Origin of the sequence: Chelativorans sp., from assembly GCF_031180965.1 — a bacterium.
In the GTDB taxonomy this organism is placed as follows: domain Bacteria; phylum Pseudomonadota; class Alphaproteobacteria; order Rhizobiales; family Rhizobiaceae; genus Chelativorans.
Genome location: NZ_JAPSLH010000015.1, coordinates 1 through 54851 on the forward strand (window position 1 = coordinate 1; position 54851 = coordinate 54851).

62 protein-coding genes and 1 other RNA gene (1 of these 63 running past the window's edge) are annotated in these 54851 nt (G+C 66.0%); 26 read left to right on the forward strand and 37 right to left on the reverse strand.

The features are described 5' to 3' along the window. Positions 1-509 precede the first annotated feature (509 nt). The 14 genes from ftsH to ruvC form a co-directional block, all read right to left on the reverse strand. Positions 510-2444 (reverse strand): ATP-dependent zinc metalloprotease FtsH, encoded by a 1935-nt coding sequence (gene ftsH / locus RIN79_RS12660; protein ID WP_309085025.1) that lies wholly within the window; start codon positions 2442-2444, stop codon positions 510-512. A gap of 110 nt (positions 2445-2554) precedes the next feature. Continuing rightward, complete coding sequence (gene tilS, locus RIN79_RS12665; protein ID WP_309085026.1) at positions 2555-3874, reverse strand: tRNA lysidine(34) synthetase TilS; 1320 nt, start codon at positions 3872-3874, stop codon at positions 2555-2557. 2 nt (positions 3875-3876) lie between these two features. After that, positions 3877-4875 (reverse strand): tol-pal system protein YbgF, encoded by a 999-nt coding sequence (gene ybgF / locus RIN79_RS12670; RefSeq protein ID WP_309085027.1) that lies wholly within the window; start codon positions 4873-4875, stop codon positions 3877-3879. A gap of 169 nt (positions 4876-5044) precedes the next feature. Continuing rightward, positions 5045-5587, reverse strand: coding sequence for a peptidoglycan-associated lipoprotein Pal (gene pal, locus RIN79_RS12675; protein WP_309085028.1), 543 nt, complete (start codon positions 5585-5587; stop codon positions 5045-5047). A gap of 146 nt (positions 5588-5733) precedes the next feature. After that, complete coding sequence (gene tolB / locus RIN79_RS12680) at positions 5734-7050, reverse strand: Tol-Pal system beta propeller repeat protein TolB (RefSeq protein ID WP_309085029.1); 1317 nt, start codon at positions 7048-7050, stop codon at positions 5734-5736. A 53-nt stretch (positions 7051-7103) separates the two neighbouring features. Continuing rightward, entirely contained in the window at positions 7104-8159 is a 1056-nt protein-coding gene (locus RIN79_RS12685; protein ID WP_309085030.1) for a hypothetical protein, read from the reverse strand. Positions 8160-8163: 4 nt separating this feature from the next. Continuing rightward, positions 8164-8613 (reverse strand): protein TolR, encoded by a 450-nt coding sequence (gene tolR, locus RIN79_RS12690; RefSeq protein ID WP_309085031.1) that lies wholly within the window; start codon positions 8611-8613, stop codon positions 8164-8166. Further along, a complete protein-coding gene (tolQ, locus tag RIN79_RS12695) occupies positions 8613-9341 on the reverse strand; it encodes a protein TolQ (protein ID WP_309085032.1) in 729 nt (242 codons plus the stop codon). Before tolQ ends, tolR begins: the two co-directional genes overlap by 1 nt. Before the next feature lie 195 nt (positions 9342-9536). Then, entirely contained in the window at positions 9537-10055 is a 519-nt protein-coding gene (ybgC, locus tag RIN79_RS12700; protein WP_309085033.1) for a tol-pal system-associated acyl-CoA thioesterase, read from the reverse strand. A gap of 28 nt (positions 10056-10083) precedes the next feature. Next, complete coding sequence (ruvB, locus tag RIN79_RS12705) at positions 10084-11124, reverse strand: Holliday junction branch migration DNA helicase RuvB (RefSeq protein WP_309085034.1); 1041 nt, start codon at positions 11122-11124, stop codon at positions 10084-10086. Next, entirely contained in the window at positions 11121-11519 is a 399-nt protein-coding gene (locus RIN79_RS12710; RefSeq protein WP_309085035.1) for a type II toxin-antitoxin system VapC family toxin, read from the reverse strand. Before RIN79_RS12710 ends, ruvB begins: the two co-directional genes overlap by 4 nt. Then, positions 11516-11812 (reverse strand): AbrB/MazE/SpoVT family DNA-binding domain-containing protein, encoded by a 297-nt coding sequence (locus RIN79_RS12715; RefSeq protein WP_309085036.1) that lies wholly within the window; start codon positions 11810-11812, stop codon positions 11516-11518. Before RIN79_RS12715 ends, RIN79_RS12710 begins: the two co-directional genes overlap by 4 nt. Before the next feature lie 66 nt (positions 11813-11878). Continuing rightward, positions 11879-12499 carry a Holliday junction branch migration protein RuvA gene (gene ruvA / locus RIN79_RS12720; RefSeq protein ID WP_309085037.1) on the reverse strand — a complete coding sequence of 207 codons (621 nt, stop codon included), beginning with the start codon at positions 12497-12499 and terminating at the stop codon, positions 11879-11881. Beyond that, the gene (gene ruvC / locus RIN79_RS12725; protein ID WP_309085038.1) at positions 12496-13011 is read right to left on the reverse strand and encodes a crossover junction endodeoxyribonuclease RuvC; all 516 of its coding nucleotides are present in this window, start codon (positions 13009-13011) and stop codon (positions 12496-12498) included. Before ruvC ends, ruvA begins: the two co-directional genes overlap by 4 nt. Positions 13012-13072: 61 nt before the next feature. On the opposite strand from ruvC, the gene RIN79_RS12730 reads away from it, so the two are divergent. After that, the gene (locus RIN79_RS12730) at positions 13073-13330 is read left to right on the forward strand and encodes a hypothetical protein (RefSeq protein WP_309085039.1); all 258 of its coding nucleotides are present in this window, start codon (positions 13073-13075) and stop codon (positions 13328-13330) included. A 2-nt stretch (positions 13331-13332) separates the two neighbouring features. On the opposite strand, the gene RIN79_RS12735 is transcribed toward RIN79_RS12730, so the two are convergent. The 3 genes from RIN79_RS12735 to RIN79_RS12745 form a co-directional block, all read right to left on the reverse strand. Further along, complete coding sequence (locus RIN79_RS12735) at positions 13333-13860, reverse strand: DUF1465 family protein (protein WP_309085040.1); 528 nt, start codon at positions 13858-13860, stop codon at positions 13333-13335. A 318-nt stretch (positions 13861-14178) separates the two neighbouring features. Beyond that, positions 14179-15822, reverse strand: a complete 1644-nt coding sequence (locus RIN79_RS12740; protein WP_309085041.1) for an acyl-CoA synthetase — start codon at positions 15820-15822, stop codon at positions 14179-14181. Positions 15823-15869: 47 nt separating this feature from the next. Further along, positions 15870-16643 carry a sulfite exporter TauE/SafE family protein gene (locus RIN79_RS12745; protein ID WP_309085042.1) on the reverse strand — a complete coding sequence of 258 codons (774 nt, stop codon included), beginning with the start codon at positions 16641-16643 and terminating at the stop codon, positions 15870-15872. Positions 16644-16869: 226 nt separating this feature from the next. Between RIN79_RS12745 and RIN79_RS12750 the strand changes: the two genes are divergently transcribed. Further along, entirely contained in the window at positions 16870-17520 is a 651-nt protein-coding gene (locus tag RIN79_RS12750) for a thiamine phosphate synthase (RefSeq protein ID WP_309085043.1), read from the forward strand. After that, positions 17517-18542, forward strand: coding sequence for a tetratricopeptide repeat protein (locus tag RIN79_RS12755; RefSeq protein ID WP_309085044.1), 1026 nt, complete (start codon positions 17517-17519; stop codon positions 18540-18542). Before RIN79_RS12750 ends, RIN79_RS12755 begins: the two co-directional genes overlap by 4 nt. 117 nt (positions 18543-18659) lie before the next feature. Here RIN79_RS12755 and RIN79_RS12760 read toward each other — a convergent pair whose 3' ends face one another. After that, positions 18660-19310 (reverse strand): glutathione S-transferase family protein, encoded by a 651-nt coding sequence (locus RIN79_RS12760; protein WP_309085045.1) that lies wholly within the window; start codon positions 19308-19310, stop codon positions 18660-18662. A gap of 206 nt (positions 19311-19516) precedes the next feature. On the opposite strand from RIN79_RS12760, the gene efp reads away from it, so the two are divergent. From efp to RIN79_RS12780, 4 genes are all read left to right on the forward strand, one after another. After that, entirely contained in the window at positions 19517-20080 is a 564-nt protein-coding gene (gene efp, locus RIN79_RS12765) for an elongation factor P (RefSeq protein ID WP_309085046.1), read from the forward strand. Between the two features lie 27 nt (positions 20081-20107). Beyond that, on the forward strand, positions 20108-20902 hold the full coding sequence (locus RIN79_RS12770) for an inositol monophosphatase family protein (protein ID WP_309085047.1): 795 nt from the start codon (positions 20108-20110) through the stop codon (positions 20900-20902). Between the two features lie 172 nt (positions 20903-21074). Beyond that, entirely contained in the window at positions 21075-22091 is a 1017-nt protein-coding gene (locus tag RIN79_RS12775) for a MotA/TolQ/ExbB proton channel family protein (protein WP_309085048.1), read from the forward strand. Then, positions 22091-23122 (forward strand): peptidoglycan -binding protein, encoded by a 1032-nt coding sequence (locus RIN79_RS12780; RefSeq protein WP_309085049.1) that lies wholly within the window; start codon positions 22091-22093, stop codon positions 23120-23122. The genes RIN79_RS12775 and RIN79_RS12780 overlap by 1 nt, the downstream gene beginning before the upstream one ends. Before the next feature lie 34 nt (positions 23123-23156). Here RIN79_RS12780 and RIN79_RS12785 read toward each other — a convergent pair whose 3' ends face one another. Then, positions 23157-24962: an ABC transporter transmembrane domain-containing protein gene (locus RIN79_RS12785; RefSeq protein ID WP_309085050.1), complete on the reverse strand. Its 1806-nt coding sequence runs from the start codon at positions 24960-24962 to the stop codon at positions 23157-23159. Between the two features lie 184 nt (positions 24963-25146). Between RIN79_RS12785 and rpmE the strand changes: the two genes are divergently transcribed. Beyond that, positions 25147-25368, forward strand: a complete 222-nt coding sequence (gene rpmE, locus RIN79_RS12790) for a 50S ribosomal protein L31 (protein WP_309085051.1) — start codon at positions 25147-25149, stop codon at positions 25366-25368. Positions 25369-25543: 175 nt separating this feature from the next. Here the strand turns inward: rpmE and RIN79_RS12795 are convergent, their stop codons facing one another. Beyond that, positions 25544-25828, reverse strand: coding sequence for a SelT/SelW/SelH family protein (locus tag RIN79_RS12795; RefSeq protein ID WP_309085052.1), 285 nt, complete (start codon positions 25826-25828; stop codon positions 25544-25546). 8 nt (positions 25829-25836) lie between these two features. Then, positions 25837-26586 (reverse strand): YebC/PmpR family DNA-binding transcriptional regulator, encoded by a 750-nt coding sequence (locus RIN79_RS12800; RefSeq protein ID WP_309085053.1) that lies wholly within the window; start codon positions 26584-26586, stop codon positions 25837-25839. Positions 26587-26767: 181 nt separating this feature from the next. Between RIN79_RS12800 and RIN79_RS12805 the strand changes: the two genes are divergently transcribed. Then, the gene (locus RIN79_RS12805; protein ID WP_309085054.1) at positions 26768-27565 is read left to right on the forward strand and encodes an MBL fold metallo-hydrolase; all 798 of its coding nucleotides are present in this window, start codon (positions 26768-26770) and stop codon (positions 27563-27565) included. 40 nt (positions 27566-27605) lie between these two features. Here the strand turns inward: RIN79_RS12805 and RIN79_RS12810 are convergent, their stop codons facing one another. After that, positions 27606-28301: a glutathione S-transferase family protein gene (locus RIN79_RS12810; RefSeq protein WP_309085126.1), complete on the reverse strand. Its 696-nt coding sequence runs from the start codon at positions 28299-28301 to the stop codon at positions 27606-27608. 168 nt (positions 28302-28469) lie between these two features. Here RIN79_RS12810 and RIN79_RS12815 point away from each other — a divergent pair, with 168 nt between their 5' ends. Then, a complete protein-coding gene (locus tag RIN79_RS12815) occupies positions 28470-28820 on the forward strand; it encodes a helix-turn-helix domain-containing protein (RefSeq protein ID WP_309085055.1) in 351 nt (116 codons plus the stop codon). A gap of 25 nt (positions 28821-28845) precedes the next feature. Here RIN79_RS12815 and RIN79_RS12820 read toward each other — a convergent pair whose 3' ends face one another. The 4 genes from RIN79_RS12820 to ssrS all read right to left on the reverse strand — a co-directional run bounded on the left by RIN79_RS12820 (position 28846) and on the right by ssrS (position 31328). Further along, on the reverse strand, positions 28846-29613 hold the full coding sequence (locus tag RIN79_RS12820) for a TerC family protein (protein WP_309085056.1): 768 nt from the start codon (positions 29611-29613) through the stop codon (positions 28846-28848). Positions 29614-29675: 62 nt separating this feature from the next. Next, positions 29676-30500, reverse strand: a complete 825-nt coding sequence (locus tag RIN79_RS12825; protein WP_309085057.1) for a TIGR00282 family metallophosphoesterase — start codon at positions 30498-30500, stop codon at positions 29676-29678. Between the two features lie 9 nt (positions 30501-30509). Next, positions 30510-31097, reverse strand: coding sequence for a 5-formyltetrahydrofolate cyclo-ligase (locus tag RIN79_RS12830; RefSeq protein ID WP_309085058.1), 588 nt, complete (start codon positions 31095-31097; stop codon positions 30510-30512). A 75-nt stretch (positions 31098-31172) separates the two neighbouring features. Further along, positions 31173-31328: non-coding RNA, 6S RNA (gene ssrS / locus RIN79_RS12835), on the reverse strand. A 159-nt stretch (positions 31329-31487) separates the two neighbouring features. Between ssrS and RIN79_RS12840 the strand changes: the two genes are divergently transcribed. Beyond that, positions 31488-31934 carry a GNAT family N-acetyltransferase gene (locus RIN79_RS12840; protein WP_309085059.1) on the forward strand — a complete coding sequence of 149 codons (447 nt, stop codon included), beginning with the start codon at positions 31488-31490 and terminating at the stop codon, positions 31932-31934. Positions 31935-31953: 19 nt separating this feature from the next. Here the strand turns inward: RIN79_RS12840 and RIN79_RS12845 are convergent, their stop codons facing one another. From RIN79_RS12845 to hemC, 6 genes are all read right to left on the reverse strand, one after another. Next, entirely contained in the window at positions 31954-32739 is a 786-nt protein-coding gene (locus tag RIN79_RS12845; protein WP_309085060.1) for a glutamine amidotransferase, read from the reverse strand. Between the two features lie 8 nt (positions 32740-32747). Beyond that, positions 32748-33221: a TerB family tellurite resistance protein gene (locus tag RIN79_RS12850; RefSeq protein ID WP_309085061.1), complete on the reverse strand. Its 474-nt coding sequence runs from the start codon at positions 33219-33221 to the stop codon at positions 32748-32750. A gap of 130 nt (positions 33222-33351) precedes the next feature. Beyond that, on the reverse strand, positions 33352-35007 hold the full coding sequence (locus RIN79_RS12855; RefSeq protein ID WP_309085062.1) for a heme biosynthesis HemY N-terminal domain-containing protein: 1656 nt from the start codon (positions 35005-35007) through the stop codon (positions 33352-33354). 11 nt (positions 35008-35018) lie between these two features. Beyond that, positions 35019-36458, reverse strand: coding sequence for a phage tail protein (locus RIN79_RS12860; protein WP_309085063.1), 1440 nt, complete (start codon positions 36456-36458; stop codon positions 35019-35021). Positions 36459-36538: 80 nt separating this feature from the next. Next, positions 36539-37258: a uroporphyrinogen-III synthase gene (locus RIN79_RS12865; RefSeq protein ID WP_309085064.1), complete on the reverse strand. Its 720-nt coding sequence runs from the start codon at positions 37256-37258 to the stop codon at positions 36539-36541. A gap of 3 nt (positions 37259-37261) precedes the next feature. Next, a complete protein-coding gene (gene hemC, locus RIN79_RS12870) occupies positions 37262-38191 on the reverse strand; it encodes a hydroxymethylbilane synthase (protein ID WP_309085065.1) in 930 nt (309 codons plus the stop codon). 71 nt (positions 38192-38262) lie between these two features. On the opposite strand from hemC, the gene tsaD reads away from it, so the two are divergent. Genes tsaD through RIN79_RS12900 form a run of 6 tightly spaced genes read left to right on the forward strand, consistent with a single transcriptional unit; the run spans position 38263 to position 42196 of the window. Continuing rightward, entirely contained in the window at positions 38263-39351 is a 1089-nt protein-coding gene (tsaD, locus tag RIN79_RS12875; protein ID WP_309085066.1) for a tRNA (adenosine(37)-N6)-threonylcarbamoyltransferase complex transferase subunit TsaD, read from the forward strand. Further along, complete coding sequence (locus RIN79_RS12880; RefSeq protein ID WP_309085067.1) at positions 39348-40337, forward strand: NAD(P)H-dependent glycerol-3-phosphate dehydrogenase; 990 nt, start codon at positions 39348-39350, stop codon at positions 40335-40337. Before tsaD ends, RIN79_RS12880 begins: the two co-directional genes overlap by 4 nt. An 18-nt stretch (positions 40338-40355) precedes the next feature. Beyond that, positions 40356-40652 (forward strand): YciI-like protein, encoded by a 297-nt coding sequence (locus tag RIN79_RS12885; protein WP_309085068.1) that lies wholly within the window; start codon positions 40356-40358, stop codon positions 40650-40652. Next, positions 40652-41077, forward strand: a complete 426-nt coding sequence (locus RIN79_RS12890) for an EVE domain-containing protein (protein ID WP_309085069.1) — start codon at positions 40652-40654, stop codon at positions 41075-41077. The genes RIN79_RS12885 and RIN79_RS12890 overlap by 1 nt, the downstream gene beginning before the upstream one ends. Beyond that, positions 41032-41733 (forward strand): methyltransferase, encoded by a 702-nt coding sequence (locus RIN79_RS12895; protein WP_309085070.1) that lies wholly within the window; start codon positions 41032-41034, stop codon positions 41731-41733. Before RIN79_RS12890 ends, RIN79_RS12895 begins: the two co-directional genes overlap by 46 nt. Positions 41734-41788: 55 nt before the next feature. After that, positions 41789-42196: a DUF1761 domain-containing protein gene (locus RIN79_RS12900; protein ID WP_309085071.1), complete on the forward strand. Its 408-nt coding sequence runs from the start codon at positions 41789-41791 to the stop codon at positions 42194-42196. Positions 42197-42247: 51 nt separating this feature from the next. Here the strand turns inward: RIN79_RS12900 and RIN79_RS12905 are convergent, their stop codons facing one another. The 5 genes from RIN79_RS12905 to RIN79_RS12925 form a co-directional block, all read right to left on the reverse strand. Then, positions 42248-42895 (reverse strand): septation protein A, encoded by a 648-nt coding sequence (locus RIN79_RS12905; protein WP_309085072.1) that lies wholly within the window; start codon positions 42893-42895, stop codon positions 42248-42250. Beyond that, positions 42896-44473 carry a signal recognition particle-docking protein FtsY gene (gene ftsY, locus RIN79_RS12910; protein WP_309085073.1) on the reverse strand — a complete coding sequence of 526 codons (1578 nt, stop codon included), beginning with the start codon at positions 44471-44473 and terminating at the stop codon, positions 42896-42898. A 14-nt stretch (positions 44474-44487) separates the two neighbouring features. Continuing rightward, a complete protein-coding gene (gene mtaB / locus RIN79_RS12915) occupies positions 44488-45768 on the reverse strand; it encodes a tRNA (N(6)-L-threonylcarbamoyladenosine(37)-C(2))-methylthiotransferase MtaB (protein WP_309085074.1) in 1281 nt (426 codons plus the stop codon). Further along, positions 45768-46649: a diaminopimelate epimerase gene (gene dapF, locus RIN79_RS12920; protein WP_309085075.1), complete on the reverse strand. Its 882-nt coding sequence runs from the start codon at positions 46647-46649 to the stop codon at positions 45768-45770. The genes mtaB and dapF overlap by 1 nt, the downstream gene beginning before the upstream one ends. 76 nt (positions 46650-46725) lie before the next feature. Further along, entirely contained in the window at positions 46726-46887 is a 162-nt protein-coding gene (locus RIN79_RS12925; protein WP_309085076.1) for a DUF1328 domain-containing protein, read from the reverse strand. A gap of 193 nt (positions 46888-47080) precedes the next feature. On the opposite strand from RIN79_RS12925, the gene RIN79_RS12930 reads away from it, so the two are divergent. From RIN79_RS12930 to RIN79_RS12970, 9 genes are all read left to right on the forward strand, one after another. Continuing rightward, on the forward strand, positions 47081-47602 hold the full coding sequence (locus tag RIN79_RS12930) for a protease inhibitor Inh/omp19 family protein (RefSeq protein WP_309085077.1): 522 nt from the start codon (positions 47081-47083) through the stop codon (positions 47600-47602). A gap of 57 nt (positions 47603-47659) precedes the next feature. Beyond that, complete coding sequence (gene zapE / locus RIN79_RS12935; RefSeq protein WP_309085078.1) at positions 47660-48844, forward strand: cell division protein ZapE; 1185 nt, start codon at positions 47660-47662, stop codon at positions 48842-48844. Positions 48845-49023: 179 nt separating this feature from the next. Continuing rightward, entirely contained in the window at positions 49024-49989 is a 966-nt protein-coding gene (gene mdh / locus RIN79_RS12940) for a malate dehydrogenase (RefSeq protein ID WP_309085079.1), read from the forward strand. 13 nt (positions 49990-50002) lie between these two features. Then, a complete protein-coding gene (gene sucC, locus RIN79_RS12945; RefSeq protein WP_309085080.1) occupies positions 50003-51196 on the forward strand; it encodes an ADP-forming succinate--CoA ligase subunit beta in 1194 nt (397 codons plus the stop codon). A gap of 60 nt (positions 51197-51256) precedes the next feature. Then, positions 51257-51553 (forward strand): hypothetical protein, encoded by a 297-nt coding sequence (locus RIN79_RS12950; protein ID WP_309085081.1) that lies wholly within the window; start codon positions 51257-51259, stop codon positions 51551-51553. After that, a complete protein-coding gene (locus RIN79_RS12955) occupies positions 51480-51902 on the forward strand; it encodes a PIN domain-containing protein (protein ID WP_309085082.1) in 423 nt (140 codons plus the stop codon). Before RIN79_RS12950 ends, RIN79_RS12955 begins: the two co-directional genes overlap by 74 nt. 5 nt (positions 51903-51907) lie before the next feature. After that, a complete protein-coding gene (locus RIN79_RS12960) occupies positions 51908-52279 on the forward strand; it encodes a cupin domain-containing protein (protein ID WP_309085083.1) in 372 nt (123 codons plus the stop codon). 8 nt (positions 52280-52287) lie between these two features. Continuing rightward, positions 52288-53196 carry a succinate--CoA ligase subunit alpha gene (gene sucD / locus RIN79_RS12965; RefSeq protein WP_309085084.1) on the forward strand — a complete coding sequence of 303 codons (909 nt, stop codon included), beginning with the start codon at positions 52288-52290 and terminating at the stop codon, positions 53194-53196. Between the two features lie 135 nt (positions 53197-53331). After that, a protein-coding gene (locus RIN79_RS12970; RefSeq protein WP_309085085.1) for a 2-oxoglutarate dehydrogenase E1 component crosses the window boundary here: on the forward strand, positions 53332-54851 show its 5' portion. Its footprint extends 1474 nt past the window's final position; only the first 1520 of its 2994 coding nucleotides appear in the window; its start codon is at positions 53332-53334; its stop codon lies off the right edge, out of view.

Consider the following 54851-nt stretch of genomic DNA (forward strand, 5'->3'; position numbering starts at 1 on the left):
CCGGCACCGCCGGCCTGTCGCGGGCCCTCATCATGCCTCCAGGTACCGATCCCTGGAGGGGGAGGTTGCCGCCGCTCTCCCGAACACCCGGTGCGCATCCGGTTCCCGCAAGAGCGATGGGAGGGATTGTAAGAGGGCTGCCGGGGGTGGGGATAAAATCTCAGGCGAAAAAATGCGGAAATCGTGCAGGAGCCTGTTTTTGCTGCAGATTAATTTTGCGCAGCCGGGCGGCGGGGCCGATTTGATCACCCTGCTCGGCGGGCGGGCGGAGGGGGGAAGGATCGTCCCTAAGGGGTCCCTTCACTTGCGACTACCTTCGGCCGGACGTTTTCCTGCCGGGGACCCCGCTGCCTCCAGCAGCTCCCCGGCATTCGAAGCCTTTCGCCGTGCCACTGGCACGACGAATTGGCTGCGCCAACCGGCTTTCTGCCCTCCGCTAGGGCTCCGGGCGTTCGAAACTCAAAAAGCCAAATCGTTGGCTTTTTGCCGGCCTTTCAGCCGGACGTTTCTCACCCCTGTGGCTGGGGTTCGAGTCCGGCGTCGGGCTCTTCGCCCTTCTTGCCTTCCTTGCGCGCGCCGGCCTTCGGCACGGCCGAGCCGCGCGAGGGAGGCGTGTCGTCGCCAAGGTCGCGGGCCGGCTTCTCGCCGCGTATCAAGGCGCGGATCTCGTCGCCAGACAAGGTCTCGTATTCCAGCAGGCCTTCGGCAACGGCGATCCACGCATTCCGCTGCTCGGTCAGGATTTCGCGAGCCTTGGTATAGGCCTCGTCGATGAGACGGCGGACTTCCTCGTCGATCTTCTGCTGGGTCTCCTGCGACATGTTCTGATGGCGCGCCACGGAATGCCCAAGGAAGACTTCTTCCTGGTTCTCGCCATAGGCGACCTGACCCAGCTTGTCGGAGAAGCCCCACTGGGTGACCATGGCGCGGGCAAGCTTCGTCGCCTGCTCGATGTCGGAAGCGGCACCGGAGGTGATGTTCTCCTTGCCGAATTTCAGCTCCTCGGCGACGCGGCCGCCCATCATGATGGCAAGCCGCGAGACCATGTATTTGTAGCTCATGGAATAGCGGTCGCCCTCGGGCAGCTGCATGACCATGCCCAGCGCGCGGCCGCGCGGGATGATGGTCGCCTTGTGCACGGGGTCCGACGAGGGCACGTTGAGCGCCACGACGGCGTGGCCCGCCTCGTGATAGGCGGTCAGCTCCTTCTCCGCCTGAGTCATGGCGGTGGAGCGGCGCTCCGCACCCATCATGACCTTGTCCTTGGCGTCCTCGAATTCCTGCATGGTGACGAGGCGCTTGTTGCGCCGCGCGGCCATCAGCGCCGCCTCGTTCACGAGATTGGCGAGGTCGGCGCCGGAGAAGCCCGGGGTGCCGCGCGCCACCACTTTCAGGTCGACATTGGGCGCCAGCGGCACGTTGCGCACATGCACCTTGAGGATCTTCTCCCGCCCGACAATGTCGGGATTGGGCACGACCACCTGACGGTCGAAACGGCCGGGGCGCAGCAGCGCCGGGTCGAGCACGTCGGGCCGGTTGGTGGCGGCGATCAAGATGATGCCTTCGTTCGCCTCGAAGCCATCCATCTCGACGAGCAGCTGGTTCAGGGTCTGCTCGCGCTCGTCATTGCCGCCGCCAAGCCCCGCGCCGCGATGACGGCCGACCGCGTCGATCTCGTCGATGAAGATGATGCAGGGCGCGTTCTTCTTGGCCTGCTCGAACATGTCGCGCACGCGGCTGGCGCCGACGCCCACGAACATTTCGACGAAGTCCGAACCGGAGATGGTGAAGAAGGGCACGTTCGCCTCGCCCGCGACGGAGCGGGCAAGCAGCGTCTTGCCGGTTCCCGGAGGGCCGACGAGCAGCACGCCGCGCGGGATCTTGCCGCCGAGGCGCTGGAATTTCTGCGGGTCGCGCAGGAACTCGACGATTTCCTCCAGGTCCTGCTTGGCCTCGTCGACGCCCGCCACGTCCTGGAATGTGACGCGGCCATGCGCCTCAGTGAGGAGCTTGGCCTTGGATTTGCCGAAGCCCATGGCGCGGCCGGAGCCGGACTGCATCTGCCGCATGAAGAAGATCCAGACCGCCAGGATCAGGATCATCGGCAGCCAGGAAATGAAATAGCCGAGAATTGAGTTGGAGCCGTCGCTCTCGGGGCGCGCATTGATGGTGACGCCGTGCTCTTCCAGCCGCTGGACCAGGCTCGGATCACCGGGGGAATAGGTCTGGAAGGGCGTCCGGTTGTCGACATAGGTGCCGGAAATCCGGTCGCCGGTGATCGTCACGCTTTCGACCCGGCCGTCGCTGAGCTCCTGAAGGAACTGCGAATAGGCGATGTCCCGCGTGGCGCCGCGCTGCTGGGGCGCCTGAAACAGGTTGAACAACGCTATGAGGAGGACCGCGATGATCGCCCACAGCGCAAAATTTCGATAATTTGGATTCATCTGAGTTCCGTAGGTACGCCGAGGCCGGCATCATCGCCGCTAACATAGGGAGCAAGCGCAGGCTTGCCAAGCAGCCCGCCCTGGGGGAAGCCTGTTTCTGCGACACATGGTTATCCCATCGCTCGTTTGTGGCCTTCCCATGGCGACGGCGGAATCTCCCGCGCGCCGAGAAGGGCGGCGACGGCGCCGGCCGGAGCAAGGTCGAAGGACGGAAGAAGCCGCGCCCACGGCCCGGGCACCGGTTCGATGGAAACCTGCGGCAGCGAAGCGGCCAGCCCGACGAGGGGGCCGCCGGCATGAAGAGCGGGCTCGGCGGCCAGGGCGGCGCGGACCAGGCCGCGCGGGGCGTCCGTCGCGGGAAGCTCCGCCGTGCGCGCGTTCTCGGCGCCGAAAGCGGCAAGGGTGCCCTCCGGCAAGCTTTCTCTGACCGCGATGCGGTAGCGGCCGTCCCACAGCGTGCCGTCCGCCGCCGGAGAGGCGGGCAGGTTGCGCCGCTCGCGGTGGAAATAGACATCGCCGCGCCGGGCCGTGACCGCCGCACCGGACAGGGTGGCGCGGAAGCCCTGCTCTCCCGCTCGGCCGAGGAGCGCGGCGGCACGGTTAAGGTCAGGCAGATGCTCGGCGCCGCCCACGACGGCAAGCAGGATGCGGAAGGCGTAAAGGCCGGCCTCGCTGCCGGCGAGCGCTTCCAGCGGCACGCGGAGGAGGCCCGGAGCTGCTCTCTCAGCCGCAGCCTCGATGAGCCCGGCGGCCTCCAGCCCGAGCCGCTCCCGCGCCTCAGCAGCCGTGCGGGCGGCGGCGAGCAGTTCCCCGATCGCCGTCTCGTCGAGCGCGGCGCGGATGCGCGCTCGCTCGAAGCGCGGGTCGTGGTTGCTCGGGTCCTCCATCCAGGAGATGCCGCGCTCCCGCAGAAAGGCGCGGAGCGTCGCGCGCCGGGTGCCGAGGAGGGGCCGCAGAAACCACACGCCGCCATCGACAAGCGTGGCGGGGGCGATGCCGGCCGCCCCCCGGCCGCCGCCGCGCGCAAGGCGCATGGCCAGCGTCTCGGCCTGGTCGTCCGCCGTGTGGCCGGTGAAGACCAGCCCGGCGCCCGCCTCCCGCGCGGCCCGCGCCAGGAGCGCAAGCCGCGCCTCGCGCGCCGCCGCGGAAAGGCCGCTCGCCGGCTTGCCGCCCTCCCAGTTGAGCACGCGGTGGGCAATGCCGTGCGCCGCCGCTAGTCGGCCGACTTCACGCGCCTCGCCGGCCGAGCCGGCACGCAGGCCATGGTCGACCGTGACCGCGAGCAGCGAGGGGCCGCTGGCGATGGTCCTCAGATGTTCGTGAAGGAGGAAGAGGAGGGCGAGCGAGTCGCCGCCGCCGGAGACCGCCGCGAGAACCGTCCTGTGGCGGGCGAAGTCAATGCCGGAAAAGAGCGCGCCAGGAGCGCGCACGCTCAGCAGCCCGCGAGCGCCTGCTCCTGCCTTATGCGCTCCTTGAGCGCTGAGGAGACGTCAGGGTAGCGATGGCCGATCTCCTGATAGGTGGCGCAGGCGACATCGCGCTGGTTCATCGCCGTGAGCGACACGCCGAGCTTCAGGAGCATCTCCGGCGCTTTCTTCGCATCGGGGAAATTGCGGTTCGCCTGGAGAAAGACCTCGGCGGCCTCGCGGTGGCGGTCCTGGCCGAGCATCGCCTCACCGAGCCAGAAATGGGCGTCGGCGGCATGTTCGCCCTCGGGGAACCTGTCGAGATACTGGCGGAAGCCCGCCTCGGCGGTGCGGTAGTCGCCGGACAGGATGAACTGATATGCGTTCTGGTAGATCTCGTTCGGATCGCCGGAGGGCGGCAGCGCCGCGACGACGGAACCGTCCGTGCCGGCAGCGGGCGTGCCCTGGAGCAGGTCGATCGGCTGGCTCGCGCCGCTCGCGACCACATTGCCGTTCTGGTCGAAGGTGATCGTGCCGAGCGCGCGCGGGGGGTCGCCCGGCGCGGGCGCGGCTCCCGCCGGCGGGACGGCGGGTTGCGCATTTGCCGCGGGCGGAACGGTGGCAACGGCGACACCCGGGAGGGGATCGGCGACCGCCGGGGCCGCCTGCTGTTGGCCGGGGGCGGGCGGCGCCAGCCGCTCGCTGCGCTGCTGCGGGGTCGTGCTGCCGCCGGCGGTGCCGCCTTCGAGCTCCTGGAAGCGGAACTCGGTATCCTCCTGCATGCGGCGAAGCTGATCCTGCATCTGCAGGATCTGGAAATTGAGCTCCTCGACGGTGCCCTTGAGACTGCGCACCTCTTCCTCCAGCGCCATCACGCGGGGATCGGTCACCTGGGCGGGGATGAGCTCGGCGCCCGGTTGCGCCGGCGGTGCACCGGGCAACTGGAAGGCGGCGGCAGGTCCGGCCGTCGTCAGGGCAAGGACGGCCAGCGCGGCAAGACCGCTTACAAAGATTCGGGACAGCATTCTATCTCGCTCTCGACAAGGAAAGGATCGGGCGGGAGGCCCCCACCCGCCGTTACCTTTACCAAGCGCCGAGACTTCGGCCAAATTTTGATTTGGGCGATAGCAGAGGCGAACAGGGGCCCGAAGGGGATGCTTCCCCTATTCGCACCTCTTCGCTCTTTGCCGCCGCTCAGCTGCCGGCGCCGCTCAGCACCGTCACGGCGCGGCGGTTCTGCGACCAGCAGGAGATGTCGTCGCATACGGCGACGGGGCGCTCCTTGCCATAGGATATGGTGCGGATGCGGGAAGCATTGACACCCTGGGAGGCCAGGAAATCGCGCGCGGCGGCGGCGCGGCGGGCGCCGAGCGCCAGGTTGTATTCGCGTGTGCCGCGTTCGTCGGCATGGCCCTCGATGGTGATGGAATAGGACGGATACTGATTGAGCCATTGCGCCTGGCGCGCCAGCGTCGCCTGGGCATCGGCGCGGATGACGGAGGAATCCGTGTCGAAGAAGATGCGGTCGCCGATGGCCACCGTGAATTCCTGGCGCGAGCCCGGCGCCCCGGCCGCGCCGCCCAGACCGCCGGCGCCGCCCACGCCCGCCCCCGCGCCGAGGCCGAGGTCGGCGGCTGAATTGGGGACCTGCTGTTTCGAGCGGCACCCGGCCACGGCCAGGGCGGCAACCAGTGCGATGGCGACGGGATTTCTCGTCAGGGCTGCAATGCGGCGCATGCCGTCACTCCTTGGCATTCGAAGGTTTTTCTTCAGCGAGCAGTAACCATGCGACGGTTAATCTTCCGTTTCCGTCTGGCGCCCGGTCCGGGAATTGCTGCGATTCGGACGGTAGCGGAAATTGCGGCTGAAAGCGGGCCGCCGCCTTATTTCAGAAGCGGCGACCAGGCAGGATCCGAGGCGAAATTGGGCGTCGGTATCTGCTGCTCGTTGCGGCCGGTCAGATCGATCGAATAGAGCTTCGGCCCGGCGGAGCCCGCCTCCTGGCGGAAGAACATGATCACGCGGCCATTGGGCGACCAGGTCGGGCCTTCCTGCAGGAAACCGCTCGACAGGATGCGCTCGCCCGAGCCGTCGGTGCGCATGACGCCGATCTGGAACTCGTTGCCGCTCTGCTTGGTAAAGGCGATGAGGTCGCCGCGCGGCGACCAGACGGGGGTGGAATAGGTGCCGTCGCCGAAGGAGATGCGGCGCGGATTGGACCCGTCGGCGCCCATCGCATAGATCTGCGCGCGCCCGCCGCGGTCGGAGGTGAAGACGACCTGGCTGCCGTCCGGCGAATAGGAGGGCGAGGTGTCGATGGCGTTGGTGTCGGTCAGCCGCTGCGTGGTGCGCGTCCGCAGATCCATGGCGAAGATGTTGGAATTTCCGTCCTCGCGCAGAAGGCTCATGATGATCTTGTCGCCGGTCGGGTTGAAGCGCGGCGCGAAGGTCATGCCGGGGAAGTTGCCAACCAGCTCGCGCTGCCCGGTCTCGATCTGCAGGAGATAGACCTGCGGCTGGCCGCTCTCGTAGGACATATAGGTGATTTCCTGGCGCTCGGGCGAGAAGCGGGGCGTGAGCACGATGGCGCGCCCGTCGGTCAGGTATTTCGGATTGGCGCCGTCCTGGTCCATGAGGGCGAGCCGCTTCACGCGGTTGTCGCGCGGGCCGGACTCATCCACATAGACGATGCGGCTGTCGAAATAGCCCTTCTCGCCGGTGAACTGCTCATAGATCCGGTCGGCGATGATATGGGCGATGCGACGCCAGTTCCTCTCCTCGGCGAAGAACTGCTCGCCGACGAGCTGTGTGCCGGCATAGGTGTCCCAGAGGCGGAATTCGGTCTTGAGGCGGCCGCCGGGTTCCTGCGTCACACGGCCCGTCACGATCGCCTGGGCGTTGATGACCTTCCAGTCCTCGAACCGCGGCGCGGCATCGGGATTGGAGATCTTCTCGATGAAGGCCGCCTGGTCGATGGGCGCGAACAGGCCGGAACGCCGCAGGTCGGCGGCGATGACGGAGGAGATCTGCGCGCCGTGGGCGCCGCCGGACAAAAAGTCGGTGATGGCGATCGGCACCGGCTCGACGACGCCGCGGTTGACGTCGATCTCCACCAGCGCGCGTGCCGGCGCCAGGGTCAGCGCGACCAGCCCCACGGCGAGGCTCGCAATGGCCAAGGTCGCTCGGAGGAAGTTCTGCATCAGCTCATGCCTCTTGATGTTCCTTCGTGTTCGATGACCCGCCTCCAGGCGGGTCAGAACATCTCGGTTGGATCGAAATTGACGACGACCTCGTCCCAGCCGCCGCTGTATTTTTCCGCCGGCAGATTGTAGGGGGCGCATTGCAGGACGGCGCGGCGGGCGGATTCGGCCGCAGCACGCGCCACGCTCGAGCCGCCGGCCTGGATGATCTCCGGCCGTCCTTCGACGGCGCCGCTCGGATCGAGGCGGAACTTGACCGACACTTTCAGGTTGTCGGCGTCGAGCGCGCCGGCCGGCACGTTCCAGCAGCGCTCGATCTGCGCCCTCAGCGCATCCATCTCGCTCTGCGTCAGTTTCTGCCCGCCGGTGGTCTCCCTGGCGCCCAGCGCCGCCTCCTGGGTCGAACGCTGCGCGCCGCCGCCGGAAGCTTTCTCCTTGTTGAGAAGGGCAGCCACCTGGTCGAGCAGTTCCTCGTCCTTCTTCTCGCTCCTGGCTTGCTGCTGCGCCGCCGGCTTGTCGGCCTCCTTGCGCTCGGGCGCCTTGGCGATCTGCGGCTTGGGCGGCTGCGGGCGAGCCTGCGGCACGGGCGCGGTAGTCGGCAGCTTCACGCTTTCCGCTTCCGCATTCTCGGCCACCATCGGCTCGGGCGCGGGATCCGGCTTTGCTTCCTGGCGCGGCTGCGGTTCGGGCTCGCGCTCGGCGGCGGGCACAGGAACATCCTGCGCCTCGGCCTCCAGCGTCTCCTTGACCGGATCTTCGGCGGGCTTGGGCTGCGGCTTCGGCGCGGGCGGCGGCTCGGAAGCCTGTTCGACGGGCTTCGGCTTTGCTTCGGGGGTGGGCGGCGGCTTCAGGTCAGTATCCGCCTCGCCCACCTTCTGCGCGTTCTCGACCGGGTCCGGCCGGCGGGTCGGCTTGGGCGCCGGCTTCGGAGCGGGCGGCGCTTCCTTTTCGCCCTGCTGGACCTGCGAGATGTCACCCACCGGGATGATGTCCACCGGCAGCGCCTCGACATCCGCCACTTCGAAGGCGCTCGGCGCAGAGAGCGAGAAAAGCCCAAAGCCGAGGAGCACCACGTGCAAGGTGACCGATGTGGCGAGACCGGTCTTCATGGCATCAGCCGTCCTGTTCCTGCAGGGTCACTAGGCCGAGATTGCGGAAGCCGGCGGCCGAGATGCGCGCCATCACGCGCATGACCGTACCGTAATCAGCCGCGCGATCGCCGCGCACATAGATGCGCTCCTCATAGCCCGCCTGGGCAATGGCCTGCAGCTTGGGCACGACTTCCTCGAGCGGAACCTCCGTCTCCTGAAGGTAGATCTGGCCCTCGCTGTTGACCGATACCGTGATCGGCTGCGTCTCCGAGTTCAGCGCCCTTGCCTGCGTCTCCGGCAGATCGATGGGCACGCCGACGGTGAGCAGCGGCGCCGCGACCATGAAGATGATCAGCAGAACGAGCATCACGTCCACGAAAGGCGTGACATTGATTTCCGACATCAGGGCATGGCGCCGTCCGCGCCGCCGCCCGTTTCCGCCATTCCTCGGGGAGGCCACGGACATGCCCATCAGGCATACTCCTCGACGCGTGCCTTGGGAGCGACCTTCTCGTCGATCTGGCGCGACAGGATGGCGGAGAACTCGTCGGCAAAACCTTCCATGCGGGCGGCAAGCTTGCCGGCATCCGAGGACAGCTTGTTATAGGCAATGACGGCGGGAATGGCGGCCAGGAGGCCCATGGCGGTGGCGAGCAGGGCCTCGGCGATGCCGGGGGCCACCACTGCCAGATTGGTGGATTTCGAGCCGGCGATCGCCTGGAAGGAGGTCATGATGCCGACAACCGTGCCGAAAAGGCCGATAAAGGGAGCCGAAGAGCCGATGGAGGCGAGGAAGCCGAGCTTGCCTTCAAGCCGCTCCATTTCCCGGGCGAGGGCGAGGTCCATGGCCTTGTCGATGCGCGTCTGCAGCCCGAGCGGAGAGCGCGCGCCCTTCTCGAAGCTCTTCTTCCACTCGCGCATGGCCGCCACGAAGATGGCTCCCATGCCGGTTGTCTTGCGCTCCGAGAGCGAGCGGTAGAGCTCTTCCAGCGATTGGCCGGACCAGAACACCTGCTCGAAGCGGTTGAAGGCCATGCGCATGCGCGCATAGGCCAAAAGCTTGTCCACGATGATCGCCCAGGTCCAGATCGAGGCGCCGAGGAGCCCAAGCATGACCAGCTTGACGACCCATCCGGCTTGCCAGAACAACGCCCAGATGGAGAGATCTCCACCCGGCGCGGCGAGCTCTACAGTTTCCATGCCTTACAGTCCTCGTAAATCCGGGCGGCATTCATGCCGCTCCGTCCCCGTGCAGCGCCTTGCCTCACCCAACGAAGCCGCGGCGCCCCCCGAAATGCTTCAGCCGCGCCTTCTTCCGGTAAATTTTGGTCAAAGGAAGGCGCTAAAGCTCCGGGAAGGCCCTCCGAGATATGGCGGAGTATGGTTAACGCCGTATTACGACGGACCAGTATTTGCGGAGGAGACTTCGCCCGACGTGCTCCCGGCTTGTTCCGGCCGCCTCAGGAAGACCGGGATCCACTCCTTCGGGAAGCGACGCGGCCTTCCGGATGCGCCGATAATGGCGGCCTCGACGCGCGCCGCGACCAGGATGTCCGCGCCGCGCAGGAGCCGCTGCCGCATGAAGATGCGCGCGCCGGAGATATCCTCGACTTCCGTCTCGACGGTGATGATGTCGTCGATGCGGGCAGGCTTGCGGAAGTCGATCTCCATGCGGCGGACGACCCAGGAGATGCGCTCGCCATGCCTTCCTTCGGCCAGCTCGGTGTGATGCACGCCGGATAGGCGCAGGAAGTCCGAACGCCCGCGCTCGAGGAACTCCAGATAGCGCGCGTGATATACGACGCCGGTGAAATCCGTATCGGCGAAATAGACGCGCGCCATCAGCCGGTGGCCGGCGTCGGTGAGCTCGCCGCTGATGCCGGCGGCCAGCGGATCGGTGACGGCGTCAGCCATGCTTCATTGCCGTTGAGACCACCTGCGCTTATTCCTCCTCCTGGAAAAGGCTGATCTGCGCCTGAGAGAGCTCCTTCGGCGGGTTGAGACCGAGATGCTTCCACGCCTTGGCGGCAAGCACCCGGCCGCGCGGCGTGCGCTGGATGAAGCCCTGCTGGATAAGATAGGGCTCGATGATGTCCTCGATGGCGTCGCGCGGCTCGGAAAGGGCCGCGGCGATGGTCTCGATTCCGACAGGCCCGCCGCCGAAATTTTCCACGATCATGCTGAGGTAGCGCCGGTCGAGCTGGTCGAGGCCGAGCGCATCCACTTCCAGTCGCAGGAGCGCGGCATCAGCGATTTCGCGTGTCACCTTCTCGGCGCCGGCCACCGACGCAAAATCGCGCACGCGGCGCAAGAGACGGCCGGCGATGCGCGGCGTCCCGCGCGCTCTCCGCGCGATCTCTTCCGCCCCGTCCTCGGTCAGCGGCAGGCCGAGAATGCGCGCGCCGCGCGTGACGATCGCCTTCAGCTCCTCGACCGTATAGAACTCGAGCCGGATCGGGATTCCGAAGCGGTCGCGCAGCGGCGTGGTCAAGAGCCCAAGGCGGGTGGTAGCGGCGACCAGCGTGAATTTAGCGAGATCGATCTTCACCGAGCGGGCCGCCGGCCCCTCGCCGATGATGAGATCGAGCTGATAGTCCTCCATGGCGGGGTAGAGGATCTCCTCAACGGCCGGATTGAGCCGGTGGATCTCGTCGATGAAGAGCACGTCGCGCTCTTCCAGATTGGTGAGGAGGGCGGCGAGGTCGCCCGCTTTCGCGATGACCGGACCGGAGGTGGAGCGGAAATTGACGCCGAGCTCGCGCGCCATGATCTGCGCCAGCGTCGTCTTGCCGAGCCCGGGCGGGCCGACGAAGAGCACGTGGTCCAGCGCCTCGCCGCGCGCACGGGCGGCCTCGACGAAAACCTTCAGATTGGCGCGCGCGGTCTTCTGGCCGACGAACTCGTCCAGCGACTGCGGCCGCATCGTGGCATCGACATCCTCGCCGCGCTGGGCGGGGGAGATGATGCGGTCCGGATCGCTCATGCGAGGAGCTCCATGCCGGGGACGCGAGAGGCCGCACGGCGATCAAAAGTGACAGTACGGGTGCAGCCCGCCGCATTGGACGAACAGGAGATCAGGTGGTCGGCAATGTCCGAGGACGATGGGTCGCCTGTCGCCAGGATTTGTTCCAGCCGCTCGCCGTGCTCGAATTGGAACTCCGCGCTTGCCACCAGCTGTCGTAAGGCGTCGAGAATCGTGGACCGTGAATATCCGAAACGCCGCCGTAGAACCCAGAGCGTCTCAAGCAGCGCAACCGTGCTCACATAGGCTGGATCGTCGGAGTTTCGTTGAGCAAAGAAGCGGCGAACGGCATCAGTCTGGCCAGCATTGTCAGCAACGAGTAACCTGACCAGCACATTGGTGTCGATGCCGATCACTCGATCCCCTCGCGCCACTCGCGTATGATCCGTTCGTCCTCTTCCGCGGCTTGCTCCTCCGCAGCGTCTTGTATCGCGCGCTCCAATTCCTCGTCGCTCAAGCTGATGCCATTCGGCGGGGGACCGAGAATGCCGAACAGGTCGACCGCCCTGCGATTGCGTGGCCGCACCCAGGTCTTTCCGTTTTCCTCGACGAACTCGATGCGATCGCCAGGTTTCAATCCGTGCCGGTCACGGACCTCCTTGGGCACGGTGATCTGCCCCTTGGCAGTGATTTTCGCGAGCGCGCCCATTTCCTTACCCTTTGGTCATTCCTTACCTACAGGTAAAGTAAGGACTTGCTTACTTCAAGCCGCGAACTACCGCGCCAGTTCCCTAAGCCCTAGGCGGATCAGCGTGCCGGCGTCGGCTCCTTCGCCCGCGGATTTCAGCGCCGCCGCCACGGCATTCGCCGCCACGTCGCGCGAATAGCCGAGATTGGCGAGAGCGGAGACGGCGTCGGCGACGGGCGCCGGCGCGACCCCCTCGCCAAGCTCCTGCTTGAGCCCGATCGTGCCGGTCGCTTCGCCGGCGAAGGCCGGCGCTTTGCTCTTCAATTCGGTGACGATGCGCTCGGCCACCTTCCTGCCGACGCCCGGCGCGCGCGCCACCATTGCGATGTCGCGAAGCGCGATGGCGTTCGCCAGTTCCGCCGGCGTGAGCGTGGAGAGCACGGCGAGCGCCACCTTGGCGCCCACGCCCTGCACATTGTTCTGCAGGAGCCGGAACCACTCGCGTTCGAGCGCGCTCTGAAAGCCATAGAGGCGGATCATGTCCTCGCGCACATAGGTCTCGATGAAGAGCGTGACCGGGCTCCCCACACTGCCGAGGGAGGAGAGCGTGCGCGAGGAGCAGTGGGCGACATATCCGACGCCGCCGATATCGATGATGCAGTGATCCTCGCCCACCTCGTCGAGGATGCCTTTCAGCTTGCCGATCATGCGCGCGCTTCCAGGGCAAGGCGGGCGGTTACCGACTGCCGGTGGTGGGCGTGGCAGATGGCCACGGCGATCGCGTCGGCGGCATCGTCGCTGTCGAAGCGTGCCTTCGGCATCAGCACCTTCACCATCATGTGGATCTGCCGCTTCTCGCCATGGCCGACGCCGATGACCGCCTTCTTCACCGCGTTCGGAGCGTATTCGGCGACAGGAAGCCCCGCGCGCGCCGGCACGAGCATCGCGATGCCGCGCGCCTGGCCGAGCTTGAGGGTGGCGACGGCGTCCTTGTTGACGAAGGTGGCCTCGACGGCCGCCTCGTGAGGCATGTGCTGGTGCAGGATATCGGAAAGGCCGTCGTGGAGCTGGCACAGGCGCGAGGCGAGATCGGCCTTCTCGTCGGACCGGACCGTGCCGGCGCCGACGAAACGCAGGGAATTGCCGAGCGAATCGAGGACGGCCCAACCGGTGCGCCTCAGCCCCGGGTCGATGCCGATGATGCGAATCGCGCCTGTCATGGCCCCACCATAGCCCGCGCGAGGTCTATTGCCATCCGGCAAGTCAGAGCGGAGGAAGACAGTGCCGGACAGCGGACGCGTGCGCCGCAAGCGAAAGGACACTGCTGCGCGCCTTTTGGAGGGACCGCGGGTGATGCTCGGCATCGCCGCAGCGCCTGCGTATTTCGTGGGGTTGCTTGCCGGATCGGCGCTCTACGGCATCTCAAGCGATACGGTCTACCGCCGCATTACCTTCATGCTCGTCATCGCCTCGGCGATCATCGCCCTGCCGGTGACCGGCGATGCCATAGTCACATTCCTTGCGGCTGCCGAACGCTGAGCTCAGCCGCGCCCGAACGCCGTCTGCAGAAGCGTGATCTGATCGGAAACCGGATTGGTGAGGAACGGCTCGGCCGGCTGGGCCTTGGGCGAGCCGTAAATCTCCTCGTCCATACGGCGCACCAGGGCTTCGAGCCGCAAAGAGCGGCGGACCAGGCTGCGGAAGGCCTCCGGCAGCTCGCTCCAGCCGGGCGCCTCCTCCTGGAGCGAGGCGGTGTCGAGCCGCACCTTGGCCTTTTCGGAGGCGACCTGCTCGCGCGTCATCTCGCCGGAATTTGCAGCCCGCTGCAGCAGCAGCCAGGAGGCAAGCTGCATCAGCCGGGTGGTGAGCCGCATGGATTCGGCCGCGTAGAGGCCGGCAGCGGTGCGCGACAGGGTCTTGGCGGTGGCGCGGCCCTCGCCGTCCAGATATTCGGCCGCCTCCTCGACAAGGCCCATGCCTTCGTCATAGAGGGGCTTGAAAGATTGGGAGAAAACCCGTCTTTCCGCCAGCTTGATCATGTTCGCGCCGCCCATACTGCCGGTGATCATTCCTGTCCGCCCCAATATACTTACACGGCGCCAGCCAGCGGCGCCCGCTTCCCAATGACTTTTGCCGTGGAAAATGCTTCGGGCCGGGGCCAAACGCAAGCCCCTGCTTAATGAAGAGTTAACAGGAAAATTCAGGCCAAAAAAAGAGCCGCGGGTCGGCGGCTCTCAGGAGTTAACAGGGAGGCGTCAAACAGAATGGCCCAGCCACTCAGTCAGAATCCAGATCACTGGATGCCGAAAGTAAACGCCCGTAAGGCTTAATGACTGGTTAACGGTTTGCACAATCTTCGCAAAAAATTTCCCTAAAATGCATTTTCCCTAGAGCGTGCGCGCGATCTCCCGCAGCCGGAACTTCTGGATCTTGCCGGTGGACGTCTTGGGGATTTCGACGAAGACGACGTGCCGCGGACACTTGAAGGCGGCAAGGAGCCGGCGGCAGTGAGCGATCATCTCCTCCGCCGTCGCCTGCGTCCCCGGCTTCAGCTCCACGAAGGCGACCGGCGTCTCGCCCCACTTCTCATCGGGGCGGGCGACGACGCCGCAGAAGGCCACCGCCGGGTGCTTGTAGAGCGCCTCCTCCACCTCAATGGAGGAAATGTTCTCGCCGCCGGAGATGATGATGTCCTTGGAGCGGTCCTTGAGTTGGATGTAACCATCGGGATGGAGCACGCCGAGGTCGCCCGAGTGGAACCAGCCCCCGGCGAAGGCTTCCTCCGTCGCGTGCTTGTTCTTCAGATAGCCCTTCATGACGATGTTGCCGCGGAACATGACTTCGCCCAGCGTCTCGCCGTCGGCGGGAACGGGCCGCATCGTCTTTGGGTCCATCACGGTCAGCCCTTCGAGCGTGGCGTAGCGCACGCCCTGCCGCGCCTTCCGCGCCGCCCGGCCGGCGCCGTCGAAGCGGTCCCATTCCATCTTCCATTCGTTCACAACGGCCGGACCGTAGGTTTCGGTGAGGCCGTAAAGGTGGGTGACGGCGAACCCCGCCTCAGCCATGGCGGAAAGCACCGATTCGGGCGGGGGCGCAGCGGCGGTGCTGAAATTCACCGTCTGCGGGAACGAGCGCTTCTGGTCCGCGGCGGCGGAGAGCAGGGTCGACATGACGATGGGCGCGCCGCACAGATGCGTCACGCCATGATCGGCGATCGCATCATACATGGCCTTTGCCCGCACCCAGCGCAGGCATACATGCGTGCCTGCTTGCAGCGCCAGCGTCCAGGGAAAGCACCAGCCGTTGCAGTGGAACATCGGCAAGGTCCACAGATAGACCGGGTGCCGGCCCATACCGGCGTGGACCGTGTTGGCGTAAGCCATCAGCGCCGCGCCGCGGTGATGGCAGACCACGCCTTTCGGATTGCCCGTGGTGCCGGACGTATAGTTGAGCGAGATCGCATCCCATTCGTCGTCGGGCACCGCCCAGGCGAAGCTTGGATCGCCGGAGGCGACGAACTCCTCATAGTCGATCACGCCGATGCGCTCGCCCTTTGCATAGGGCGCGTCCTCGGGATATTCCGCATCGTCGAAATCGACGACCAGCGGCTTCACTTTCGCTCGGGCAAGCGCATCCTTCATCACGCCTGAAAATTCGCGGTCGACAATGACGAGCTTGCTGTCGGCGTGGTCGAGCTGAAAGGCGATCACCGCCGCATCGAGCCGCGTGTTGAGCGAGTGGAGCACGGCCTTCACCATCGGCACGCCGTGATGGGCCTCCAGCATCGGGGGCGTGTTGGAGAGCATCACGGAAACCGTGTCGCCCTTGCCGATGCCGTGCCTGGCCAGCGCCGAGGCGAGCCGGACTGAACGGTCCCAGAACTCGCGATAGCTGCGCCTCAGCCCGCCATGGATGATGGCCGTGTGATCGGGAAAGACCTTCGCGGCGCGCTCGAGCAGCGTCAGCGGCGTCAGCGGCTGGTAATTGGCCGGGTTCTTATCGAGGTTCTGCTCGTAGGGATTGTCGCTCACCGGTTCACCTCCAACCTTCCCGAAAGTCTAGCCAGAAGCGGTTTTTCTCACCAGCCCCACAGGCCCGCTGCGCCGTCGTGAATGAGCTTGATCGAGATTATCAGGATCATGCCATACATCAGCGGGTAGAAGATCTCCGCCTTCATGCGCCGCACGATCCAGGCGCCGGCAAGCGTCGCCAGGGGCGCGACGGGCACCAGGAGCAGGGAGGCGGTCAGGTTGGTCGCGTCGAACTGGCCGAGGGCGAAATAGGGGACGAGCTTCACGGCGTTGACGACGGCGAAGAAGATCACGCTGGTGCCGGTATATAGCTTCGGGTCGTGCTTGAGGGGCAGGGCATAGACCTGGTAGGGCGGACCGCCCGCATGGGCCACGAAGCTGGTAAAGCCCGCGACGGTGCCCCAGAACACGCCCTTCGCTGGACTGTGGCCGGCGACCCGCTCGCTCTTTCTCAACTTGTCGGCCACCCAGCGCAGGAAGAAGAGCAAGGTGACGACGCCTACGATGAGCCGCACGTGATCGGCCGTCACCACCGCCGCCGTCAGCCAGCCGATGCCGATGCCGAGCATTGCGCCCGGCAGCATGATGGCCAAGAGCCGCCGATCGTAGAAACCGCGCCAGGCCCAGAGCGAGACGATGTCCATGACGATCAGGATCGGCAGGAGGATCGCGGCGGCCTGCACCGGCGGGACGACCAGCGCCATCAGCGGGACGCCAATCAGCGCCATGGCGCCGCCGAGCCCGCCCTTCGACAGGCCGACCAGGATGACCGCCGGTATCGCGGCAAGATAGAAGACGGGGTCGGAGAGAATGGGTGCCATGGCGGGGAAATCGATTGTCCCTGCGGCATAAACTGTTTGGCACGACTTTGCGAGAGGCGGTTTCGAAACCCCTTGTGAGAAGAGCTTGCCATCGTCTATGCCGAAGGGACGCATTGAGATCGAGGCAGCAGGCCGCAAGCGGCGCAACAGGTTTCGCCCGTCCCGGTCCAAATCTCGACGCATCCTGATGTGAGACGAATTCAGCACGCTTCCCCAGCAGAATGCCATGAGCCAAGAGAAGAGCCGATGCCGCCTCGTCCTGATCGCGCCGCCTCCCGCGGCGGGCGAGGAGGCGCGCATTGAAGCGGCGCTTGCGGGCGGAGACGTCGCCTCGCTCCTCATCCCCGCCTATGGCGCGGACGAAGGCGCTTTCCAGGCTTGGGCCGAGAAGCTCGCCCACGTGGCGCAGGCGCGCGGGATAGCCGCGGTGGTGGCGGGCGAGCCGCGCATCGCCGCCCGAATCCAGGCGGACGGCGTTCACGTGGAAGGCTCCAAGGCGGAACTGGCGGAAATCATAACAAAGCACCAGAGCCGCATGATGGTCGGCTGCGGCGGCGCGAAAAGCCGCGACGATGCGCTGGAGCTCGGCGAGACCCAGCCCGATTATATCTTCTTCGGCCGCTTCGGCTACGACACTAAGCCGGAACCCCATCCGCGCAACCTTTCGCTCGGCGGATGGTGGGCGGAGATGATCGAGGTCCCCTGCATCGTCCTCGCGGGCTCCGACATCGCCTCAGTGGTGGAAGTGGCAAGGACGGGGGTGGAGTTCGTGGCGGTCGGCAGCGCCGTCTTCGCAGCGGAGAACCCGGCGGGCAAGGTCGCGGAGGCCAATGCGCTGCTCGACGAGCATGCGCCCCGATTTGAGGATGCGAAATGATGCTGCGCCTCCTCATTTTCCTCGCGGCCGCGATCACGCTCGGGCTGTCCGGCATGCCGGCGGCCTTGGGGCAGGAGCCCGCGGAGCGCGCGGTCGAGCAGCCGGCGCAAGCGCCGGCAGCGGGCGCCAAGGCCGGGCGACTGGAGCGGGCGGGAGAGGATGCTCCCGGGGCGAAGTCGCCTGCGGTCGATACACAACGTTTCGGCAAGGTGGTCGACGAGGCCTTCGGCGCCTATCAGCGCGGCCAGTACCTGACTGCGCTCGAACTTGCGCGCCCGCGCGCCGAGGTGGGGGACGCGGCCGCGCAGACGCTGATCGCCGAAATCTATGCCCGGGGGCTGGGTGTTCGCCGCGACGGCAAGGAGGCGGCGAAATGGTACGCCAGGGCCGCCGAGAAGGGCGATCCTGAAGCGCAGATGCAGTATGCCCTGATGCTGATCGACGGACAGTTTGCCGAGAAGGATCTCGAGCGGGCCTTTGCGTTGATGCGCAGCGCGGCGGAGGCCGGCAAGACGCAGGCGCAATTCAACCTAGCACAGATGCTGACCGAACACGGATCAGCGCAGGAGGCGGTCGCCTGGTATGAGCGGGCGGCCCAGGCGGGACTCCCCGACGCGCAATACGCGCTGGCGCAGGTCTATGCCAGCGGCATCGGCGGCAAGACGAAGGACGAAGCCGAAGCGCGCCGCTGGCTGCTGCGCGCCGCCAACCAGAATTTCGATACGGCCCAGCTCGACCTCGGCACCTGGCTGGTGGAGGGCCGCGGCGGCGAGAGGGATGCACGGCAAGGCTTTGCCTGGCTGAAGCGCGCCGCCGAGAGCGGCAATGTGGCGGCCCAGAACCGGATCGCCAAGCTCTACAGCGCCGGGATCGGCACGGAGCCCGATCCGATCCTCGCCGCCTCCTGGTACATCCTGGCGCGCCGCGCGGGGCTCACGGATCTCGACATGGAGGACTTCCTGGCAGGCCTCACCGACGAGCAGATCGAGCAGGCAACGGAGCGGGCCAACCGGCTGCGGTGACGTTAGGGGAGTAAGGCAGTAGGGGAGTAGGGGAATGAGCTGCTCGCCTCCGTTCCACAGCCCGCTTCACCGCTCTGCTGACCTGCCTCCCGGTTAGCTTCTAATGGTTAAGACTTGTCAGCGGCTCGATGCGGCGGTGAAAACCGCCAGCTGGGCGTCGAAGGCACGCTTGTAGGCGGGCCGTGCCTGGCCGCGGGCGACATAGGCGGAAAGGTTGGGATATTCTTCCACTATGCCTGATCCCTCCAACCTGCGCAGCACCGTCACCATCAGAAGGTCGCCGGCGCTGAACTCCCCATCGAGCCAATCTGCATCGCCAAGGCGGCTGGAAAGCTGGTCCAGCCGGCGGCGGACGCGTCCGTCGAGGAGAGGGCGGCGCGCCTCGTGCCACGGCTTGTCACCCTCCGCATACCGGGTCTGCTCGCGCTCGACGATCGGCGGCTCCACCGTGTTCAAGGCGGCGAAGATCCATGCGGTGGCGCGCGCCCGGGCATTCGCATCCTGTGGCAGCAGGCCCGTGTGGCGCTGAGCGATATGGAGGATGATCGCACCCGTCTCGAACAGGGCGAGGTCGCCTTCCTCATAGGTGGGGATCTGCCCGAAAGGGTGAAGCGCAAGGTGCGGCGGTTCCTTCATCTCGCGGAAAGAAACAAAACGGACCTCGTAGGGCTGGCCGACTTCCTCGAGCGCCCAGCGAACGCGCATGTCCCGCGCCAGGCCCCGACCGCGGTCGGGCGAACTTTCAAATGCTGTGATGGTGGGGGTCATCGGGATTCCGCTCCAGTTTGCTGTTCGCCCAGAGGACGAATGGGGGTGGCCTTTATCGACAGGCCACCTCGTCTTTTTTCGGCCGGCGCGTTGAGGCGTCGTTTTGCTCCCCACGCCCTGCTCGCCTACCAGCGCGTCTTGCTTCCATGCCCGTTTTGTGGTCTTGAAGCGCCGGCCAGCCAGCGGCTCATCTCAGGACAGTCATAATGAAAATCAATGGCAACGAAATTCGTCCCGGCAACGTCATCGAGCACAATGGCGGCTTGTGGGTCGCCGTGAAGACGAATGCCGTGAAGCCGGGCAAGGGCGGCGCCTACAACCAGGTCGAGCTCAAGAACCTGATCGACGGCACCAAGCTGAACGAGCGCTTCCGTTCCGCCGAGACGGTGGAGAAGGTGCGGCTGGAGCAGAAGGATTTCACCTTCCTCTACGAGCAGGGCGATGCGCTGGTCTTCATGGATTCGGAAAGCTACGAACAGCTCGAATTGCAAAAGGAATTCGTCGGCGACCGCGCGGCCTTCCTGCAGGATGGCATGACCGTGACGGTGGAGCTTTACGAGGAAAAGCCGATCGGCATCTCGCTGCCGCCGCAGGTGACGCTCACCGTCGCCGAGGCCGACCCGGTGGTGAAGGGCCAGACGGCCGCCTCCTCCTACAAGCCCGCCGTTCTCGAAAACGGCATCCGCATCCTCGTTCCGCCTTTCGTCTCGGCCGGCGAGCGCATTGTCGTCGACACGGACGAGATCACTTATCTGCGCCGCGCCGACTGACGGCGCTCCGCCTTTCCGGGAAGTTCCATGCCGCGTTCGGCCATCATCAATGTCATGGTCCAGGCCGCCATGAAGGCCGGGCGGTCGCTCGCGCGCGATTTCGGCGAGGTGCAGAACCTGCAGGTCTCGCTCAAGGGGCCGGGCGATTATGTGAGCCAGGCCGACCGCCGCGCCGAGGAGATCGTGCATGCCGAGCTTTCGCGTGCCCGGCCCGGCTATTCCTTCCTGATGGAGGAAGGGGGCGTCGTGGAGGGAGACGATCCCCAGCACCGCTGGCTGGTGGACCCGCTCGACGGCACGACAAACTTCCTGCACGGCATCCCGATCTTCGCCGTGTCGATCGCGCTTGAACGGCAGGGCACGCTGGTGGCCGGCGTGATCTACAATCCGGCCATGGACGAACTCTACACGGCCGAGCGCGGCGGCGGCGCCTTCCTCAACGACCGGCGCATGCGGGTGGCGGCGCGCCGCGAGCTTTCCGATGCGGTGATCGGCACGGGCATTCCGCATCTGGGGCGCGGCCATCACGGGCGCGCGCTGATCGACCTGCGCAATGCGATGGGCGAGGCGGCCGGCATCCGCCGGCTAGGCTCGGCGGCCCTCGATCTCGCCTATGTGGCGGCCGGGCGCATGGACGGCTTCTGGGAAGACGCGCTCAGCCCGTGGGACATGGCGGCGGGCATCCTGATGGTTCGCGAGGCTGGCGGATTCGTCACCGACCGGAGCGGTGGACAGGACATGTTCGACACCGGCTCCGTGGTGGCGGGGAACGAGGCGATCCACCGCGCGCTTTTGAAGACGCTGCAGAAGCCCGCTCCCTGACTGCGGCGCCTTCGCGCCGGCGGCAGGATGGGAGAATGCCTCGCCTCGCCGACGGGTCGCCCGGCCCTATCTCTCCTGCGGGAGCGGTGGGGGAGTTGATCCATATTTCAATTTCGTCACATTTCCGTTTAGAGTCTGCGCCAATTTGGGGCTGAACCGGATCGAGGAATAGATGGCCTTGCTGAAGTCGCTGGGGGCGGACCGGCTTGTCGCGGACGAGAAATATGATCCGCGCCGCCTCTCGAGCCCGCAGGTTTTCCTCTACTCTATGATCATCTTCCTGGTGATCTCGGGTTTCGTCGCCGCCATCCTCTACCGCCAGATATCGAGCGCCTTCCAGAGCAATCCCGGCCTCAACGGGCTCATCCTCGGCGTGCTCGCGGTGGGCATCCTGCTCGTCCTGGGGCAGGTGGTGCGGCTCTTCCGCGAGGTGCGGTGGGTCAACTCATTCCTCGCCGGGACCGAATCCACCGAGCCGGTGCTGCTTGCGCCTATGAAGGCGCTGCTTAGCCGCTCCTCGACCATGGCGCTGTCCACCACCTCGATGCGCTCGATCCTCGATTCTATCGCAACGCGCCTTGACGAAAGCAGGGATATATCGCGCTATCTGATCGGGCTCCTGGTGTTCCTCGGCCTGCTCGGCACGTTCTGGGGCCTCCTGCAGACGATAGGATCGATCGGCGACACGATCCAGTCGCTCGACCCGGCATCGGGGAACGCCAACGACCTCCTCGCCTCGCTGAAGGAGGGCCTGTCCGCGCCTTTGAACGGCATGGGCACTGCCTTCTCCTCATCGCTCTTTGGCCTTTCCGGCTCGCTGATCCTCGGTTTCCTCGACCTGCAGGCCGGCCGCGCGCAGACCCGCTTCTATACCGAGTTGGAGAACTGGCTCTCGACGGTGACGGATCTGGGGTCCGATCTTGGCGAGGGGGCGAGGAACGGCACGTCGGAGGAGGTCCGGGCGCTGGCCGAGAAGCTGCGCACGATCCAGGAGTCGGGCGGCAGCAACCCGCGCACCGCCGCCGCCATGGCCTCGCTCGCTGAAGGCATTTCCGGCCTGGTCAAGAATATGCGCCAGGAGCAGCAGATGATGCGCGACTGGGTGGAGGCGCAGGCCGCCGACCAGAAGGCCCTGCGCGAGACGCTGGAAAAGATCGCGGTGGCCCTCAAGGCCCGGGAAAACAGCTGATGCCGCTCGCACGCGCACGCCGGCGGGAGCGGACCGTCGACTACTGGCCGGGCTTCGTCGACGCCCTGTCGACGCTCCTGCTCGCCATCATGTTCCTCCTGTCGGTATTCGTGCTGGCGCAGTATTTCCTGAGCCAGGAGATCACCAGCCGCGATGAGGTGCTCGACCGCCTCAACGCCCAGGTAAACGAGCTGACCCAGCTTCTCGCCCTGGAACAGGCCAGTTCGCAGGATGCGGAGGACGAGCTTGCCAATCTGCGCGCCTCGCTGGAGGCCGCCGAGGCGGAGCAGTCGCGCCTCCAGCAGCTGCTTGCGAGCGGAGCGGGAACGAGCGAGGCGGCCAACGAGCGCATCGGCCAGCTCACGGGAGAGCTGGACCAGGAGCGGCAGATCAGCCAGCGCGCGCTCTCGCAGGTGGAACTTCTGAACCAGCAGATCTCGGCGCTGCGGCAGCAGATCGCCGCGCTTGAGGACGCGCTCGAGGTTTCCGAGCAACGCGACCGGGAATCCAATACCAAGATCGCCGATCTCGGCCGGCGCCTGAACGTGGCCCTTGCCCAGCGCGTGCAGGAATTGAACCGCTATCGTTCCGACTTCTTCGGCCGGCTGCGCGAGATCCTGTCGGACCGCCAGGATATCCGCATCGTCGGCGACCGCTTCGTCTTCCAGTCGGAGGTGCTGTTCCCGTCCGGCGCCACCGAGATCAACCCGTCGGGGCAGGACGAGATGCGCAAGCTTGCGGGCGCCATTCTCGAGCTGCAGCGGGAAATCCCGCCCGAGATCAACTGGGTGCTGCGCGTTGACGGGCATACGGACAACATCCCGCTTTCCGGCGCCGGACGCTTCCGTGACAACTGGGAGCTTTCCACCGCGCGCGCAGTGGCGGTGGTGAAGTTCCTGATCGAGCAGGGCGTTCCGGCGAACCGGCTGGTGGCGGCCGGCTTTGGCGAGTTCCAGCCCCTCGACCCGGCCGAGACGCCCGAGGCACGCTCGCGCAACCGCCGCATAGAGCTGAAGCTGACGGAAAGGTGAGGCTCTCGCGCCGGGGGCGGGGCAGGAGCGCGGCTCACTCCGCCGCGCCGCGGAACACATCCGCCCCCGTGTCGAACTGCAGGCTGGCGAGCCGCGCATAGACGCCGCCGCGCGCCACCAGCTCGGCGTGGCCGCCTTCCTCAATCACGCGGCCGTCCGCCATGACCAGGATGCGGTCGGCCTTCAGTATCGTGGCGAGGCGGTGGGCGATGACGATGGTGGTGCGGCCCCGCATCAGCCGCTCCAGTGCCGTTTGCACGAGCGTCTCGCTCTCGGCATCCAGCGCCGAGGTCGCCTCGTCGAGGAGCAGGATCGGCGCATCGCGCAGTATGGCGCGCGCGATCGCCAGCCGCTGGCGCTGGCCGCCGGAAAGCGTCACGCCGCGCTCGCCCACATTGGTCTCATAGCCCTTCTCCAGCGCCATGACGAAATCGTGCGCGAGCGCGGCGCGGGCCGCGGCCTCCACCTCCTCGCGCGTCGCGCCCGGCCGGCCGAAGGCGATGTTCTCGGCAACCGTGGCGGCAAAGACGGTCACATCCTGCGGCACGATCGCGATCCGCTCGCGGAGCGCCACCGGGTCCGCCTGGCGGATATCGACGCCGTCGACAATGACCGAGCCCTCCTCCGGGTCGTAGTAGCGCAGGAGCAGGGAGAAGATCGTGCTCTTGCCGGCCCCGGACGGGCCGACGATCGCCACCGTCTCGCCCGGCGCCACGTCGAAGGAGAGGCCATGGAGGGCGGAAGCTTTCGGCCGTGCCGGATAGGAGAAGGTCACGTTGCGGAACGAGACGGCCCCGCACGGCGGGAGGGGAAAAGCGAGCGGCCTTTCGGGCGCGACGATAGCCGGCTGCTCCGCCAAGAGCTCGGCCATGCGTTCGGCCGCGCCCGCCGCCTGGGCAAGCTCGCCCCAGACTTCGGAAAGGGCGCCGAGGGCGCCTGCCGCAAGCACCGCATAGAGCAGGAACTGGCCGAGCGTCCCTGCCGTCATCGTGCCGCTCAGCACGTCGTGGGAGCCGACCCAGAGCACCGCGACGACTGAGGCGGAGACGGTGAAGATGGCGAAGAAGGTGAGAACGGAGCGGGCGAGAACGGAGCGGCGCGCCGCCTCGAACGCGCCTTCCACCGCAGCGGCGAACCGGCTCGCCACGCCCGCCTCGTTGGTGAAGGCCTGGAGCACGCGCACCGAGCTTATCTGCTCCGCAGCGAAGGCGGACGCCTCCGCCAGCGTATCCTGGGCGCGGCGCGCGCGGCGGCGGACGGAGCGGCCGAATGCCACCAGCGGCAGGACGATCACGGGGATGGCGATGACGACGAGCAGGGAGAGCCGCGGACTGGTCACCACCATCATCGCGACGGCGCCCGAGCCCATGATGATGTTGCGCAGCGCGACGGAAGCCGTGGAGCCGACGGCGGCTTTGACCTGCGTCGCGTCCGCGGTGAGCCGGGAGACGATCTCGCCCGACTGGGACCGGTCGAAAAAGGCAGGGGAAAGCCGCGTCACATGGGCAAAGACGTCGCGCCGCAGATCGGCCACCACGCGCTCGCCGAGGGTGACGACGAAATAATAGCGGCAGGCCGATGCGACCGCGAGCACCGCCGCCACGATGGTGAGCATGGAGAAATAGCTGGCGATGAAGGTGCTGTCCGACTCCGAGAAGCCATGGTCGATCATCCGCCGGACGGCGAGCGGCAGAGCGAGCGTGGCGAGCGCCGCGAGCACCAGGAAGAAGACGGCAGCGAGCACGCGCCCGCGATAGCGGCCCATATAGGGGAGAAGCCCGCGCAAGGGCTTGAGCGAGCGCCGCGCCTTTTCGTCCTGCACGGCAGGAGACGATGCCATCAGATATCCTTCCGCAGGTCCTCCGAGAATCCGGGCCGCCGGCCTTGTATCCTGGGGGCGCGTGATGTATAGGCACGCCGAACCTTTTCGAAGCCGTAGCCGCCAATGGCCGCGGCTTCAAGTTTTCAGCAGGGGCGAGTTGCCGCAGCATGCGCATCGCCCCGAACAGATTCAGGACAGATCGATGAAAGACGGCATTCATCCCGACTACCACATGATCAAGGTCGTCATGACGGACGGCACCGAGTACGAGACGCGCTCGACCTGGGGCAAGGAAGGCGACACGCTGAACCTCGACATTGACTCCACGTCGCATCCGGCCTGGACCGGCGGCCAGCAGACCCTGCTCGACCGCGGCGGCCGCCTTTCCAAGTTCAAGAAGCGCTACGAGGGGCTCGGCATCTAAGCCGCCCGCACAACCGCATCGGCAAAAGCCCGCCATTTCGGCGGGCTTTTGTCTATTCGTATAGACCACTAGACCAATCCGCTGGTAGATGCCGGGCATGATCCCCGGAGCAAACTAAGGGATGCGGACCCCGATGGTCAGCGCCGCGATTTTGCGCGCCGGCGACGGCAGATGCTTATTCCGCCGTCTTCCGCTCCACATGACCAAGGGCGCGTTCCGGCGCGATGATGTCGCGCACGCGGCGCTTAAGTTCGGCCGCTTCCGGAAAGCCGCCGTCGCGCTTGCGCTCCCAGATGAGCTCGCCATTGCACTCCACCTCGAAGATGCCGCCGGTGCTAGGCCGCAGCGTCACTTCGTCAAGCTCTTCGGAGAAGGTCGAAAGCAGTTCCTGCGCCATCCAGCCGGCGCGCAGGAGCCACTGGCACTGGCGGCAATAGGTGATCGTCACGCGGTCGGGCATGACGCGCCTCAGGCCGCGCTGAGCTTTGCCATTGTGGCGTCGTCGACCTCGAAATTGGCATAGACGTTCTGGACGTCGTCGTCGTCCTCGAGCACCGCGATCAGCTTCAGGATCGACTGCGCGCGCTCCTCATCCACCGGCGTGAGCGTCTGCGGCCGCCAGATCGTCTTGACCGTCTCTGCCTCGCCAAGGGTTTTTTCGAGCGCCGCGGTCACCTCGCCGATGCTCTCGAAGGCGCAGATGATGACATGACCCTCCTCGTCCGACTGCACGTCGTCGGCGCCGGCCTCGATCGCCGCCTCCATCACCTTGTCAGCATCGCCCGCGCTCGGCGGATAGACGATCTCGCCGACGCGATCGAACATGAAGGACACCGAACCCGTCTCCCCCAACGCTCCACCGGCCTTGGTGAAGGCCGCGCGCACGTTGGAAGCGGTGCGGTTGCGGTTGTCCGTCAGCGCCTCGACGATCACCGCCACGCCGCCCGGGGCATAGCCCTCATAGCGGATCTCCTCATAGGTCTCCGCATCGTTGCCCTGTGCCTTCCTGATGGCGCGCTCGATATTGTCCTTGGGCATGGATTGCGCCCTGGCGTTCTGCACGGCGAGGCGCAGGCGCGGGTTCATCGCCGGATCGGGCAGGCCGGCCTTGGCGGCGACCGTGATCTCGCGCGCCAGCTTGGAGAACATCTTCGACTTGACCGCATCCTGGCGGCCCTTGCGGTGCATGATGTTCTTGAATTGGGAATGGCCGGCCATGGCGCTCCTTCTCGAAATACCTGAATTTCGTGGATTTGCGCGCTTATAGTGAAAATGGCCGGCAACGTCCAGAAGGCGCCGCCTTCCGCGAAGCCGCCTGCTCACGCAATGGTGAGCGCGCCTTGCGTAGCGCAGGCCCGCCCGCTTCGGTAGGATCGCCGTGCAAACCGGGGAGATGCCGATGTCCGCCTTCCGCCTGATTGCCTCGCTTTTCGCCCTCATCCTCGCGCCAGCCGCCGCCCATGCCCAGGAGCAGCGTCCGAGCACCTGCGTCGCCGTGGCGAACGCGCTTCCCCGTGTCCAGTATGTCAACTTGCAGGACGTGGCCGCACAGGGGGAAGTGGCGATCACCTATGCCGGCCATTCGACCTATATCATCGAGACGCCCGCGGGCGTGACCATCGCGACGGATTTCTCCGGCGTCTATGGCGCCTCTCCCACGCCGCGCATCGCGACCATGAACCGGGCGCACAGCACGCACTACACGCTCAATCCCGATCCGGCGATCGAGCATGTGCTCACCGGCTGGAACCCGGATGGCGGGCCGATAAAGCATTCGCTGCTGGTGGACGACGTCTATATCCGCAACGTGACGACGGATATCCGCGGAGGCAGTGCGGCGGCGAAGGACGGCAATTCCATCTTCATCTTCGAGGTGGCGGGGCTGTGCATCGGCCATCTCGGCCATCTGCATCACGAGCTGGACGATTCCCACTATGCCGCGATCGGCAGGCTCGATGTGGTCATGGTGCCGGTCGATGGGGGACTTACGCTCTCGCTCGAAGGCATGAGCGAGATCGCGCGGCGGCTTTCCTCCTCCATCATCCTGCCGATGCACCGCTTCTCCACCCCCATCAGCGCTTTCGCATCGCGCATGGGCGAGGGTTTCGAGGTCGAGTTCCGTGAAGAACGCACGCTGCTCGTCTCGCTCGGGACGTTGCCGCGGCAGCCGACCATTGTCGTCCTGGAAGGGGTATAATAAAGACCCTCCCGCGGTTCCCCGCGGGAGGGCAGGCGCGTCATGCCGCGAGGCGTGAGCCGATCGTGTCGAGATCCACGTGACCGAGGAAGCCGCCGCTCGACTGGGCCGGCTCGCCGTCCTCGATCGCATGGGCGAAGATCACCCCTTTGTCCGCCTCCAGCCTCTGCTTGTATTCGTAAAGGCGCGGATATTCGGAGTTGAGGTCGAACAGGCCGAGATCCTCGCCCCAGCGCGCGATGCCCACGAAATAGGCGTCGGCGACCGTCTTGGTGTCGCCCATCAACCATTCCTTTCCGGCGATCATCTCCTGCAGGTGGCTGTAGCAGCGCGCGGCCTTGTCACGCGCAAGCTCCCGCAGGACTTCTCGGCGCGGATCGTCCTCGGCCAGCTTGTAGGCGCTCCAGGCCGACGCGAAGGCGGAGTGGAAATCCGTGTGCAGGAACGAGAGCACCCGGTTCAGCCGGTCGAATTCGCGGGTGTCCTGAGCAAAGCCCAGCCTCTTCCCGAGATCGCGCTTGGCGATGTTCTGCAGAATCGCCAGACTCTCCGTCAGCGCCTCGCCGTCCTCCATGAGCAGCGCTGGCGTGGCGCCGAGCGGGCTGATCTTGCTGAAGGCTTCGCTTCGCGAGGGGGAGAGCATGTCAATGCGGCCGAGGCGGTAGGGCTGGCCGAGCCATTCAAGCGCCACGATCGAACCGAACGAGCAGCCATGCGGCACGCCATAGAAAAGCACAGGTTCCAATCTTCGACTCCTTGGAATTGTGGAATTCGAACGGCGACAGCGCATTCGGACAAGCCGACCGCCGCCGTTTCGATTGGGAAAATTGGTCAATACTTGATTTTGCGCAAGTACCTACAATAATGTATGGTACGCACCTGCAGGTAAGTATTGAGGATTCCCATGGGAAAGAAAATTCAGCCGGACAGCTGCGGACTGGGTCCGGCGTTCCAGGTGATCGGCGGGAAGTGGAAAGCGCTGCTTCTATGGCTGGTGCACCAGGAACCCCGCCGCTTCGGCGAGTTGAAGCGGCTCGTGCCCGATGTCAGCGAGAAGATGCTGATCCAGCATCTTAGGGAGATGGAGGCCGATGGGTTGATCCACCGCGAGGTCTTCCACGAGGTGCCGCCGCGGGTTGAATATTCCGCGACGGAGCTCGGTATCTCGCTCGACGAGGCGCTGGAGCCCCTGGCCCACTGGGGCAAGAAGCACGCCGAGGAGATCGCCGCGCGCCGGCGTGAGGCCGCAGAATAGCGCCGCTATCCCGAGCCTGCGGTCCTCAATGTGTGTGCCCGTCCGATCGGCCCTGCCGGGCGCGCTTGCGCCGGGCCAGCATGTTGAGCACCTCGACCAGCGCCGAGAAGGCCATGGCGACGTAGATATAGCCCTTCGGCACGTGGAAGCCGAAGCCGTCGGCGATCAGCGTGGTGCCGATCATCAGCAGGAAGCCCAGCGCCAGCATCACCACGGTCGGGTTGGCGGCGATGAAGCGCGACAGCGGCTCGGCGGCAACCAGCATCACCGTCACCGCCGCGATCACCGCGATGAACATGATGGCGATGTGATCGGTCATGCCGACGGCGGTGATGATGGAGTCGATGGAGAAGACCAGATCGAGCAGCAGGATCTGGGTGATGGCCGATCCCATGGTGATGGTCGCCGCCTTGCCCATCATATTCTCCTTGGGGTCCTCGGGGTCGACCGAGTGATGGATCTCCTTGGTTGCCTTCCATACCAGAAAGAGGCCGCCCGCGATCAGGATGAGGTCGCGCCAGGAAAAGCCGTGCCCGAAGACCGTGAAGAGCGGCTGCGTGAGCTGCACGATGATGGAGATGGTGCCGAGCAGCGCGAGGCGCAGGATGAGCGCGGCGGCGATGCCCAGCCGGCGGGCGCGGGCCTGCATCTCCTGCGGCAGCTTGTTGGTCAGGATGGAGATGAAGATCAGGTTGTCGATGCCGAGGACGATTTCGAGGGTCACCAGCGTGACCAGCGCCACCCAGGCTTCCGGACTGGACACGAAATCGAAGTGCGACAGCAGCCATTCCATCGGGAGGTCCTGTGTTGAGGAGGGTAAAATTTCCGCAGAGTTAGGGGCGAGCGCGGGCCGCGTCAACGCCAGAAGGCGGGAACGGTCTCTTCCAGCCGGGGCCCGAGCCGGAGCGGGGCGATCTTTTCCGCAAGCCCGGTGCGATCGGAAATGTCGATCCCGACGCCGCAGATGGTGGCGGGGCCTTCCGCGGCCTCGAAGCGGCCCTTCGGCACCTTGGTGGTGAAGCGGTTGAGCGGCTCCTCCTTGTCCATGCCGAGCGAGGAATCGTAGTCGCCGCACATGCCCGCATCCGACATATAGGCGGTGCCGCCGTTGAGGATCTGGTGATCGGCCGTCGGCTGGTGCGTATGCGTGCCGATGACGGCGCTCGCCCGGCCGTCCACGAAATGACCGAAGCAGACCTTTTCCGACGTCGCCTCGGCATGGAAGTCGATGAACACCGCATCGGCCTGCTCGCCAAGGGGGCAGGCGGCAAGCTCCGCCTCCACCGTGCGGAAGGGATCGTCAAGGTCAGGGTTCATGAAGACGCGGCCCATGATATTGGCCGCCAGCACGCGCGCGCCGTTCCTGGCGACGTAGAGGCCGGAGCCCTTGCCCGGCGTGCCCTTCGGGAAATTCGCCGGGCGCAGGAAGCGTTCCTCGCGCGGCGCGAAGCTCAGCGCCTCGCGCTGGTCCCAGACATGGTTGCCTGTGGTCACGACGTCGGCACCGGCCCGCAGGGTGTTGTGAAAGATCTCTTCCGTGATGCCGAAGCCGCCGGCGGCGTTTTCACCGTTCACGACGACGAAATCGAGCCTGAGATCGGAGATCAGCCCCGGCAGCCGCTCCCAAACGGCGGTGCGGCCCGAGCGGCCGACCATGTCTCCCAAGAACAACAGACGCATCGGCTGCTCTTACAAGCGCTCGGGGAAGCGGCGCAAGCCGCTTTCGGTGAGGATCTCGGACAGGGCGACATCATGCGGCTGGTCGGGGACCTCCGGCACCTCCTGGCAATCGAAGGCGATGCCGATGAGACGCGGCGCGCGGCCTTTCTCGCGCAGGCGGTCGATGGCGCGGTCGTAATAGCCGGCGCCGTAGCCGATGCGGTGGCCCCGCGCGTCGAAAGCGGCGAGCGGCACGAGCATCAGGTCAGGATCAAGCTCGGCCGCGCTCTCGTCCGGGCCGTGCGTGCCGAAACCCATATCGACGAGCGGCGCGCCGCGCGTGAGCTCGCGGAAGACGATGGTGGTCTTGTCGAGGATGGCGGGCAGGCAGAGCCGCGCACCGCGCTCGCGCAGCGCCGACATCAGCGGGCGCACATCGACTTCGGAGCGCATGGGCCAGAAGGCGGAGACGACCGAACCGGGCGGCGGAGCGATGTCGTCCGCCACCGCGGCGAAGCGCAGGGAAGCCTCGATGCGCCACTGCGGGTCGAGCGCGTCGCGGCGGGCAAGCGCCTCCTGCCTCAGCCGTTTCTTCAGTTCGCGGGGAGTTAGGGTCATGGCCGGCCTTCTCGAACGATGCGCCTTTTCGGCGTGAACCGGCATGGTGGCAAATGGAGGTGGCCAGGGAAAGAGCGGCGATCCACGACAACCGATGGAATTGCGATCCCGGGAACCTACAAAGTAGGTGGGCGCCGTGTGGCCAAGCCCACAGGCAAGGCCAGGGACAGCTCCCTTCAGGATCGTTAAGGCCCCGGGGAAAATGATTCCTGTCGCGAGGCGCAGATCGCCTCCACCAATATAGGCGCGCGCCGCCCTTTGCGCCAGAGCATTCGAGCTGCCCGCCATGGAAAAACCTGTGGCGGGCGAGGCGCAATACGAAGCCGCCGCTGGCCCTTTGCCGCGCTGCGTCGTCCCGCGAAGCTGAGACTGCAGCAGGAGAAGCCCCCTATGTCCGCCATCACGATCCGCCCGCTCCAGGCTTCCGACCACGCCGATTGGCGCAGGCTCTGGACAGCCTATCTCATCTTTTATGAAGTGAGCCTGCCGGAGGAGGTCTATCGCTCCACCTGGGAGCGCCTGTTCGCCCAAGGAGAATACGAGCCGAGGGGGCTCGTCGCGGTGGTGGACGAAAGGGCGGTCGGCCTCGTCCATTATATCTTCTACCGCACCTGCTGGGCGGTCGGTAACAACTGTTATCTGCAGGACCTCTATGCGGATCCCGAGCTGCGCGGGAAAGGCGTCGGCCGCGCGCTGATCGAGGCGGTCTATCGCGAGGCGGACAAAGCGGGCGCGGCGAATGTCTACTGGCTGACGCAGGAATTCAATCAGACGGCGCGCCAGCTCTACGATCGCGTAGGCAAGCTCACGCCCTTCATAAAATACCAGCGGCGCTGAAGGGGAGGGTCGCGCCGGGTCAGGCCAGGCCGCGCCGGCCGACCTTGCGCTGCCCGGGCGGCATCTGCGGTTCGGCCTCGGCGCCCGCCGAAAGTTTGACGTCCCTGCCGCCGCCGAAGACGATGTCCAGGAAATCCACGAGCCATTGCTTGAGGTGGGTGTCCCAGATGAGGCGGCCGCCCAGATGATCGCGCCCCGGCTGGGCGCCCGGCAGCACGAAACGATGCGCTCCGCGCACCACCCAGCGCTGCATCATGGCGCGCGTCAGCTCGGCGTGGAACTGGATGCCCCAGGCGCTCTTGCCGTAGCGGAACGCCTGGTTGGGATAATGTTCGGCTGTCGCGAGAAGGGTTGCGCCCGAGGGAAGCGAAAAGCCCTCGCGGTGGAACTGGTAGACCATTTCCGGCCAGTGCAGAAGCTTGCGCCCCTCCTCGGTGGGCCGGATCGGATACCAGCCCACTTCCACGAGCCCATGGTCATGGCTCTTAACCACGCCGCCCAGATGGTTCACCAGCATCTGGGCGCCGAGGCAGATGCCGAGGAAGGGCTTTTCCTCCCTGAGAGGAACGGCTAGCCACTCGGTCTCGCGGCGGACGAACTCGTCGCGGTCGTTGGCGCTCATCGGGCCGCCGAAGACAACCGCGCCATGATGCTCGGAAAGCGTCTCCGGCAGCGGGTCGCCCAGCGGCGGGCGGCGGATGTCGAGGGTAAAGCCGGTCTTTTCCAGAAGCTGCCCGACCCGCCCAGGACTCGACATCTCCTGGTGCAGCACGACCAGAATCCTTTTCCCGCTCCCCTCAGCCATCCGCGCGGCTATACGCCCCCGTCCGTGCCTTCCGTACGCTGCACACGCTGACGCATGGTGACGCGCGTGCGCGCATCGACGCCGATGAGCTCGGCGACGCGCCAGATGAGATTGTCCTCCAATTCATGCACCTGGCCATCGGCGAAAACGATTTCCCACATGGTTTTTATGAAATGTGCCCGCGCCTCCTCGCCCAGATGGCGCTTCAAGACGCTGGTGAAGACATAAAGATCGACGGCGCTGGCCTCCGCCTCCTCCGCTGCCTGCATCAGCGCCTTCAACTCCGAGCCGCCGATGCTGTAGGCGCGGGCCAGAGCCTCCTTGAGGCGGGCGCGCTCATCATCGCTGCAAACGCCGTCGGCGGCCATCACATGGATCAGGAGCGCGGCCGCGGCGACGCGGGGGTCGTCCTCGCCGAGCTGTCCTGCGACCCGCCCGCCGGCAGGCAGGTCTTTGAGGAAGGATAAAATGCGCTCGAACATCGGTTAAACCTGTGGATCACCCCGATCATGAAGGCCGGCCGCAGGCGGCACAATGGCTTTTTGCACCTGCGAAGGGGTGCTCAATGGAAAGTGAAAGCACCGCGTATCGTTCCGCGCATGATCGCGCCGGTCAGAAAAGGCGGAACCTGCGCGAGGCGCTATCGTCGGGCTCTTCGTCCGGCTCCACTCCCGGATCGTCGGGGATGGGCGGGCGGATATCGTCGGGCCGTTTCTCTTCCGCCTCGCGGTCTTCCGCCGAGCCGTTCGGAGAAGGCGGACTTTCCGCTAGAGCGGGAGCCGCTTCCTCCTGCGGTGCCGGCGCTTCGGCCTCCAGCTCCGGCGTGGCCGCCGTTTCGAGCGATTCATCCGATGTGGCCGGCGTTTGGAGCGATGCATCCTGCACGCGCGCCTCGCCAGGGGGCACAGTCTCCGACTCCTCACGCGGTGCGGCGATGGCCGGAACGGCCAAGGCGTCGTCGGCCTCGATTACCTGGCCGAGCCGCTCCATGGGCGCCCGCCATTCGAAGGCGTCGAGCTGGCCCGTGAGCGGCGAGGCAGGCGCCCAATGCTCCGACACATAGCCGTCTGCCACCCAGGCGGGGTCGCGCGGCGCACGCACCGCCCTCGCAAGCCAGTGCCTCACGCGGCCCTGATCGCCCGTTTCGGCCTCCTCGATATCGGCGAGCAGCAGGAACGCACCTTCGCGCGGCTCCAGGCGGACGGCGGCTTCGGCCGCAGCCCGCGCTTCCTTGTATTCGCCGGCGGCGAGGGCGGCGCGGGCGACGGCGAGCTCCGATTCCACATTATTGGGCTTCAGCCGGCGCAGCTTTCGCGCCCGGGCGAGGCGGTCATGGGTGGAATCGCCTGCCCGCGCATGGACATAGACATCTGCCACCTCGGGATGCGGCGAGACGGCCCATGCGGCTTCGAGCACCTTGGCGCCGCGCCGCAGATCGTTCTGGCGGAAAAGGGCGCGCGCCGCGGTAACCGCCGCCGGCACGAAATCCGGCTGTAGTCGATGCGCCTCCAGCGCCGCGGTTTTCGCGGCGGCCGGGTCCCTGTCGAGCTGCTCCATGGCCTGGGCGGTCAGCAGCACGGCGCGCCGGCGCGCCAGCCGGTCGCGCTCCTCCTTCATGGCCGGCTTCTGCGCGTCGAGGAGCGCCAGTGCACCCTGCCAGTCATGCGCCTCTGTCCGGGCTTCCAGCGTGGCGTTGACCGCCCAGCCGAGCTGCGGCGCGACCTGCACGGCCTGGGCGGCATAGTGGCGCGCCGCTTCCCTCTCGCCCAGGCGCTCGGCTTCCACATAGAGCCCGCGCAGGCCGAGAAGGCGCGTTTCCGGATCCTCCGCCATGGCGCCGAATTTCTGCCGCGCCCCATCGTGATCGCCTTCTAGCATTGCCGCCTGCGCATCCAGGAGGTGGATCAGCGGCTCCCGGTCGGAGGATAGGAGCTTTGCGGCCTGCTTGCCCATGCGTCGGGCAAGACCGCCGTCGCCAGCGCCTGCCGCGATCAGGCCGGTGGAGAGCGCCTGATAGCCCCGGTCCCGCCGGCGGACGCGGAAATACCGTGCCACGGCATAAGGACTGTTCCAGATGCCGCGGATGAGCCACCACAGGATCATGAGAGCCGCGACCGCTCCCACCACGAGCACGGCGGCAACCATCAGCGTCACCTCGTAGCGGTATCCGCCGAAGGTGATGGCAAGCTCGCCCGGCCGCTCCGCAAGCCAGGCGAAACCCAGCCCGAGCAGAAGCACAAGAAGGAGGAAGAAAAGGATGCGGAACATCGGCGCCGTCCTTACGCGGGCTTCAATGCGCCCGAAAGCGCCTTTTCCAGAACCTGGTCGGCCGCCTGCCGTGCGCGCAGCTTTTCGCCGAAATCCTGCGCCGTCTGCTTGGCGTCAGCCGGCAGGGACTCGAACTCGGCGAGCGCTTGGGCGTAGTCGCTGCGCTGAACCGCCGCTTCCATCCGCGCGGCGATCGCGCCGGGCGTGTCGCCCTCCGCCTCACCGACGGGACGCACCGTCACGGCCGAGCGCGCGCTCGCCATCAGCCGCTCGAAAAACCCGGCGTCGGGCGGCACGTCGGACTGGGTCGCGGCAATCTGAGAGGCGACCTGCGGTGCCTCGCTGACCAGCTCAGCCTCGGTCGGAATGCCGGTCTGGGCATAGGGGCGAAGCGGTTCCAGCTCCGCCGCGTTCGGGGCGAGCGCGGCATAGGTTTCAAGCTCGCTTGCAAAGGGCGCGCCGCGCTCGACAGCCGACCGCAGCGCCGAGGCGGCGACGACAAGGGCGAGCTGCGGCTGCTGGTCCTGCTGCGCCACCTGCTCGCCGAGCTGGGTGACCTGGCGCACGATCTCGTCCAGCCGCTGGGCAGTGGCGGCGGCGGTTTCCTGGGCGGCGGTCGCCGCCTGCACCGCGCTGTCGACGCGGCCCTGAAGCTCCTCGATGCGCTGCGCTGCCTCACCGCCGCCAGCCGCTTCCGCGGCTTGCGGCGTCGCCGCGACACGCTGCTCGAGTTCGGCCAGCTGCTGGCTCAGCGTTTGCAGTTCGGGGCCGGCCTGCCCCGGAGGGGCGGATTGAAGCGCGGCGACCGTGTCGCGCAATTCCGCGATCTGCTGCCTGGGTTCGGCGAGTGCCTGCTCCAACGCCTCGGCCGATGTGCCGGCGGAACCCGTCTCTCTTACCTGCGCGAGTTCGCTTTGCAGGGCGGCGACCTGCTGCTGGAGCTCGCCGACGGCCGGATCAGGGGCTGCTTCCCTGCCGACTGGAACCATTTCGGCCCAGATCAGGGCTGCACCAATCGCAAGCGCGATGAGGGCGCCCGCAACACCAGCCAACAGCGCACTTCCGACGCCGCTGCGCGACCTGGCATCGCCCTGCCATGACGAAGCCGGCTGGGCGGGCTCCTCCGGAATGCTTCCCGGCCCATCCGCGCCCGGTTCGCCGGCGGAAGGAGATGTTGGCTCCGCTGCCTCATAAGGCGCGCCCGAGGTGGCGCGCTGGGAGAGCTCGGCCTCGCTCAAGGCGGAGTCTCCGCCGGCTGCCCTGTCGGGGTCGTCGGCCTGCGCATCCGCATAGGCAGGCGCGGGCTCGGGCACTGGGTCCCGCGCGGCATCCCCGGCAGGGCTCGCCGGCCCTTCGGCCGAATCCTCGCGCCTGACAGGCTCGGCATCGAGATCGATCGTCACCGGCTCCCGGCTCATGTTCGAGTGGCGCGTCCTCGGTGTCTTGACCATCCGGCAGCTCCGCTTCCAAACCGCGCGCCTTTGCGGCGCAGCATTCCCTATCACAGGCACCTTGTCCTAAAAAGGCGACGCTATCCGCGTCCCTCGAGCATCGAAAGCACCGCCTCTTCGGTTGGTTCCCGCGCTATGTGCGCACGGCCGGCGATCGCCTTGGGAAGAACGCGCGCGACACGCTCGGAGATGACGAAATAATTCGCGCTCTCCAGCAGGGGCGCTACCGGGCCGCGCGTCGCTAGGTTGGCGAAAAGCTCGGCGGCGACGGCGGAATAAAGAAGCACGGCGTCAATCGGAGCCCCGGACACGGCATCGTGCAACTCGCCTTCCGCCAGCGGGACTTTCACCGTGTCGTAAGTCTCCAGCGGCACGACGCCGAAGCCGGCCCCGGCGAGGTCCTGTTCCAGCCTGTCGCGGCGAAGACGGCCGCAAAGCAGGAGAATGCGCGTGCCCGGCGCCGCAGCCTCGGCGATACGTTGTGCCAGATGCTCCGCATCGCCCGCTTGGGAAACCGCGACTCTCAGCCCTGCTTTGCGGGCCACCTCGCCGGTCGTCTCGCCTACGGCATAGACGGGAAGATGCGCGAGCTCCTTCAGAAGGCCGGCAGGCGCGTGGCGGATGGCATTGGCGCTGGTGACTGCCGCCGCGCCGAAAGTTCTGGGCGGCGGCCATTCCGTGAGCGGGAGGGCGACAATGCGCGTCAGCGGCAGGACCACTGGCTCGAAGCCGAGCTGCAAAAGCTTCGCGGCGGTGATGGAGGCGCCGGGTTCCGGTCGCGTGACGAGGACGCGCCGCAAAGATCAGCCCCAGCTCCGGAAGAACCTGCTGCCCGCCTTTTCGCGGATGCGCGCGCCTGCATCCGCTCCAATCCTTGCCGCATCCGCCGCACTCCCCTCGCCGCTGATATCATGTGCCTCGCTCCCGTCCGGCATGAGGATCATCCCGGAGAAGCTGATCCGGTCTCCATCCACTTTCGCGTGGCCGGCCATGGGCGTGCGGCAGGAACCGTCGAGCGCGGCGAGAAAGGCGCGTTCGCAGGCGAGCGCGATCCCCGTCGGACGGTGGTGGATGGCCTCGACCAGAGCGGAAATCCGCGTGTCGCCCTGGCGGCTTTCGATGCAGATCGCCCCTTGCCCGAGCGCCGGCGGAAAGGCTTCCAGATCCATGATCTCGGTGGCGGCATGCTCCAGCTTCAGCCGCTTCAGCCCGGCAAGGGCGAGCAGAGTGCCGTCGGCCTCGCCCGAATCCAGCTTGCGCAGCCGTGTCTGCACATTGCCGCGGAACATGCCGACCTGGAGGTCCGGGCGGAGCCGCAGCGCAAGCGCCTGGCGCCTCAGGGATGAGGTGCCGAGGTGGGCGCCGGGCGGGAGCTCGGTCAGGCGCATGGCCGCGCGGCCGATGAAGACGTCGCGCACATCCTCGCGCTCCAGGAATGCCGAAAGCTCAAGCCCCTCGGGGAGGAAGGTCGGCATGTCCTTGGAAGAATGGACGGCAAGGTCGATGCGGCCCGCAAGCAGCGCTTCCTCGATCTCCTTGGTGAAAAGCCCCTTTCCGCCGGCCTCGGAGAGCGGCCGATCTTGGATGCGATCGCCGGTCGTGCGGATGACCACGATCTCGAAAACTTCCTCGGAAAGCCCGTGCGCCGCCATCAGGCGCGCCCGGGTCTCCGCCGCCTGGGCCAGCGCCAGGGCGCTGCCGCGCGTTCCGATTCTCACCACATCAGTTTGCATGCCGTCATGTCCGTGCTAACCGGCATACCTATCGGGGATCAGCCCCTTCGGCAACCAAACCGGACCACCGGATGACGCGCGTGCTGGGCATAGAGACGAGCTGCGACGAGACCGCCGCCGCCGTCGTCGCGCGCGGGGAGAACGGCGCGCCAGTGATCCTTTCCAATATCGTCTTCAGCCAGATCGAGGAGCATGCCGCTTTCGGCGGCGTGGTGCCCGAAATCGCTGCGCGCGCGCATGTGGAGGCGCTGGACGGTGTGATCGAGGCGGCGCTGGCCGAAGCGGGCACAAGTCTGGAGGAGATCGATGGCATCGCCGCGACGGCCGGGCCGGGCCTCATCGGCGGGCTGATCGTCGGCCTTACCACGGCGAAGGCCATCGCCGCTGCGCTGGGAAAGCCGATCCTGCCGATCAACCATCTGGAGGGCCACGCCCTCACCGCCCGGCTGACCGACCGGCTGGAATTCCCCTATCTGCTCCTGCTCGTCTCGGGCGGGCACACGCAGATCGTGCATGTGGCCGGCATCGGCCGCTACGAGCGCTGGGCGAGCACGATCGACGACGCGCTGGGCGAGGCTTTCGACAAGACGGCCAAGCTGCTCAGCCTGCCCTATCCCGGCGGTCCAAGCGTGGAGAAGGCCGCCGAGAAGGGCGATCCTGCCCGATTTGCCTTTCCGCGTCCCCTCAAGGGCGAGGCGCGGCCGGACTTTTCCTTCTCCGGCCTGAAGACGGCCGTGCGCCGCGCCGCCACGGAGCTTGCGCCCCTGGCGGAAAAGGACGTCGCCGATATCTGCGCCTCCTTCCAGGCCGCCGTAACGGAAACGCTTGCCGACCGCGTGGCGCTGAGCCTGAAGCGGTTCCGCGCGGTTTATCCGAAGCTTGCCGAACCCACACTCGTCGTCGCGGGCGGGGTGGCGGCAAACGCCGCCATCCGCGCGACGCTCGAGGATCTGTCCCGGCGCGAAGGCTTTTTTCTCGTCGCGCCGCCGCTTAATCTTTGCGGCGACAACGCCGCCATGATCGCATGGGCCGGGCTGGAGCGGCTGGAGAAGGGGCTTGTCGACGGCGGCGCAATGGCTTTTGCTCCCCGCCCGCGCTGGCCGCTGGACGAGACATCCGCGCCCCTCATAGGGGCGGGCAAGCGGGGCGTAAAGGCATGAGCAAGCCTTGGTTGTTAGCCGTCCTGGGCGCCGGTGCGTGGGGCTCGGCGCTGGCGCTCACCATGCGCCGGGGCGGACATTCGGTTAGGCTCTGGGCCCGCGATGACGATCTTGTTCGGGAGATCAACACGCATAGCGAGAACAGCCGGTACCTGCCGGGGGTGATGCTTGACGCAGGCGTTGACGCGACCTCCGATATCGCCGAGGCGCTGGGAGGAGCCGATTGCGTGCTCGCCGCCGTTCCGGCGCAAAGTCTGCGCGCTGTCCTGACCGCCGCCCGCGGAGCAGTGGAGCGGCACGTACCGGTCGTGCTTTGCGCCAAGGGGATCGAGCGCGAGACCGGACGGCTCATGTCCGAAGCCGCACGGGAGATCTTGCCGGAAAACCCGCTCGCCGCGCTGTCGGGGCCCAGCTTTGCGGCCGATCTGGCGCGGGGCCTGCCGACGGCGGTCACTGTCGCGGCGCAGGACCGTGCGCTTGCGGCGGAGCTCGCCAGGCGGGTCTCCGCCCCCAATCTGCGCTGTTATTCGAGCGAGGACATTGTCGGCGTGGAAATCGGCGGCGCGCTCAAGAACGTACTCGCCATCGCCGCCGGCGCGACAAGCGGCGCGGGCCTTGGCGCCAGCGCAGTCGCCGCGATCACCACGCGCGGCTTCGTGGAGCTACGGCGCATCGGCGCGGCCTTTGGCGCCCGGCCGGAGACGCTGATGGGGCTTTCGGGCCTCGGCGACCTGATCCTCACCTGCAGTTCCGCCCAGTCGCGCAACTTTGCCTATGGGCTGGCGCTTGGGCGCGGCGACAGGCTCGACAATCTGCCTCTTGCGGAGGGGGTTTTCACCGCCGGCATCGCCGCCCGCATCACGCGGGAGCGCGGGCTGGAGGCTCCCATCATCGAGGCCGTGACAGGCATGCTCGAAGGCAGCCTTACGGTGGAAGCAGCGATGCAGGCGCTGCTTGCCCGGCCGCTGAAGAGCGAGGCCGAATAGTCTTCAAGGAGGGACCGCATGATTTTTGTCATTCTTTGCCGCGACAAGCCTGATCATCTCGACCTGCGCATGGAGGTGCGGCCGAAGCATGTCGCCTATCTCGATACGCTGAATGCCGAGGGCACGCTGCGCTTTGCCGGGCCTTTCCTCGACGAGGCAGGCAAGCCATGCGGCAGCATGGTGGCGGTCGAGGCGGCAAGCCGGTCCGATGCCGAGGCGCTCGCCAAAGCAGATCCCTATGCGGATGCCGGTCTCTTCGAATCCGTCGACATTCGCCCGTGGAACTGGGTCTTCAACAAACCGGAGAACGCGTGATGGCCTATTGGCTGTTCAAATCCGAACCCGACAGCTGGTCGTGGGAGATGCAGAAGAAGAAGGGCGACAACGGCCAGGAATGGGATGGCGTGCGCAACTTCCAGGCGCGCAACAATATGCGGCAGATGGAGGTCGGCGACCTCGGCTTCTTCTATCATTCCGGCAAGGAGACGGCCGTTGTCGGCATCGTGGAGGTGATTGCCCCCGCGCATCCGGATTCCACAGCTGACGACCCAGCCTGGGAATGCGTGGATGTCCGCGCCGTCCGGGACATGCCCAATCCCGTAACGCTCGCAGCGGTCAAGGCGAACCCGCAGCTGAAGGACATGGTGCTGGTGAACAATTCGCGCCTTTCCGTCCAGCCGGTGAGCGAGGCGGAATGGAAGGAGATCTGCCGCATGGGCGGGCTCGACGAGGCGCCGTGAGCGGGCGCCTTTCGCCCGAAGACGCAGAGGAGTTCATCCGCACCAACACGCGCCTCGCTTCCCCGCCGCATGTGCCGGAGATTCAGCTGCACCTTGCCGACGAGGCGCACGAGCTCTGGCAGCGCACCGAGGAGGAACTGCAGCAGATCGGGCTTCCGCCGCCCTTCTGGGCCTTTGCCTGGGCGGGAGGACAGGGGTTGGCGCGCTATGTGCTCGACCACCCGGAGAGCGTGCGCGGCAAGCGCGTTCTCGACTTTGCCACCGGTTCCGGCCTGGTGGCGATTGCAGCCTGCAGGGCCGGCGCTGGGCAGGTGAGGGCAGCGGATACCGACCCGTTCTCCGCAACAGCCTGCCGCCTCAATATGAAGGCCAATGGCGTGAGCTTCGAATGCACGTGCGCCGATCTCGTTGGGACTTACGTGGATTGCGAGGTGCTGCTGGCCGGAGACGTCTTTTACGACCGCGCGCTTGCCGCCCGCGTTGAGCCGTGGTTCGCGAAGCTGGCGGCGCAGGGCGTGACCGTCCTCGTCGGCGATCCCGGCCGCGCCTATCTGCCGAAGGCGCGGATGGATGAACTTGCCGTCTATTCCGTGCCCGTCACCCGCGCGCTGGAGGATGCGGAGATCAGGCGCACGACCGTCTGGCGCTTCTCTTGACGCGGCGGGGGAGGCGGAATTCAATCCGCCCACTCTACATCAAGGAGGCGGGGCGATGGATTTCGGAGGAATGAATTACCTGGCCATACTGGCCGCGGCGGTTGCCGCTTTCCTCTTCGGCGCCGCCTATTACACGGCGCTGAGCAAGCCCTCGATCCGGGCTTCCCGCCTGAAGCCGGAAGAGATGAAGCCGGGCGCGGCGCCCTTCATCACCTCCTTCGTCGCCGAACTGGTGATGGCCTGGGTGCTGGCGGGCGTGATCGGCCACCTCGGCCCGGGACAGGTGACGCTGTGGAACGGCATCGTTTCCGGCGCCTTCGTCTGGCTGGGCTTCATGGCCACAGTAATGGCCGTCAATCACCGCTACCAGGGCTTCGGCTGGGATCTCACGCTGATCGATGCCGGGCACTGGCTCGGCGTCGCGCTCATCATGGGCGCGGTTATCGGCTGGTTCGGGGTGTAAGGGAAAGGCAAGAAGGCAATAGGGTGGAAGAAGCGAAGCCCTCCTGCTCCCCTATCTCGTTGTCCTCTCATCCTGCGAATGCCGCATGATCAGCGGCATCTGGCTCATGGTGAAAAGGATGGTGATGGGCATGATGCCCCACACCTTGAACGCCACCCAGGCGTCGGTGGAGAAGGAGCGCCAGACCACCTCGTTCACCAGGGCGAGGAAGAGGAAGAACAGTCCCCAGCGCAGGGTCAGCTTGCGCCAGCCTTCCGCATCGAGCTTGAAGGCGGAGTCGAAGACATAGCCCAGAAGCGATTTGCCGAAGAAGAGCCCGCCCAGGAGCACGGCGCCAAACAGTGTGTTGACGATGGTGGGCTTCATCTTGATGAAGGTGTCGTTGTGCAGATAGAGCGTCAGCGCGCCGAAGACCAACACCACCACCCCCGACACGAGAGGCATGATGGGCAGGGTGCGCGTCAGCGCCCAGGAGACGGCGAGAGCGATCGCTGTTGCCGCCATGAAGAGTGCCGTGGCTATGAAGAGCGGGCCGCCGAGGGCGCCAAGCGCCGGGATACGTTCGGCCAGCATCTCCCCGCGCGCATTGGCGAAGAAGAAGATGAGCAGCGGCCCCAGCTCCAGCGCCAGTTTCAGGATCGGATTGAGTTCCTTGCGCTGCGGGTCGGAAGGATCGCGCTCGAAAATCTTGTCGGTCACTCACGCAACTCCTGCGATTGCCCTGGCAAAGTCGCTTGCCGAGAAGGGCTCCAGATCGTCGATGCCCTCGCCGACCCCGATGAAATAAACGGGCAGCTTGTACTTGGCGGCAATGGCCACCAGGATTCCGCCCCGCGCCGTGCCGTCGAGCTTGGTCATGACCAGCCCCGACACGCCCGCCACATTACGGAAGATTTCGACCTGATTAAGGGCATTCTGCCCAGTGGTCGCATCCAGCGTCTGCAAAACCGTGTGCGGCGCCTCCGGATCGTGCTTGCCGAGCACGCGCACGATCTTTTCCAGCTCCGCCATCAGCTCGGCCTTGTTCTGCAGCCTGCCGGCAGTGTCGATGATCAGCACGTCGCTGCCGGCGGCCTTGGCCTTTTCATAGGCCTCATAGGCGAGGCCTGCCGCATCGGCCCCAAGCTTCGACGAGACCACCGGAGCACCGGTGCGTTCGCCCCAGATCTTCAACTGCTCGATGGCCGCGGCACGGAAAGTGTCGCCCGCGGCCAGCATCACCTTGAGGCCGCCGCGCGTGAGCTTCGCCGCCAATTTGCCGATGGTGGTCGTCTTGCCGGTTCCGTTGACGCCCACGACAAGGATCACATGCGGTTTGACGGAAAGATCGAGTTCCAGTGGAAGTGCGACGGGGCGCAGCACCTTTTCGATCTCCTCGGCCATCACGGCCTGCACTTCCGCGCCGGAAATGTCCTTGCCGTAGCGGCCGACGGAAAGCGCATCGGTAATGCGCATGGCCGTCTCCATGCCGAGGTCCGCGCGCAGAAGGACGTCTTCCAGATCCTGGAGCGTGTTCTCGTCGAGTTTGCGCTTGAGGAAGATGCCGGCAATGTTGTCGCGCAATTCGCGCGAAGAGCGCGACAGGCCCTCGCTCAGACGCTGGAACCAGGATTTTTTCGGCTCCTCCGCGGGGCCAGGGGCGGGCTCCTCCACCTTGCGCTCGACGGCCTTGGAGACGGTGACGCGCCCCGCACCCTCCCCTTTGAGGGCCGGGGCAGGAGTGAGAGAAAGGGTGCTCTCCCCCGTAGCATCACCCTGACCGGCTTGGCCGATCGACGCTTCGCTGGAGGTGGAGAGTGGGCCGGTTGAGCCGTCTCGCTCTTCCTCTTCTGCCCGAGGCTGCTCTGGGGCGGGCGCGGACACTTGGGGCGGCACCGAAGGCTGCGACGGCGGGACGGGCTGCGTGATCTCCGGCCCGGGCGGCGGCGGTTGCTCCGGAACGGGCTGTGGAATTTCCTGCGGCAGCTCGGGCACCTCGACCGGAGCCGGCTCGGGGATTTCCGGCTGTGGAACGACCGGTCCGTCCGGCGCGGGAGATGGGGCCGGCTCCGGCGGTTGCGGGATTTCCGGTGCAGGGGAAGGCTCGGCCGGTTCCGGCTCTTGCGGCGCAGGCGGCACCTCGGCGGGCTTTTCGGGCTGGGGCTCAGGAGCGGGCTGCGGCGGGCTCTCCGGCTGCGGCTCGGCGGCCAAAGCTGCGGACGCCTCACCCGCCACCGGCCGCTCCTCTGCCTCCTTCTTTCCGAAGGTGAAGACTTTCTTGATGAAGTCGAAGGCCATCGGCTGCCCGCTCCTCACGCCGCCTGCTGGAGGACAGTGGCCGTCAGCCGATCGCCATCATTCCCAGTGACGAAGGCCTCGACGATCTCGCCGGGCGCTCCTGCGTCGGTCGCGGCGAGGGTGAAACCCGCCGTGCGGCCGAGACCCTCGCGCTCGATCAGGATTCGCTGGCGCGTTCCCCTGAGGGAGGCGAGGTGTCTTTGATAGGCAGCATCGCCCGCCCTGCGCAGCCGTGCCGCACGCTCCTTCACCACGTCGCGGGGCAATTGCGGCATGCGCGCCGCCGGGGTTCCCTTGCGTGGGCTGAAAGGGAAGACGTGGAGATGCGTCAGCCCGCATTCCTCGACGATGGCGAGGGAATTCTTGAACATCTCCTCCGTCTCGGTCGGGAAGCCGGCGATGATGTCGGCGCCAAAAACCACGTCCGGGCGGAGCTTTCGCACCTCCTCGCAGAAGCGGATGGAGTCGGCGCGTAGATGACGCCGCTTCATGCGCTTCAGGATCATGTCGTCGCCCGCCTGGAGGGAAAGATGCAGATGCGGCATCAACCGCTCCTCCTCGGCCAGGGCGGCCAGCAGGTCGGTATCGGCCTCGATCGAGTCGATAGAGGAGAGCCGCAGCCGCTTCAGTTCCGGCACCTGGCGGAGGATGGTGCGGACCAGCCGGCCGAGGCGCGGGCTGCCCGGCAGGTCGGCGCCGAAGCTCGTCAGGTCGACGCCGGTGAGCACCACCTCGGCATAGCCGTTTCCCACCAGCCGCCGCACCTGGTCGACCACCGCGCCCATGGGCACCGAGCGGGAATTGCCGCGGCCATAAGGAATGATGCAGAAGGTGCAGCGGTGGTCGCAGCCGTTCTGCACCTGCACGAAGGCGCGGGCGCGGCCTTCGAGGGCGTCAACCATGTGCGAAGCGGTCTCGCGCACCTCCATGATGTCGTTGACGCGCACCTTTTCGAACTGGTTGACGCCGAAGTCCGGCAGCGCGCGGTAGCTGTGGGCCTTGAGCTTCTCCTCATTGCCGAGGATCAGGTCCACCTCGTCCATAGCGCCGAAGGTGGCGGGCTCGGTCTGCGCGGCGCAGCCGGTGACGATGATGCGTGCCTGCGGGTTCTCGCGACGAGCCTTGCGGATCGCCTGGCGCGCCTGGCGCACAGCTTCAGCCGTCACCGCACATGTGTTGACGATCACCGCGCCGCCTTCCAGACCGCTCAGGCCGGCGGCATCGGCCTGGCGCTTGATAACCTCCGACTCGTACGCGTTGAGTCGGCAGCCGAAGGTGAGCACGTCCACCGCCATCAGGCCACTCCTTCGGCCTCGCGCTCCCACGCGCCTGTAACCGGATCGAAGCGGCCGGAGAACTCCCATTCCGCCGGGCCGGTCATGATGACGTGGTCGTCGTCGCGCCAGAGGATTTCGAGCGGACCGCCGGGCACAAGCACGGTCACGCGTCTTCCCGTGCGGCCGGTTCGCGCGGCCGCCACGGCTGCGGCGCAGGCTGCCGAGCCGCAGGCGAGCGTCAGCCCTGCCCCGCGCTCCCAGGTGCGCATGGTGATCGATTCCTGCGAATCGACGCGTGCGACGGTGATGTTGGCGCGCTCCGGGAAAATCGGGTGGTTCTCGAGCATGGGCCCGAAGCGCTCCAGATCGTAGCCGTATGGATCCTCATCGACCCAAAAGATCGCGTGCGGATTCCCCATCGAGACGACCGAGGGTGAGTGAAGCACCGGGTTGTCGATCGGGCCGACCTGCAATTCGATCTTGCGCGTATCGGCAAACTCTTCCGCCAGCGGAATATCGCGCCAGCCGAAGCGCGGGATTCCCATGTCGACGGAGATCAGTCCGTTCTCGTGCTCCTCGGCTGTGAGCACCCCGGCGATCGTCTCGAAGGTGAAGGCCCGCCGGCCGGTCTCGGCCGCCAGCGCCTGCACTACGCAACGCATGCCGTTGCCGCAGGCCTGCGCCTGGCTGCCGTCGGAATTTATGATCTCGACAAAATTCTCCGTGCCGGCAAGCCGGGCGTCGTGGATCGCCATGATCTGGTCGAAGCGCGTGACCGGATCGGTGTTCAGCGCACGCGCGGCAGCGGGGCTCACGCGGTCGGCGCGGCCGCGCATATCGGCAACGACGATGGCGTTGCCGAGCCCGTTCATCTTCGCGAATGGCGCCAGTCCGGCCATATAGGCTCCAATACAGTCGGGGTTTGGGGCCTATATGGCCGATGGCGGCCGAAAATACCAGTCGCGTGGGTGGCGCTCAGGCGATGGCGAAGATGCCGAGCACGGCAAGCAGGAAGAGAATCAGCACGATGGCGATCAGAATCTTCGCGCCCGTCATGGCCGCTCCGGCCAAGCTATGCATCCCGAGAAGGCCGGCTACGGCCGCGACAATGAGAAGGATGAGAATCCATTTAAGCATGAAAGCGCCTCCGGCTGTTAAACCGGACGATAACGCCCTGTTATCCGGCGGGTTCCTGCCGCGGAGGACTTGCGGAGGCAGTTTTCCCTCTTGAAACCGGTTCTTAACCATGAAGGTATGTGATAGTTTCCAGACGTCGCCACAAATCGGCCTCACGGCGGTGGCGCGGGTACGGCGCGGAACGGAGAAGGTGATGTCACAGTTGAGGACCGGAGTTTTCGCGATTTCGATTCTGGCGCTGGCCGGGTGCCAGTCGGACCGGATCAATCCGCCGCCGACGCGCACGCCGCAGCCCTTGCCGGCGGCGCCGTCAGGCACAGTCACCGGAACCCAGCTTCCCCCTCCCACACAGCCGACCGGTCCGGCGGCCGCTCCGGTGCAGCCGGCGGCGACGACGCCGGCCGTCGATCCCGCCGCGCAGGCCGCCTCCGCGCCTGCCGTCGAGAAGAACAGCCTGTTGGGTTCCTGGAATGTCAGCTCCGGCGGCTCGTCCTGCCAGATGTTCCTCACGCTCACCAAATACGGTAATTCCTCGCGCGGCGGCACGCGCGGCTGCTCCAACGAGCTTGCCAATATGCGCGCCTGGGAGGTGGCCGGAAACCAGGTGGTCGTTTACGACGACAGCGGCAACACGATCGCACGGCTCTATTCAAGCGGGGCCGGGCGGTTCGACGGCCAGACCACCGGCGAGCCGCCGGTTTCCCTCTCCCGCTGAGATAGCGGGCGCCGACGCGCCCGCCTTCGGCAAGCAACAGGCAATCTCCGGCCCTTCATGTCCCTGCGTGACGTAGCAACGCATCCTTCCGTGGCGCGGCGCTACGCGCATATGGCGGAGAGTGGAGCCGTCACCCGCGACGCGGAGCAGGAGAAGGTCGTGGCGGCGCTGGACGGCCTCATCGCCCGCATTGCCGAACACCGCCTGGCGCGCAAGTCGAGCGCGCTCGGCTGGCTCTTCGCAAAGGGACGGAAGGCAAAGGAGCCCGTCCGAGGGCTCTATATCCATGGAGGGGTCGGGCGCGGCAAGACGATGCTCATGGACCTCTTCTTCGAGCTGGTTCCGGTGCGGGGGAAGAGGCGGGCCCACTTCAACGGTTTTATGGCCGACGTGCACGACCGGATCGCCCGCCACCGCGAGGCGTTGAAGAATGGCGAGACGCGCGAGACGGATCCGATCCCGCCTGTGGCGGCCGCCCTGGCCAAGGAGGCCTGGGTGCTCTGCTTCGACGAGTTCTCGGTGACCGATATTGCCGACGCGATGATCCTGTCTCGCCTTTTCTCGGCGCTCTTTTCCGAGGGCGTGGTGCTCGTAGCCACCTCCAATGTGGCGCCTGACGATCTCTACCGGGACGGGCTGAACCGGGGCCTCTTCCTGCCCTTCATCGATATCCTCAAGCGGCACGCCGCCATCATGCGCCTCGATTCCGGGACCGATTACCGGCTGGAGAAGCTCGCGCGCCTGCCCGTCTATGTAACGCCGCTCGGCGCGGCGGCGGATCGCATGATGGACGAGGCATGGGAGACGGCGATCGGCGGCAGGAAAAGCGGCGAGGAAAAGCTGACCATCAAGGGCCGCAGCCTCGTGGTTCCGCGGGCAGCGGGGCGGGCCGCGCGCATCACCTTCGCTGACATTTGCGAGAAGCCCCTCGGCGCGCGCGACTATCTCGCCATCGCCCAGCGCTTCGACACGATCTTCATCGACCATGTGCCGGCGATGGATATTTCCAGGCGAAACGAGGCGAAGCGCTTCATCCTCCTCGTGGACACACTCTACGACAGAAGCAAGCGGCTCTTCCTCTCGGCGGAAACGGAACCCGCAGCGCTCTACACCGCCGCGTCGGGAACGGAGAAATTCGAGTTCGCCCGGACGGCTTCGCGTCTCGTCGAGATGCAGAGCCGCGAGTGGGCGGAGAAGGCAGCCGCAGCTCGGCAAGCCGGCGCGGAGCAGGAACTTTTTTGACCTTTACGTAAATGAAATTCGATTTAACCGTTTGAATTTCCTTGTTGGAAAAGAATCGGTTGAACTTTCGGGGCTGCGGCATTATGCCATGCGGGATTTTTGAGCCGCCCTTCGGCTCCTTATCTCGCAATTCCGGCCGTCCTGTCGGGACAGGCGTCTGAACAGGGGATTAGCACCATATGGCTCGCGACAAAATCGCTCTCATCGGCTCGGGCATGATCGGCGGCACGCTCGCACATCTCGTGGGCCTGAAGGAACTGGGAGACGTCGTTCTCTTCGACATTGCCGAAGGCACACCGCAGGGCAAGAGCCTCGATATCGCCGAGTCCGCGCCGGTCGAAGGTTTCGATGCCAGATATCTCGGGGCCAACGACTATGCGGCGATCGAGGGGGCGGATGTCTGCATCGTTACGGCGGGCGTGCCGCGCAAGCCGGGCATGAGCCGCGACGATCTTCTCGGCATCAATCTGAAGGTGATGGAGCAGGTGGGGGCCGGTATCAAGAAATACGCGCCGAACGCCTTCGTGATCTGCATCACCAACCCGCTCGACGCAATGGTCTGGGCGCTACAGAAATTCTCCGGCCTGCCCAAAACGCATGTGGTGGGCATGGCGGGCGTTCTCGATTCCGCTCGCTTCCGCTATTTCCTCGCGGAAGAATTCAAGGTGTCGGTCGAGGACGTAACCGGCTTCGTGCTCGGCGGACACGGCGACACGATGGTGCCGCTCACGCGCTATTCCACCGTCGCCGGCATTCCCATTCCCGATCTGGTGAAGATGGGCTGGACCAGCAAGGAGAAGATCGACCAGATCGTGCAGCGCACGCGCGACGGCGGCGCGGAGATCGTCGGGCTCCTGAAGACGGGGTCAGCCTACTATGCGCCCGCCTCGGCGGCGATCGCGATGGCGGAGAGCTATCTGAAGGACAAGAAGCGGGTGCTTCCCTGCGCGGCCTATGTTTCAGGCCAATACGGGGTGAAGGATCTTTATGTCGGCGTGCCGGTGGTGATCGGCGCCGGCGGCGTGGAGCGCATCATCGAGATCGACCTGAACAAGGCCGAGCAGAAGATGTTCGAGAACTCGGTGGCTGCCGTCGAGGGCCTTTGCAAGGCCTGCATGGACATCGCTCCGAGCCTGAAGAAATAGGAGTTTTCCGGCCATGAACATCCACGAGTACCAGGCCAAGCAACTCCTCAGTGCTTTTGGCGCGCCCATTGCCGAAGGCGTGCCGGTGTTCAGCCCCGACGAGGCGGAAGCGGCGGCGAAGAAGCTGCCCGGACCTCTCTACGTGGTGAAGAGCCAAATCCATGCCGGCGGCCGCGGCAAGGGCCGTTTCAAGGAACTTGGTCCGGACGCCAAGGGGGGCGTGCGGCTCGCGCGCTCGGTCGACGAGGTGGTCGCCAATGCCACGGAAATGCTTGGCAACACGCTCGTGACCAAGCAGACCGGGCCTGGCGGAAAGCAGGTGAACCGCCTCTATATCGAGGATGGAGCGGATATCGAGCGCGAGCTCTACCTTTCCATCCTCATCGACCGCACCGTCGGCAGGCCTGCCTTCGTCGTCTCCACCGAGGGCGGCATGGATATCGAGGCGGTGGCGGAGGAGACGCCGGAAAAGATCCTTACCCTCGCCATCGATCCGGAAACGGGGGTGACGGCCGATGACCTGGCGAAGCTCAACGCGGCGCTGAAGCTGGAAGGCGAGGCGGCAAAGGATGCCGAGACGCTCTTCCCGACCCTCTACAAGGCCTTCACTGAGAAGGACATGAGCCTTCTCGAGGTCAACCCATTGATCGTCATGAAGAACGGCCGGCTGCGCGTTCTCGATGCGAAAATCTCCTTCGACAACAATGCGCTTTTCCGCCACGACGACATCGTGGCCCTGCGCGACATTTCGGAGGAGAACGAGAAGGAGATCGAGGCCTCCAAATACGATCTGGCCTATGTGGCGCTGGACGGCAATATCGGCTGTATGGTGAACGGCGCCGGCCTTGCCATGGCGACCATGGATATCATCAAGCTCTACGGCGCCGAGCCGGCCAACTTCCTGGATGTGGGCGGCGGCGCGAGCAAGGAGAAGGTGACGGCCGCCTTCAAGATCATCACCGCCGACCCGAATGTGAAGGGCATCCTGGTCAACATCTTCGGCGGCATCATGCGCTGCGACGTGATCGCCGAGGGCGTGCTCGCGGCGGTGCGCGAAGTGGGCCTCGAAGTGCCGCTGGTCGTGCGGCTGGAAGGCACCAATGTCGAACTCGGCAAGAAGATCATCGCCGAGAGCGGCCTCAACGTCATCTCGGCCGATGATCTGGACGACGCAGCCAAGAAGATCGTGGCGGCGGTGAAGGGCTGAGGCTTGAGGAAGTCCACATAATCACACATATTGCGTATGTGGAAATGTGTGGAGCAGACGATGAAGAACGTGACACTTGCCATCGACGAGACGCTGCTGGAGCAGGCACGCGCGCTGGCGGAGCGCCGCAAGACGACGCTCAACGCGATGGTGCGCTCGCTGCTTGCGCAGGAGGTCGAGCAGGAGGATCGGATCGCGTGGGCTAAGGAAGGCATGCGCCGGCTGATGGAGGAGCAGCCTCTCGACTTGGGGCCTGCCTACAAATGGAACCGGGACGAGATTTATGCCGAACGAGAGGATCGAATGCTTTCTCGACTCGAACGTCCTCCTATACGCGGCATCGGAGAGGAAACTTGACCCGCGCCGGCACGATATCTGCCATGATCTCGTTCTCGGGAAGCTGTTCGGCGTTTCAGGTCAGACGCTCGCCGAGTTCGCAAATGTCGCGCGGCGCAAGTCGGTTGCGAATGACTCGATCGTGGACCACTGGCTATCGTTTCTCGGGCAGCTCCCGTTCGTGCCCGTCGACCAAGCCTATGTTGCTGCCGGCCTCCGCATCGCGCGGAGGTATCAGCTCAACTATTACGACGCTGCGCTGCTTGGCGCAGCGGAGCGTCTGGGCGCGCCGATTTTCTACACCGAAGATCTCAACCACAATCAGGTCTATGGCACCGTCCGCGCCGTAAACCCGTTTCTCGAACAGTGACCGCCATGCCGCCGCGCAAGATCAACCTCCTGGAAGCCGCCGACCGGAAGATCGACAAGGTCTTCGACCCCCATATTGCAGGCGACGTCAACGACAGCCAGGTGAAGGTCGCCAAATTCGGCGAGGTCTTCGACTGGCACGCCCACGAGCACGAGGACGAGGCCTTTCTCGTCCTGCGCGGCAGGATCGCTATCGATTTCCGCGACGGCTCCGTGGAACTGGGGGAGGGCGAGTTCATCGTGGTACTAAGGGCCCTTGAGCACCGGCCGCGTTCCTTGAGCAAGGAGCCCGTGGTGCTGATGTTCGAGCCCGCCACAACCCTCAATACAGGCAATGCCGAGAGTGACCTGACCGTCACCGAGCTGAAGCGGCTGTAGGAGAAAGAATGTCCATTCTCGTCGACAAGAACACAAAGGTGCTCGTGCAGGGCCTGACCGGCAAGACCGGCACGTTCCATACCGAGCAGGCGCTTGCCTATTACGGCACCAAGATGGTGGGCGGCATCCATCCGAAGAAGGGCGGGGAGACCTGGCGCAGCGGGCTCGACAGCGCGGCCGAACTGCCGATCTTCGCCTCCGTCGCCGAGGGCAAGGAGAAGACGGGGGCCAATGCCTCCGTCATCTATGTGCCGCCGGCAGGGGCGGCGGCCGCCATCATCGAGGCGATCGAGGCGGAGATTCCGCTCATCGTCTGCATCACCGAGGGCATCCCGGTCATGGACATGGTGCATGTGAAGGCGAAGCTGGACAAATCCAACTCGCGCCTCATCGGACCCAACTGTCCGGGCGTGCTGACGCCGGAGGAATGCAAGATCGGCATCATGCCGGGGAACATCTTCAAGAAGGGATCGGTGGGTGTTGTTTCGCGCTCCGGCACACTTACCTATGAAGCGGTGTTCCAGACCACCAATGAAGGCCTCGGCCAGACGACCGCCGTGGGCATCGGCGGCGATCCAGTGAAGGGCACCGAGTTCATAGACGTGCTCGAGATGTTCCTGGCGGACGACGAAACGAAATCCATCATCATGATCGGCGAAATCGGCGGCTCGGCCGAGGAAGACGCCGCCCAGTTCATCCTGGACGAGGCCAGGCGCGGCCGCAAGAAGCCGATGGCGGGCTTCATCGCCGGGCGCACGGCGCCCAAGGGCCGCACCATGGGCCATGCCGGCGCGGTGATCTCGGGCGGCAAGGGCGGTGCGGAAAGCAAGATCGAGGCCATGGAACGGGCGGGCATCAAAGTATCGCCGTCGCCGGCGCGGCTGGGAAAGACCCTGGTCGAGGCGATCAGGGGCTGAACATTTTGGAGCGCCGGCCGGCAAGATCGGTCGGCATCCGTGGGTGAAGCGTAACCATGGGACGGGAAACCGTCCGCAACGGCCAGGGTTGAGGCCGAATAAAGGAGCCGGAGCAGGAACTCCGGAACAGGCGAAATGGCACGGCAAAACCAGGCCAACGACGACTTTTCCATCACCTCCTTCCTCTATGGCGGCAACGCCGCCTATATCGAGGAGCTCTATGCCGCCTATGAGAGCGATCCGGGTTCGGTGAGCGCCGATTGGCGCGTCTTCTTCAGCCAGCTCAAGGACAATGCGGCGGATGTGAAGAAGAGCGCCGAAGGCGCCTCGTGGAAGAAGAAGGGCTGGCCGCTCACGGCCAATGGCGAGTTGGTCTCGGCGCTCGACGGCAACTGGGCCGCGGTCGAGGGCGAGATCGACCTCAAGCTGCGCAGGAAGGCCGCCGACGGCGGAGTGTCTCTGACCGAAGCGGAGGTGCAGCGCGCTACGCGCGATTCCGTGCGCGCCATCATGATGATCCGCGCTTATCGGATGCGCGGGCACCTGCACGCCAATCTCGACCCCCTCGGGCTCGCCAAGCCGCTCGAGGACTATAACGAGCTCTCGCCCGCCGCTTACGGCTTCACCGAGGCCGATTACGACCGGCCGATCTTCATCGACAACGTGCTGGGGCTCGAGACCGCCACCATCCGCGAGATGCTGGCGATCCTGAAGCGCACCTATTGCTCCACGCTGGGCGTCGAGTTCATGCACATCTCCAACCCCGAGGAGAAGGCGTGGATCCAGGAGCGCATCGAAGGCCCGGACAAGGGTGTCGCCTTCACCGCCAACGGCAAGAAGGCGATCCTCCAGAAGCTGATCGAAGCGGAAGGGTTCGAGCAGTTCATCGACGTCAAGTACAAGGGCACCAAGCGTTTTGGCCTCGATGGCGGCGAGGCGCTCATCCCCGCGCTGGAGCAGATCATCAAGCGCGGCGGGCAGCTGGGCCTGAAGGAGATCGTGCTCGGCATGGCCCATCGCGGCCGCCTCAATGTGCTCTCCCAGGTGATGGGCAAGCCGCATCGCGCCATCTTCCACGAGTTCAAGGGCGGCTCCTTCGCGCCCGACGAGGTGGAGGGCTCCGGCGACGTCAAATACCACCTCGGCGCGTCCTCCGACCGCGAGTTCGACGGCAACAAGGTGCATCTGTCGCTTACCGCGAACCCGTCGCATCTGGAGATCGTCGATCCCGTGGTGATGGGCAAGGCGCGCGCCAAGCAGGACCAGCTCTACGGCCGCAAGCGCGAGGAGATGATCCCGCTCGCAGAGCGGGCCAAGGTCATGCCGCTGCTTCTGCACGGCGATGCGGCCTTCGCCGGCCAGGGCGTCGTGGCGGAGATCCTGGGGCTGTCGGGCCTGCGCGGCCACCGCGTCGCGGGAACCGTCCATTTCATCATCAACAACCAGATCGGCTTTACCACCAACCCGCGCTTCTCGCGCTCCTCGCCCTATCCCTCGGACGTGGCGAAGATGATCGAGGCGCCGATCTTCCACGTGAATGGCGACGACCCGGAGGCGGTGGTCTATGCGGCGAAAGTCGCGACCGAGTTCCGCATGCAGTTCCACAAGCCGGTCGTGGTGGACATGTTCTGCTATCGCCGCTACGGCCACAATGA

Coding starts and splice junctions, on each gene's coding strand:
- ftsH (WP_309085025.1), bottom strand. CDS start 2,444: ATGAATCCAAATTATCGAAATTTTGCGCTGTGGGCGATCATCGCGGTC.
- ybgF (WP_309085027.1), bottom strand. CDS start 4,875: ATGCTGTCCCGAATCTTTGTAAGCGGTCTTGCCGCGCTGGCCGTCCTT.
- pal (WP_309085028.1), bottom strand. CDS start 5,587: ATGCGCCGCATTGCAGCCCTGACGAGAAATCCCGTCGCCATCGCACTG.
- tolB (WP_309085029.1), bottom strand. CDS start 7,050: ATGCAGAACTTCCTCCGAGCGACCTTGGCCATTGCGAGCCTCGCCGTG.
- RIN79_RS12685 (WP_309085030.1), bottom strand. CDS start 8,159: ATGAAGACCGGTCTCGCCACATCGGTCACCTTGCACGTGGTGCTCCTC.
- tolR (WP_309085031.1), bottom strand. CDS start 8,613: ATGGGCATGTCCGTGGCCTCCCCGAGGAATGGCGGAAACGGGCGGCGG.
- tolQ (WP_309085032.1), bottom strand. CDS start 9,341: ATGGAAACTGTAGAGCTCGCCGCGCCGGGTGGAGATCTCTCCATCTGG.
- ybgC (WP_309085033.1), bottom strand. CDS start 10,055: ATGGCTGACGCCGTCACCGATCCGCTGGCCGCCGGCATCAGCGGCGAG.
- ruvB (WP_309085034.1), bottom strand. CDS start 11,124: ATGAGCGATCCGGACCGCATCATCTCCCCCGCCCAGCGCGGCGAGGAT.
- RIN79_RS12715 (WP_309085036.1), bottom strand. CDS start 11,812: ATGGGCGCGCTCGCGAAAATCACTGCCAAGGGGCAGATCACCGTGCCC.
- ruvA (WP_309085037.1), bottom strand. CDS start 12,499: ATGATCGGCAAGCTGAAAGGCATCCTCGACGAGGTGGGCGAGGATCAC.
- ruvC (WP_309085038.1), bottom strand. CDS start 13,011: ATGACAGGCGCGATTCGCATCATCGGCATCGACCCGGGGCTGAGGCGC.
- RIN79_RS12735 (WP_309085040.1), bottom strand. CDS start 13,860: ATGATCACCGGCAGTATGGGCGGCGCGAACATGATCAAGCTGGCGGAA.
- RIN79_RS12745 (WP_309085042.1), bottom strand. CDS start 16,643: ATGGCACCCATTCTCTCCGACCCCGTCTTCTATCTTGCCGCGATACCG.
- RIN79_RS12750 (WP_309085043.1), top strand. CDS start 16,870: ATGAGCCAAGAGAAGAGCCGATGCCGCCTCGTCCTGATCGCGCCGCCT.
- RIN79_RS12755 (WP_309085044.1), top strand. CDS start 17,517: ATGATGCTGCGCCTCCTCATTTTCCTCGCGGCCGCGATCACGCTCGGG.
- RIN79_RS12760 (WP_309085045.1), bottom strand. CDS start 19,310: ATGACCCCCACCATCACAGCATTTGAAAGTTCGCCCGACCGCGGTCGG.
- efp (WP_309085046.1), top strand. CDS start 19,517: ATGAAAATCAATGGCAACGAAATTCGTCCCGGCAACGTCATCGAGCAC.
- RIN79_RS12770 (WP_309085047.1), top strand. CDS start 20,108: ATGCCGCGTTCGGCCATCATCAATGTCATGGTCCAGGCCGCCATGAAG.
- RIN79_RS12775 (WP_309085048.1), top strand. CDS start 21,075: ATGGCCTTGCTGAAGTCGCTGGGGGCGGACCGGCTTGTCGCGGACGAG.
- RIN79_RS12780 (WP_309085049.1), top strand. CDS start 22,091: ATGCCGCTCGCACGCGCACGCCGGCGGGAGCGGACCGTCGACTACTGG.
- RIN79_RS12785 (WP_309085050.1), bottom strand. CDS start 24,962: ATGGCATCGTCTCCTGCCGTGCAGGACGAAAAGGCGCGGCGCTCGCTC.
- rpmE (WP_309085051.1), top strand. CDS start 25,147: ATGAAAGACGGCATTCATCCCGACTACCACATGATCAAGGTCGTCATG.
- RIN79_RS12795 (WP_309085052.1), bottom strand. CDS start 25,828: ATGCCCGACCGCGTGACGATCACCTATTGCCGCCAGTGCCAGTGGCTC.
- RIN79_RS12800 (WP_309085053.1), bottom strand. CDS start 26,586: ATGGCCGGCCATTCCCAATTCAAGAACATCATGCACCGCAAGGGCCGC.
- RIN79_RS12805 (WP_309085054.1), top strand. CDS start 26,768: ATGTCCGCCTTCCGCCTGATTGCCTCGCTTTTCGCCCTCATCCTCGCG.
- RIN79_RS12815 (WP_309085055.1), top strand. CDS start 28,470: ATGGGAAAGAAAATTCAGCCGGACAGCTGCGGACTGGGTCCGGCGTTC.
- RIN79_RS12820 (WP_309085056.1), bottom strand. CDS start 29,613: ATGGAATGGCTGCTGTCGCACTTCGATTTCGTGTCCAGTCCGGAAGCC.
- RIN79_RS12825 (WP_309085057.1), bottom strand. CDS start 30,500: ATGCGTCTGTTGTTCTTGGGAGACATGGTCGGCCGCTCGGGCCGCACC.
- RIN79_RS12830 (WP_309085058.1), bottom strand. CDS start 31,097: ATGACCCTAACTCCCCGCGAACTGAAGAAACGGCTGAGGCAGGAGGCG.
- RIN79_RS12840 (WP_309085059.1), top strand. CDS start 31,488: ATGTCCGCCATCACGATCCGCCCGCTCCAGGCTTCCGACCACGCCGAT.
- RIN79_RS12845 (WP_309085060.1), bottom strand. CDS start 32,739: ATGGCTGAGGGGAGCGGGAAAAGGATTCTGGTCGTGCTGCACCAGGAG.
- RIN79_RS12850 (WP_309085061.1), bottom strand. CDS start 33,221: ATGTTCGAGCGCATTTTATCCTTCCTCAAAGACCTGCCTGCCGGCGGG.
- RIN79_RS12855 (WP_309085062.1), bottom strand. CDS start 35,007: ATGTTCCGCATCCTTTTCTTCCTCCTTCTTGTGCTTCTGCTCGGGCTG.
- RIN79_RS12860 (WP_309085063.1), bottom strand. CDS start 36,458: ATGGTCAAGACACCGAGGACGCGCCACTCGAACATGAGCCGGGAGCCG.
- hemC (WP_309085065.1), bottom strand. CDS start 38,191: ATGCAAACTGATGTGGTGAGAATCGGAACGCGCGGCAGCGCCCTGGCG.
- tsaD (WP_309085066.1), top strand. CDS start 38,263: ATGACGCGCGTGCTGGGCATAGAGACGAGCTGCGACGAGACCGCCGCC.
- RIN79_RS12880 (WP_309085067.1), top strand. CDS start 39,348: ATGAGCAAGCCTTGGTTGTTAGCCGTCCTGGGCGCCGGTGCGTGGGGC.
- RIN79_RS12885 (WP_309085068.1), top strand. CDS start 40,356: ATGATTTTTGTCATTCTTTGCCGCGACAAGCCTGATCATCTCGACCTG.
- RIN79_RS12890 (WP_309085069.1), top strand. CDS start 40,652: ATGGCCTATTGGCTGTTCAAATCCGAACCCGACAGCTGGTCGTGGGAG.
- RIN79_RS12895 (WP_309085070.1), top strand. CDS start 41,032: ATGGAAGGAGATCTGCCGCATGGGCGGGCTCGACGAGGCGCCGTGAGC.
- RIN79_RS12900 (WP_309085071.1), top strand. CDS start 41,789: ATGGATTTCGGAGGAATGAATTACCTGGCCATACTGGCCGCGGCGGTT.
- ftsY (WP_309085073.1), bottom strand. CDS start 44,473: ATGGCCTTCGACTTCATCAAGAAAGTCTTCACCTTCGGAAAGAAGGAG.
- mtaB (WP_309085074.1), bottom strand. CDS start 45,768: ATGGCGGTGGACGTGCTCACCTTCGGCTGCCGACTCAACGCGTACGAG.
- dapF (WP_309085075.1), bottom strand. CDS start 46,649: ATGGCCGGACTGGCGCCATTCGCGAAGATGAACGGGCTCGGCAACGCC.
- RIN79_RS12925 (WP_309085076.1), bottom strand. CDS start 46,887: ATGCTTAAATGGATTCTCATCCTTCTCATTGTCGCGGCCGTAGCCGGC.
- RIN79_RS12930 (WP_309085077.1), top strand. CDS start 47,081: ATGTCACAGTTGAGGACCGGAGTTTTCGCGATTTCGATTCTGGCGCTG.
- zapE (WP_309085078.1), top strand. CDS start 47,660: ATGTCCCTGCGTGACGTAGCAACGCATCCTTCCGTGGCGCGGCGCTAC.
- mdh (WP_309085079.1), top strand. CDS start 49,024: ATGGCTCGCGACAAAATCGCTCTCATCGGCTCGGGCATGATCGGCGGC.
- sucC (WP_309085080.1), top strand. CDS start 50,003: ATGAACATCCACGAGTACCAGGCCAAGCAACTCCTCAGTGCTTTTGGC.
- RIN79_RS12950 (WP_309085081.1), top strand. CDS start 51,257: ATGAAGAACGTGACACTTGCCATCGACGAGACGCTGCTGGAGCAGGCA.
- RIN79_RS12955 (WP_309085082.1), top strand. CDS start 51,480: ATGCCGAACGAGAGGATCGAATGCTTTCTCGACTCGAACGTCCTCCTA.
- RIN79_RS12960 (WP_309085083.1), top strand. CDS start 51,908: ATGCCGCCGCGCAAGATCAACCTCCTGGAAGCCGCCGACCGGAAGATC.
- sucD (WP_309085084.1), top strand. CDS start 52,288: ATGTCCATTCTCGTCGACAAGAACACAAAGGTGCTCGTGCAGGGCCTG.